The sequence below is a fragment of the Thioalkalicoccus limnaeus genome (assembly GCF_041197575.1).
GTDB lineage: Bacteria > Pseudomonadota > Gammaproteobacteria > Chromatiales > Chromatiaceae > Thioalkalicoccus > Thioalkalicoccus limnaeus.
The window spans coordinates 1-54,079 of sequence record NZ_JBDKXB010000025.1; the positions used below are offsets into that span (position 1 = coordinate 1).

Here is a 54,079-nt window from a genome sequence, read left to right on the forward strand (position 1 = left end):
ATAGCTCAGCCCCCTGACGCAGTGCCGATGGCGAATTGTCTCCATCGGCCTATCTTGACGATTTTCGGGGTCCGCTATACACCAAGCCCAAGGTCACCAAGCCGGCAGTGTCTTAATCCCCTTACGAACGGGTCTCTGATTCAAACATATCGTTCGACCTGGATGTCGGCTTGTTGTTTTGTCTTAATCCCCTTACGAACGGGTCTCTGATTCAAACCAGGTTCCGTGGTTGGGCCGCCTAGGCCCACATCGTCTTAATCCCCTTACGAACGGGTCTCTGATTCAAACTCCCTACGTTCAACCCAGCCGAGCCGGCGGATACCGTCTTAATCCCCTTACGAACGGGTCTCTGATTCAAACCTCACTCAATGAGGAAAGACCATGAAAACGATCACGTCTTAATCCCCTTACGAACGGGTCTCTGATTCAAACCGGTCGTGGCAGCCTATATAGATCGGTTCCAGGCGCGTCTTAATCCCCTTACGAACGGGTCTCTGATTCAAACCGCCGTGACTCGTTCGGTCGCTGGGCGTTGTTTGTCTTAATCCCCTTACGAACGGGTCTCTGATTCAAACGACGCGGGGCGAAAATTACAGAATCTGTAAAAACGTCTTAATCCCCTTACGAACGGGTCTCTGATTCAAACCGACCAAGGTGTGAAGACAGGTGTTCTCCGCGCGTCTTAATCCCCTTACGAACGGGTCTCTGATTCAAACACGCGCCGCGACATCGGCCCGTTGGTGGATCGAGTCTTAATCCCCTTACAAACGGGTCTCTGATTCAAACTATGTCACCGAAAACCCCGCACAGGAAAACCCCGTCTTAATCCCCTTACGAACGGGTCTCTGATTCAAACGAGACCAAGCCCCCGGCCGACGACGCCATCGATGTCTTAATCCCCTTACGAACGGGTCTCTGATTCAAACAGATGAACCAATCGACACCACTCGCCGTTTTCGGGTCTTAATCCCCTTACGAACGGGTCTCTGATTCAAACCTTTGTCGCCTGCAATTACCGCGGCGAAGAGTTGTCTTAATCCCCTTACGAACGGGTCTCTGATTCAAACCGCACCCTCGGATTCGGCCTTTAGAAACAACCTGATGGAGAGGGGTCTGAGGATCATTTCAGATTTCCAGGAGTTGGCGTTGCGTGTCCACAGAAACGTCCGAATCAAGGTCGAGGATACGCGGCGATGCGGCCCCTCGCAAGCCGAACCGCGCGGACCAGTGTCAGATCAATAGGACATCGATGGGGGAGGCGTGGTCGTGCTTCTTGAACAGGTCGGTTCCATCGATTCCGCTTCCACGCCCAAGCTGATCGATATCGACCTTTGCGGGCAATGGGTAGACACGAATGTCGTCGCGTCGCGGGTCGATGATGGTGGCGAGTTCGGATAGCAAGGCCTGGATCTCGGCCGGGCGAGCTGGAACCAGGAAGACCGAATATTGGAGTGGGAAGCCCTTGCGCCGCACGGTGCGGTGAACCTCGGCGAGACGCCGCGGATCGCCCGAGATGTCGTACGCGAGGATGTGAAGCTGACTACGATTCGCCGCCATGGTCTATCTCCTAATGGCGTTCCTGGGATGCGGCACGCTGGCCCGTGCTCGAAAGTGACCGTCAGCGTCTCTACGCGGGGTTCGGTAGGGCGTGCCGCGTACCATCGATCGTCTCTGGAGCTCGCCGCATCAGGTCTCGTGGATCAGCCAACGGTGCAGGGTGCTGGTGATCTCGCGGCCGCGCTCGGCGACACGGATATGGCGCGACTCGAAGAGCGAGACCACTTCACGTCTCGTCGGGGGCCGAACGGGCTCCCCATGGCTGCGAGCGGCCATCTGGCGTGATCGAAGCCAGCCGAGGCGCGCCGGCTCCAGATACCAGATCAGGATCTCGGCGAGATCCCGGGCCAGCGTCGGCGGGCCGATCTGGCCCAGCGATTGGCCGGCGCCGAGGCCGAGGTCTTGCAGATGTTCCTGCATCCAGCCGAAAGCCAGGGACCTGATCCATTGGCGTGTCGACAGGGCCACCGCCGGACCGGCGTAGCGGCCGGCACGCAACTCGATCTGCGCACGACAATTCGACGGATCGCGCTGCTCGAGCGGAATCGCCAGTTTGTGGCCGACCCAGTGCGCGGCGCGCCGCCGGTAATTGCGGAACCAGTAGCCATACATCCCCTCGGCCTGAGGCAGCAGCAGGAATTCGGTCAGTCGTTGGTAGAGCTCGTCGTAGGCCCCGGGACGGCCGGTCAGCCGCGCCCTGATCTCCCCCTGCTCATCGAGGAACAACACGCTGATCCCACGTTCGGCACAAGCGAGCAGCGCTGGAGAGCTCCAGCCGACGTTGGTCGCGGTCACGACGCGCGAGAGCCGTTGCAACGGGAACAGTTGCGGCGCGCGCTCTTCGCGACTGATGCACAGCGCCGGTCCGTCGAGGCTGACGTAGGTATCGGCACCCGGGGCGATATAGAGCGGACGGGTGTCGATGGCGGCACCGCGCTCGGCACGCGGGCTCCCTTTCTTGCGAGGGGTGTGGACGATCATTCGGTTTGCCCTCTGTGGTCGCTCGGCCCTTGCCCCACCTGGCCCAGGTGCGCGGCCACGCGGGTCGTGACACGACGCAGCCAGCGCCGCGCAGGTCGGGCGAAGGGCTCATAGGCGCGAAAGAAGTGGCCGCGCCCGGCCTTGCCGAGGAGACAGGCCGACCCGTCTCGAACGAAATGATCGGCGGTCAGCGTGCGGGTGCGGAACTGTTCCCAGGCCCAACCATCGAGACGCGGGCGCAGCGGCTCGATCAGATCGGCGGCCAGCGACGCGCGGCCGAACGCCGGTTCGTGGAAATAGCCGATTGCCGGATCCAGGCCCGCCACGTGGCAGGCCCGCGTCGCCTCGTGATGCAGCAGCGTATAGCCGAGCGACAGGACCGCGTTGAACGGATCGCGCGGGGGCCGACGATTGCGTCCGGCGAACCCGAGCGACTCGGGCAGAAGCACGGCCAACCCGGCGAAGTGGGCCGCGGCGGCGGCCCCTTCGAGACCACGCAGGCTGTCGATCGACAGGGCGGTTTCGCCGCGGAGGCGGGCACGAATGGTCTTGAGGCGGCGGTGCGTCTCGGTGAGCGGGTGCCGCCGATCGGGACGCTGGATGATCGCACGCTGGATCAGCCGGCTTTGGCCCTGCACCTTGGCCAGGACCAGGCGTCGCGACCAGTCGCGGCACCATTCCGGATCGTCGTAACAGCGGTATTGGCCGATCCGCCGGACGGCGTCGTTGTGGCCGGGCCCCAGCAAGGCCGCTACTTTGGACCCATTCCAACCCCCGAACAGGAGCACGCTGACACCGCCGTCGGCGAGCCGGGCGAGCGCCCCGCTCTGCACGCTGACCGAGCTGCGCATCACGATCCGTTCGAGCAAATGCAATGGCACCGTCGTCTGGCGCGCGTTGTCCGCATAGATGGCCAGGGCCTGGCCTTCGAGCTTGAGCGCGAGGTCGCGCCGGTCGAGATACAGGGTCGTCATGGTCGTCAGTCCACGTAGAACCACGGGGGGTCGGTCGGCTTGACCGCGATGCCGAGCGTCCGGATCCGGCCGCGCGGGTCGAGCCGCACGAGGAAGAAACGATCTTCGTGGAGATTCAGTACGGCCCGAATCTGGCCCAGCAGGCGCCGGCGTTCGGCCGGCGTCAGAAAGCACTCGAAGACCGATTTCTGCCGGCCGCTCGCGTAGCCCTTGAGCACCACGAGCGCCTCGCGAAGCCGACCGGGATCGGAGACGTCATAGGCGGCCAGGTGCAGGATTCGCTTGGTCATGGGCGCAGGTTAGCGCCGGGCGGGCGGCCTCGCCGGGTTCACAAGCTTGTGGCGGGGCCGGTGTGTCTCGACTACGACGGCGCCAACCAGCGTGCGATGACGCCGCGCAGCTCGGGCAACCGGTCTCCGGCGCAGACCTGGATGCGCAGATCGGCGGCGCGGCGCCGAACGTGGGCGGGCAACGGCAAGTAGCTGACCAGCATGGCCCGAGCCTGAAGGCCGCCGAGGAGATCGGCCAGCGCATCGAGCCGGTAGAGGGCCTCGGCGCCCGGCCCCTCGCCCTGCTTCCAGCTCTTGGTCTTGCACTCGACCAGATACAGGCGGTTCTCGGCCAGGCAGGCGACGTCGATCTCGTTGTGGATCGGCGCGCCGCGCGCGTCCTCGCGGTACAGCTCGACGCCGCGCGCGAGGTCCTGGATACGCCGCTGCTCGCCGCGCAGCGCGCGCAAGACCCCGTAGACATGCTCCTCGAGCCAACCGCCGTTGACGAAGAAGCGCGCCGCCTCGTCGGGGAAATGCAAGCAACCGCCGGCGACGCGGAGCAACCCCATGCGGGCGAACTGGCCGAGGAGATCACCAAGCGCGCGATCGTCGCGCTGGTCCGCCGTCAGAGGCGGCGAACGTAGCGAATCGGTCGCCTTCATCGCCAACCAGTTCAGCGTGCCCAATGCCGGGGCCAGGCGTGCGTTGTGCGCGACCAGCCAGTCGGTCAGGGCGCGGCGGGCCTCGGGGATGGCTTCGGTCACTGCCGCGCGGCATTGCGCGCCGTGCGCGAGCAGGAAGGCATCCAACCGGATCCGATTTGCCAAGTCGACCGGCGGCCGTGCCCGCGGATGCATCCAGATCAGCCGGTCCTGCTCCGGGTGGATGTAGAAGATTGGCTGATCGGCCGCGCGGAAGACCTCGTAGGCCGCGATGCTCATCGGCTTGGTGCCACCTGTCGCATTCAGCGCGATCCCGCCCGCGCCGACCTCCCGCAACTCCGGTTCGAGCCGGTGCAACAGCTGCGACTGAACTTGTTCGATGTCCCAGGGATCCGTGATCGCCCACCGCTCGACACGAATCCCGCGCGGCTTCAGGACCCGCTCCAGCCAGTCGGCCCGGCGCACCATATCGGGGCTCACGAGCAGGATCACGCGCCGCGGCGCGACCGCCGGATCGAGCACTGGGGTCAAGTTCGGCGTCGGTTGCGCCGAGACGAGACAGAGGTGCGTATGTTCGGCCATGGTCCCTCCCGATGATGGTCATCCGTTCGTCGCTATTGGATCATGTGCCGGCGCGGGGACGCTGCGCGGCCCGGGCCAGTGCGATACGGGGCGACCGCGGCGTGGCGAACCGCCGGCCCCAACCTCTGCCGTGAGCCTGTCAGCCGACTCGCTCGATCCGAAAGGTCTCGAGCCGTGCCCCGCAGGCACGCATCTGCTCGGCCGTCAACTCGCGCCCGCGCAGCTCGGGCGGCAGATCCAGGCTCAGGTGGCGAAACTCGGCGCCCCGCGCGCAGACCTCGGCCGCCAGGTTGACCGGCAACGAGCCGATCACCGTATCGCCGGGCTGAATCTCCACCGGATCGAGGTGAAGAACGAACTCATCGACGGTGATGCCTTCCTCCGTTGCCCATTCCAGGGCACCGGGGTGGCGGGAGACGAAGTAGGTGGTCATCGGCGCAGCTGGCCTCCGTCGCTCGTCACGTCAAGTCCGCCAGAAGGGCTCTGATGGCAATTGCGGGGAAAGGCTTTTCAGACCAACCCTCGCTGCCTCGCTGCGCAGCAGCGGAATCAACGCGGTCTCAGCCCACCCGGAAAAGGCTGCCCAATCGGTCGGCCCAACCGGCGTCTCGCCATGGGCGAGAATCGAACCGTTGCGTCTGAGCAGATGGTCGAGTAGATGGTCGCGTTCCTGCTCCACGAAGGCGCGAACCGGTCCGTCCAAGTGATGGGCGGCCAACTCCCAGGCATCGCGCAGACCCACCTTGAGTTTTCCGTTGGTGGCCGGCGCGACCTGAAGCCCTGACGGCACCTGTGAGGCGTCGAGGTCAGAGGTATCGATTCCCTTCGTGCGCAAGAGCCACTGAGCGGTCCACTCTATCAACCGATAGAGGCGAGCCACCGCGTCATCGTAACGGGCTTGCGCGGCTCGGCGGTGGGCGTTGAGCCAGAGATCCCACAACTGGGCGGGGGTGCGCTTCGGGTCATCGACCGAGCTGGTCAGGCACTTCGCAGCCGTAAACCAAGCGCCGGCCGTCGCGCCGATACGATTGCGATAAATCTCCATCCCCCTGAGTGCCGATTGGTGGTCGAACCTGTCCCAGGCATCCAAAGCGCGACTCAGACCTGTCGCGATCTGGAGCTCGCCGCGCAGTGTCGCATCGCGCGGGGCCGCCAAACCGGCCAGGCCATCGGCCGCCTCGCCGTAGGCGAAGCGGCCCCAAGCCGCGAGGTAAGGGGCCATCGCGCGGCGCAGGCGAATACCCTCGGTGTAGATCGCGAGTCCGGATTGGCTGCCGTCATGGACCTTGATCAGATCGGCGCGCGCCCCGGTGATGATCTGCAACGCGATGCCATCCAACTCGAGCGCGGCCATCACGAGCGCGGCGCTCATCGTCTTGGTGCCGCCCGTGTAGTCCGCGACGAAACGGGCATCCGGAAAGCGCCGTCGCAGATCGGCCAGCGCATCGAGAATCGTGCTGACCGCCAGGTCCAGATCGTCCGACGGGACTTCGATCGTCGTCCATCCCTCGTCCGGGAGCTTGGTCAGCGTCGGTAGGTTCGGCAGACGCTCGACGGCATCGCCGCACCGCGCCTCGATCGGCGTACCCTTCCCTGTCACCATCGATATCGAGCCGGGCTTGCCAGTCGCCGGATCCCGTGCGGAGCAGATGAACAGCGTATGCCGCGGACGGCACTCGCTGATCGCGGTCAGAAGCGGTTGGTGCGAACCACCTACCGTGCAAATGAGAATAACGTCCGACACGAACATGCCCCTCCTCGAATGACCGATCGCCATCTCCACCACAACACCGCTGAACGACCCGCTAGCCGCATGACGAGGCATCCGAGCCCGAACGGAAGTTCGTACAGCCGGGCTACGACGAACTCTTGCAGCAAGATCCCCATCAGTCCGCAGGCGGCCGTCGCACGCCTAGCGGCACCAGCCGGCTTGGGTCCATGCAACCGCCGACCGCATACCAAACCGCAGCGCGCCCGCTGCTCTGTTGGCAATTCACGGAGTGTCCTCCGTCAAAGGCGGGCGCCTCCGGCTCGAGGCGGGATGGATATCATTCCTCAACCCACCCTGCGAGCCTTGTCCGCGTAGCGTTCCGCCCGACCCAAGGCCGCGATGAGGATGCGACTCTGTCGACGCACCCTGTCGATCAGCTCCGCCATCCGCTCGGGACATTCCGAATACTCATGGGCAATGGCGTTGCGGGTCTTCCTGATCTCCAGCCAGTCGCGCACCTGCGGCAGGATCGCGAGTTTCTCCATCAGGCTCAATAGATCCGGGATCCGCTCCGCCTTGTCGGGCTCGAATTCCAACATGGCAATCGTCTTGAACGGCGCAACCAACATGTCCTGCAGGCGGGCGAAGCGGGACGTCAGTGCCTCGTAGCGCTCGAGCCGTTCTTCGTCGGAAAGGGGCGTCGCGTCCCGCGCCCGCCGAAGCGAATACTCGAGATGGTCCGCCTGCTTGCGACACCGCGCGAGATGCTCCAGCAGCAAGCCGACGAGAATCGGGTCATAGAGGGTCATAGCAACAGGCCCCGTTGCTTCGCGATGCGATGGATCGGACGCTCGGCGTCGCCGGGGTAGCGCACCAACAAATCGACGGACACGCCCTCGAACAGGTCTTCCAGATCGATCGCCACCGCCATCTCCGCCGTCAACCGCCCGGCATCGGGCTCCTGCTCCGCCTCGACATAGAGATCGACATCGCCCCCGCGACGCCGGTCCTCGACGCGGGACCCGAACAGCCAGATCACCGAGTCCGGCCCGAAGCACTCGCGTAGCCGAGCCACAGCCAGCTGCCGCTGCTGCTCCGAGATTCGCATCAGCCAAGGCACCGCAAGGGTTCGCGGGCGAAAAACACGGGGGCCAGCCGACAGCGAGTCAGTCGGCCGCCGACCTCGGTGCATGACCAATGCTCGCCGGGACTTTGGACGAACAGGCGCCCCTGTTTCGCCTTCACCAAGGAAGACCCTCGCGTGCAGCGTGCCATTCGATCCCCCGCCAATTCATGTGTCCCCCCGTTCGGCCGACGACGATAGGTCAATCCCCCCGGCGGACAAGATCCCGGCGAGTTGCCAGCCATTGCCGATGGGCACGACCGACACCTCGCACCCCTTCAATGGTTTTTTCTTGGCAAGAACCTTCTGGAGCTTTTCGGGAAGCTGGTCGCGCAGCCGCTGCGCCGCCGGATTGAATGCGCTCGCGACCTTGCCTTGATAATTGGCCCTGAGCTCTCCGCTGCCCGGGATAAACTGGATTGTGACATCGCTCCAAAGTTGTTCGGATGCGGTCGCGCCCGAATCGATTCGCAATCTCGACCGATCTTGGCCGGTTGACTCCTCTTTGATGGCGGCCATCGCGCCATAACCGACGGCAGTCTTGGCACCAAAGCCAAGCCAGGCGAAGGCGTGCTCGAAGGCCGCTGTCATCAGCGCCTTCCAGGCGTTATGCTCGGCGAGGTCGGGCGCCAACTGCGCGAGGAACAATCGATCGCAGTGGACGTGGACGGCGAAGCCCGATCCGGGAGGAACGGTAAGGAAGTTGATGGGCTTCGGCGAACCGGACTCGTGTGGTGTCTCGCCTGGTGGTACCTGGTAATAGTGAGTCTGATGGGGTGTCATCACCTCGACCTGCAAAGCGTTTCCTTTGAGTTGAGGATAGACATCCCAAAAGGTCAGGGCGCCGCGCAGATGGTCGGTCTCGCCCGATGGGACATCCCTCCCGAAAAGGACCTCGACCATTGAGAGGGTGATCGGCTTACCGCCGATTTCGACTCTGAATATGGATTCCTCGTGCCAGCCTTTCCGATCGCCCCAGTCTCCCGAGGCCAGCTCGCGGGCGGCCTGGCGCAGGACGCCCTTGACACCGCTGCCCGGCAGATAAGGCAGGCCGTAGGGGTTCAGAAAGGCGAAGCCGTTCTCCAACGGGTGCTCATTGCCCAGGCCGGTCGCAAAAGGGGCGACCGACTCGGTCTCCAGCCGCAGCAGGGTGCCGCTCGATTGCAGCGTCTTGGCGAACTCGGCTTGGCGGGAGGCGAGCGCCGACATGGTGGCTCGGTCTTCGACGGATAATTTAAGCGCCTCGTGCAGAGCACTACTCTTATTCTCGTCGCGAAACTCGCGTTCTTGCTTGTCTTTGCCAGCCACCCGGTAGTTGAGGTCGTGGGTTGTCCAGAGTCGTTCACCAGAGCGATTGTTGACACCCCATAGCTTCAGGTACATGCCGAACCGCAAGCCAGGCGATGCTCGGGAAAAATCCTCCCCGAGATAGTGGGGAACCGCCGCGATCGCCATCTTCAGACCCTCCCGGCGCGGGCTGCCGCCGCCATCTGTCGTAGCCAGCGCAGCCAGGCAAAGGCCTCGGCCGTGATGTGCTGATAGGTCCGCGGATCGGCGTTCATCAGCGCATCCATGAAGGGCTCGAACTGGTCTTCACGAATGACCTGTGGGAAACGCTGTTGCAGCCAGCCGCGCAAGTGCCTTGCGAGATCCTCGCAGTGACGCTGCGAGGATTTGGACCCTTTCTCATGCAGGAAGGCCATCACCTGCATCAGCCCGCTGTTCATGATGAGAGCGGGCAGCCCTTTGGCAAGCTTCATGTACTCGTCGCTGCAATGTTGGCTCTTCTCCCAGGCATCGGCAGCACGTCGTTGCTCTAGAGTCTGTGACATGGGCTCAAGCCTCCAGGATCCTGACGGTTACCAATCCGCGGCCGGTCGTCGCATCGCCGCCGATCTGGATCAGCCGGTTATCGAGTAGATTGCGCAGCATGAGCATGACGCCGGTCGCGTCCATGGCGTCTTCCTTTCGGCCGGTGCGAGTCTGGCTGGCCATCAGCGGTGCGAGAAGGACGGATTCCGGCGGCAGATTCTCGGTGTAGAAGAGGCCCCCACCATCGGCGGTTCCGGTATCGGGATCGATGCGCACGTGCGGCTCGACGACCGTCGCATGCTCGGTGAAATAACCGAAATCCGTGTCCGAGAGGATCACAAGATCCTTCGTAAGCTTGTCGCGGAAGAAGGCATGTTCTGGCCCCTGCGGCAGAGCCTTGCTCGCCAGATCCTGAGTCAGGTCAGGCAGATCGGGAGAAATACGCGCCGTGTATTCGAAGGCTTCGAGATGCAGCTTGTCGTTGGCGAGCAGCTCCGGATTGGCTAGGACGCAGTGCCCCTCTGTGACGTCGGGAATCCGCCATTCCACCGCCAGACCGATCAGGGTCAGTAGGCGTTGCGCCCGGCCGAGCGCCTGCGGGCATGTCGCATAGACATAGCCATTCTTGAGACAGCGTACCGGGAAAGCGACAAGCTGTGCGTCGCCGAAGCTGACCGCTCCGGCATGCAGGTCACTGCTCCCAGACTCGGGTCCGAACACCCGGTCGATCAAGACGCGATCCCCACCGATGGCCTCGAACCCGTGGCGCACCGCGCCCTTGATCCCGGACCCGGCGAAACATGGGTGCTTTGTGTGCCGTTCGCGCTGGATGGGGTTGTCGATGACGCCGAGCATCGAGCCAGCGCCGAGATGGACCGGACTCACGGCATAAAGAAAGACGGCAGCCTGTTTTTCGAACATCGAGGTTCCCTCTTCTTAGTAAACGGCAAAGGTGAAACGGTTGAAGCCCTCGGCGCGACGGTGGGGATTTTCCGGCGGATCAGACCAGAGGCCCATTTCGGCAAGCTTGCGCAGGGCGTCCGGGGTCGTCGCATGCAAGTCCTCGATCCAATAAACACTACCAGCGGGGACGGCGCGCTGAGCCGTTTTGGGCTGCCACCGGGCCAGATCCCACCCGGACACGACCTCTGCCCGCGGGACAGCGGCGCAAACGAGCCTCCCTGAGACCTCGCCAAGCTGCCAGTGCCCGTCAGGTTGGCTACCAGGCAAACGCCAACCAGCGGCGAAGAGTCCCGGCGTGGTCAACACGATTCGGCAGCGTCGTGCTCGGAGCAAGGCATCGACATCCGGTGCGGGTGGGGCGTACTCGACGCCCTGGATGGCTGCCGCGCGACCATCGCCGCCCAGCCGTACCGTGCCCGAGGTGCTGGGCTCGGCTCCTCGAACACCAACCAGGAACCCGAGATCCGGCGTCAGCGCAACAGCTTGGCCGGTGAAGAGCTTGCCGTCGTCGGCGCGACGCCGCTCGGCGTCGAGACCCACACCGATGCGTGTATCGAGCTTCCAGAGATTCGCGATCGGCTCGACATCGTCAGCGGCTGGCGTCTCGCCAGCCAGATATCGCGCCCAGCCGCGCTGTGTCAGCCAGAAGCCCGAGACCGTTTTGCGTCGCGCGGGCTCAGCCAGCAGCGGGAGCTTGGCCAGCGGAGCGGAAGACTGGATTCCCGCTGCCGCCGAATGGGGTTTCAGCCGTTCGACAGTCAGGGGGCCGAGGTCGGCCTGCGTCAGCACGAGATCGGCCGGTAGCGCAAACAGACCCTCGATGCGTCCACCCGCCTCGCAACGTGCCAGATGGAAGTCGGTCACACGGAATGAGCCGGGCCGATGGGGCGTGCCGAGTGTTGGATGCGGCACGCGGCCAGCAGCGAAGTCGCCGGGATCGACCCGGTCATCGGCGAGAATCCGCGAGCGCAACGCGCCGGCAGCGACGGACGGCCAGGGCGGAACCAGGCTCTCACCGAAACTGCCGGGGTCGTCGAATAGCTTGTTGCCGCGCAGATAGAGCACGTCGAGCGGCTGCAAGAAGCAATAGGTCGTCATCTGGTGGGTCTCTCATCCAGGGTCTGGCGCATGCGCGCGACGGCTTGCGCCAAACCGGGTAGATCCTGCTCGATCACGCTCCAGACGAGCTCGGGGTCGAGTCCAAGGTAGCCGTGTGCCAAAACATTGCGAAACCCGGCGATGTCTCGCCACGGGATACCAGGCTCGGCCGACTTGAGCCTGTCGGACAAACGCTGCGTCGATTCGGCGAGGGTTTGCAGATTGCGAATCACCGCGTCCTGGACGAGTCGCGACCCCATGAAGGTGGCCCGCTCGCCCTTCGTGTATTCCGAGATGCGCTCGATGCAGTCGGCGCCGTGCCTCAATAACACCGCATCGGAGTCCTTGACCGGCGTCATAGGGAGCACGCCTCCCGCAGCACGCGGTCACGCAAGGCTGGGTGGAGACTGGCCTCGGTGACCAGATCGACTTTGCGGTGCGTGAGATCCTGGACATCCATCAACAATCCCCCCAGCGCCAAACCGCTGCGTCCGGGTGGAAGAGAGACGAGGAGATCGATATCGCTGTCGGCCCCAGCATCGCCGCGGGCCATCGAGCCGAAGACACGGACGTTTTCGATGCCATGACGGGCAGCGAGCGCGCGGATGGCCGCGCGATGTTGCTCGATCAATGGATGCATAGCGGATCCTCCTCAATCATTGTCGGTGTTGCGGGTCTCGCGGGCCAAGAATTCAGCAACGCCAAGGACGTTGGCTAGCCATTCGAGTCGCTTTTCCGACTCTCCGAGCGTCAGTGCCGTCAGCCGGCGTGCCAGTCCTGGCACATCGTGATGGGCGGCCAGCGCCTTGCTCCGTGTCTGGCGGGCAAGCTGGTAGGCCAGCATCCGCTCCAACATCGTGCCATCGTCCTGCGGATCGGGCAGGTCCTTCAGCCAGGCAAGACTGTTATAGACGGCGCGCCGCGAAACCCCTTCAGCTCCCAGGAAGGCGCGCAGGTCGGAGAGCACTTGCAGCGGCTCGCCCCATTTGGCCGTGAACTGGCGTATGCCCCCCGAACGTTTAAGCAGCGTCAAACTGAAGGCATCCCGGCCGCCGCGCGTTTTCGCCTGCTGCTCGGCGGCGCGCAGCTCCCGCAGCACGGCACCGAGCGGTGCCTGGTGATGGGCGATCACGGCACCACAGCTGGCCGTCGCCTTCTCGCCCATGAGCCGTAGCAAGCGTTTGTCGAGCAAGGCAAAGCCCTGACTCAATACCAGCCCATCACGATCGCCAGACCGATGACTCGGATCGTGACCAGAGTAGGCCCAACGCAGGCGCTGCATGGCCGGCAGCAGATCGCCGACCGGCAGCATGGCGAGCACGTCGTCGCCACCGGCGTAGATGACTCGACCGAGATGTTCGACTTCCACGACATGGCGGACCAAGGTCAGCGCGAAGTCGTTCAGTGCACCGGAAATCGCCAGATGCCGATTCGGCGAGAGGGCGCGCGTCTGCCGGCCGTAGTCTTCGATCAGCCGGTTGCCCGTAGCATGCCGGTCAAAACCGGCTCGAATATCGGGATGGAAGCTTTGCCGATAGCTGACACCCTCGCCCGAGACCGTCTCACCCGACAACCAGGCGCCCATGCGGTCTCCATCCATCAGCAGCAGGGCATAATAGGTCTCGGCCTTGACGCGCTCCCCAGGTTTCCTCCAGGAACTCAGCGAGTCCTCCACCAGATCCTTCAAACGTTGCGCCTCCTTCTCATCCTCCAGGCGCAGGCCGTCTGCGATCTCCAGAAGACCGACTAATCGCTTGGCGTCCGCAAGCCCTTCGGGGTTCTGTCGCTGATACCGGCTCACCAGCCGCCGGGGCAGCGCAACGGCCTCCGGCTGATGGGTCTTTAACGCCTCGCTCCAACCTGATGCGACCTGCCCGCCATGCGCGAGCCACTGATCGATCTGATGGGCGAGAGCCATGGTGTGGGTGGAGACTACAAAGCGCTGCAGATCGCCGCCGACCGCCTCCCGTACTTCTTCGGCAAACAGCGTCGGCCACAGGCGTTTGATGGCTGGCAAGGCCCCCAAATGCTCGCCTGGCTTTGCCCAGCTCGGCCGCGCTCTCGCCACGCGCGTCCCCCTGGCCACGCGGGCCCAGAGTGTATCCGTCTGGCGACGATAGGAGGTCTCGAGCTGTTCGGGATCGGTCGTCAGCCATTCCGTCTCGCCGGTCAGCGAGCATCGCCAGCCCCTCTGTTCGGACTGGCCGAAAGGCCTCACCGCTTTGGCGGCGGCGAGGACACGCTCCGCCAGATCGTAGACGGCCGGATAAAGGACACCGGGATTGGGTGCAAAAAAGGTCGTGCCGTCGGCCCAGCAGGCTTCGCGTTGCAGCACGCGCCACGCGGGGCTCTGCAGAAAGCCGCTGTCCTCGCCCGGTGCAACGCCGAAAAAGGGGGCGATCGCGTCCGATAACCGGGACGTGTCCAAATCCGTCTGCCGATCCGGGTTGCGGGCACGGATCAGCGAGAACGGCACTGCCGCCCAATGCACCTCGGGAAAGCCGTGGAGTTGATCCCGCATCTGTTGGTGGCAGTATTGCTCGCTGCCGTTGGCGAGACCGACGGCGTCGAGCAGACGATCGACGACGCGTTTTCCAAGCGAATCCAGCCAGCCCCGCACGCTCTGCTCGACTGTGCTGGCCAAGTCGGCTACTCGCGCCCGCGGTACGAGTGCGACGAAGCGGTTTGGCAGGGCGGCCGAGAACAAGGGATTACTGTCCGTGCCGCCACGGGTCCAATCGCAGTCTTCGAACAAGCTGGCATCGAGGCCGCACTCGGTCCGCAGCCAGAGATCGACCTGTGGCACGCCACGCAGACGCGGGAACAGAATGGCGTCAGGCCCAAGGGTTTCGCAGACCGGACGCATCGCCTCCCAAGCGAGCCGAGCCAGCAGATGCGACCCGGCCCACAAATCGGACGTTGAGCGGGCTGCACGGATGAATGGCTGCACCGGGCCGATCGAGAGTGCCAACAGGGCTGTTTCGCCGTCGGGATCAGCGGCCGCAGCTCCCCCGAAGGCGGACACCAGATCCAGATGATCCCAGATGCTGTGATCCGGTACCCGCGTATCGGCCGGCAGGAGGCGCCACAGCGCACCAAGCTTGCCGAAATCCTCCTGCTCTTGCAGCTCGGACCCGAAGCGCCAGATGGCCAATAGGGACTTGCGCCAGTCGACGCCGTCAGGAGCTCGCGCGATAAGGCGGGCAAAGTGCGCCAAACTGCGCGACTTGATGTCGTGGAAGTCCGTGTCGCTCAGCCCCCCAAGTCGCCCGAGGTCGTATTCGGTGCCGGTCAACGGATGGATCAGGACCGGTCGCTTGGCCCAGTTGACCTGAGCCCAGTCGGCAACCTTCAGTGTTCGGGTTTGTCCGCGCTTGGTGGAGACGGTGATCTCCCCCATCGGCCATTGGGGTCGATCGGCAGCCGCGGCGAGCCAATCGGCGCGTTTGACGACCTCGTACATCGAACGCGATACGCCTTGTTCGAAGATCAAAGTGTGGGAGTCGTGCGTGCTATCAGCGGGGAGCGTTTCGCCAGCAATCTGCTCGATCCCGAGCAGTCGCTGCAATGCGCGCGAGGTACCGCCCTCGTGTCCTGCCGGGTCACGCAGCAGCACCAGTGCCTTTTCAGCCGGGTCGTGCAGACGGGCGAGAAGCTTGGTTTGCCAGAGTCTGTTGTCGTCCATGCTGAGACCTCAAGCGGGGATTCGGGTGAGCATGTGGGCCGGGTCGTCCAGGAAGCGGTGAACCCGCGACCAGACCTGTTCGATGGCCGCCAGGTCCGGGCTGAAAGCAGCCGGTGGGGCGCAGGGGACATGGACGACGACGCCGTACGGCTTGCCTTTGCCGTCGTGGCGTACCTTGAAGCGGAGGCTGTTGGGTAGCCGCGCATGACCCCAGCCTCGCACAGAATGACGTGTGATCGGATAGCTGAGCCAATGGCGATCGAGTGGTTTCTGATGGGGCGGCCTCATGTTGTTCAGAAACTTGAATTGGGTGCGCAGTCCGATCTTGATCTCCGCAAGTTGACGCATCACGAACTTCCAGTCGTCGCATGCGGATGTCCGCCAGATCAATGGCCGTTCATCGCGGCCGATGCCATGAGGCCAATCCCGCTTTAGCGCACGTCGCCAATCGAGCAGGAAATCCGACTTGCCGGATTCCAGCGGACCGTCGAGGGCAGGGCTTTCGTTGTTACTCGGCGTGAGACTCAATGAGCCCCAGCCATTGCGGCTGCGACCACCCAGAGTGCCGTAGTGCGAGATGAGCCAGAGGGTTTGTTCGAGGATCTTTCGGTGGGTTTCCTCGAATGCCAGAGATAAGGTGGCGGTTTCACCGGCCTGGATTGCCGCATTGACCTTCTCGGAAAATCTGGTGTTGTGTCGCCCGTCGAGTGGACCGAAGCCGAGGTAGGCATGCGGGCCCACCTTGTAACGAGTCTTCTCGACTTCCGGGTGATGAACAACCGCTTGTTCGAGCCGGTCCCAGGTCTTCAGTTTTCCGGTGTCCCACCGATCCAGCCGGATCCGGATGCGACTCTTCCTCGATCCTTCCCGCCCGTCGGCGGCCACGCCGAAGAGCAACCCCTCTTCGCGCCGCATCGTCTCGACATCGACGCTCGCATGCTGCCCGGCGGCAAAGGCGACCCGCCACCACTGACGCAGCAGCGCCTTTAAGGGTGGCGTGCGCCACTGCCCGGTCTGCTCGGAATTCCCGAGAAAGGCCGGGGTGTTGAAAGAGATCCGATAGTCGTACTGAATCATTCTGCCTGTTCCTCTTGGCTCAATCCGCGGCCACGAATCTGGTTGCCAACCCATCGATCCTTCACATTATCCACCGGGCGGTTAGCCTCATCGCTTTGCGCAAGCTTGTGTTGTCATCCCGTCAGCTGTCGAGCGACGTTCGCTCCCTTCTACCCGTATCCGATAACCCCCCAACCCGAACGCCGTGCCCTTGCCCAGATGCGTCCACTGACCGAGCCACAGCGCGGGCCAAATCGCGGGTAAGCTCGGGCCTTCAAGCCGCACCTCGCCGATCAGCCCCCCGAACTGCATCAGGGTGTCCTGGCGGGTCGAGTAACGGGTCCATTCATGCCAGGTCAACGCGCTGGGATCGAGTCGTAGCGCCGTGGTCTGACGGGCGGCTTCGTGCAGGTCGAAGGCCGCGTCGGTTTCGCCGTAGAGCTGGCTCAAGATCCGCAAACGCCGATACAGCGCCTGCACCAGGTCGGCCGCGGTGAGGTCGCGTGCCCCGACGAAATGCCCGGCACGCTTGATCCGCAGCGGGGTCACGACGCGCATCTCGACTCTTGCCGGCGCCGGCGGCGCCGCCAACGGCGCGGTCTCGAGCGCGTGATAGGCGCCTTCGTCGGCCTCGTAGACGTCCAGCCAGTCGTGGCTGCCGGGGGCCGTTTCGCGCTCGACCCGTGCGAGCTCGAATCCGGCTCGCGCCCGGCCGAACCCGAGCCGTCCGGCGAGCGTCAAGGCGTGGATCAGATAGGGCGCCTGCGCGATCGCGGCACCGATCAGGTGGACCGTCAACGAGAAGGTCTCGCCGGGCTCGTACCGGCGCGGCGCGGTCGGATCGATATCGAGCACGAAAGGGTGGGGCAGCGCCGTATATCCGGGCCGGTGGGGCATCGCCGGAGTCTCGAACAGCGTGGAGTAGGCGCAGGTCCGGCGCAACAGACAGCCTCCGCAGGTCGGCTGGCGGGTCACGCACGCGGTGCGCCGTAGCCCGTGACCGAGCAGGCCGCGCCAGGCCGACCCCGGATAGTCCGGCAGCCGCACGGGATCGCGCGCCGTCAGCAGGAAGCGAAAACGGGCAAGCGGCGGAAAATCCAGTGGCGTGACAGCGGTATCCATGATGTCCATATTCCTGATATACCCTTGCCCCTGGCGAATCGGGCGGGGAGCGCCTTCGGGTTCGTCGCCCCTGCACGACATGAACACGAAGCTTCGATTATGGTTCGTTCGGCGCCGCCTGAAAAGCCGCGGGGTATCGCCGGCGGACGGCACCGAGCTGGGTTCGAGCCAGAATAGCCGAATGCCCGACCGCGATGGGCGCGCGCAAGCTTGTGGTCCTCGACGCCCGGGTCGCGCGGGGCGATGCTGCCAGGATCGGATCGCCGGCGGACGCATGACCATGGGCTATTACATCGGCTATGCCCTGTCCTTGTTCGGCCGACCACAGGATCGCCTGTCCCATGTGCTCGCCGCCGAGCCCTTCGAGTCGAGCTGGGTGGGGTGGTTGAGGTTGACAGGACAACTCGCGCTCGATGAAGACACGGATCATCCCGTGCAGCGCACGGCTTCCGCATCGCGGGCTCGCGCCGCCGCCCGGTCTTCGAACCGGTGCAAGGCCGCATAGCGCATGAAGTCATGGCAGTATGCCCAGCGCGGGACGGAGATCAGGATGCCTGTCGATCCTGGGCGCTTGGCGGGGACCTGCTACCGGGCTGCTACCAGGGCCGGCTGGTCGCCGGCCCCCGGCCCGAAATGCGCTGAGCTGCGGCGGACGACGGCGCCGCTCAGGTGCCGATGAGGCCGCCGTCGGCCTTCCAGATCACGACCGTGGCCGAGCGCGGCCGGCCGCCCTCGGGGCCGTCGGGCCAGGCGCTGAGCTCGGTCGGGTTCGCCGGGCTGGTGCCGCCTTCGCCAGGATGCTGGACGTTGATGAACAGGGTACGCTGGTCCGGCGTCATGATGACACCGGTGATCTCGCAGCCGCGCGGGCCAGTCAGGAAGCGTCGGACCGCGCCGGTGTTGGGGTCGGCCGCGAGCATCGCGTTGTTGCCGAACGGCCGGTGATGGTCGCGCAGCAGGGACCCGGCACTGATGTCGGTCTGGATCCACAGAAGCCCCCGTCCGTCGAACCACAGGCCGTCGGGCGCGGCGAAGTGGTCGCCGTCAATGGTCCCGCGCCGGTTGACGTCCGGGTTGGCCGGATCGCCGCACAGCAGGAACACCTCCCAGGCGAACGCGGTCGCGGTCGGGTCGTTGCCCGCCTCGCGCCAGCGCAGGATGTGGCCGAAGGCGTTGTCGTTGCGCGGGTTGGCGGCATCGGCACCGGGTTGCCCCTCGCCGCCGCGGCGGGTGTTGTTGGTCAGGGTGACGTAGACGTCCTTGGTCACCGGATGCACCGCGGTCCACTCCGGCCGGTCCATCTTGGTGGCACCGACGAGATCGCCCGCACCGCGCGCATTGATCAGGACCGCGGCCTGATCGGCGAAGCCGTTCTCCGCCGTGAGGCCGTTCTGGCCGTGCGCGAGCGCGATCCAGCGGCCGCTGCCGTCGGGCTCGAAGCGGGCGACATAGAGGACGCCATCGTCGAGCAGGTCGCGGTTGGCGTCGCGGCTGTCCGGGTCGTAGGGCTGGTTGGTGACGAACTTGTAGATGTACTCGAAGCGGGCGTCATCGCCCATGTAGAAGGCGCAGCGGTTGTCCGGCGCGAGGCTCGCGGTGGCGGACTCGTGCCGGAAGCGGCCGAGCGCGGTGCGCTTGACCGGCACCGACTCGGGATCATAGGGATCGAACTCGACGACCCAGCCGAAGCGGTTCGGCTCGTTCGGGTGCGCGGCGGCATCGAAGCGCTCGTCGTGCTCCTCCCAGCGGTAGAAGCTCTGGGTCAGGATCCCGTAGCGCTCCTGAAGCGGCGGAACGGCGTCGGAGGTGTTGACGAAGTAGGTCTGGAAGTTCTCCTCGCAGGCGAGATAGGTACCCCAGGGGGTGACGCCGTGCGCGCAGTTGTTCAGGGTGCCGAGCACCGTCAGGCCGTCCGGGTCGGCGGCGGTGCGCAGCGCCTCGGCGCCGGTGGCCGGTCCGCTCATGCGCATCGGCGTGTCGCCGGTGAGCCGGCGGGCGAACGGCGAGGCCTGTACGACCCAGTCCTGGCCCACCCGGCGCAGCTCGGTGACACTGACGCCGTGGGCGGCCAAGTCCTTCCTGACCTTGTCCGGCGTCCAGGTGCCGGTGCCGTCGGGGTGCAGGAGCTGCTGGTCGATGTACTCGTGATTGACCACCAACAGGCCATGGTCCGAGCGGTTGGCGCCATGGGGCAGCGGGAAGAAGTGCATCCCGTCGTGGTGCATGCCCATCTGTCGCGCCTGCTCGGCCCAGGTTTGCGAGGCATCGGCCGCGAAGGCCGGACCCTCGGCCGACACCGGATCCCCCCAGCGCTGGATGACCTTGAACGAATACCCGGCCGGGACCCGAATCTCGTCGGCGTCCGACACCGGGATCCCGGCAAAGCCGATCAGGCCCCAGTCGCGGGCCACGGCCGGCGCGGCGGCACCGGTCATGAGCGCCGCGGCCGATGGGCCCAGCATCGCCAGGGCCGCGGCACCGACACCACCCTGGATCACCCGGCGGCGCGAGATCCCCTGCGCGATCACCTGGTCGATGGTCGGGTTGCCCGAGCGGTTGCAGATCTTCGCGTCCGAATCGAAATGTTGGGACATGGCGGGTCCTCCTGGTCGAAAAGGGATGGGAGCGCTCGGTTCGCCGCACGGCGGCGAACCGAGCGCGGCCATCGCCTCAATGGGGACCCAAGATGACCGTCCTGTTGCGATTCGATGATCTTTTCCGGAGACGCGAGGCCATCGGCCTGGCGGACCGCCTCTCGCACCACCGGTCGGCGTAGAATTTCCGTTCGACCGAAGGGTTTCTTTCGGCACGCGGAGCGGCGGCGATCCGCCGTGACCTGACCAACCATTGACGAGGCGCCATCCATGGATTCGACCAAACCCACCGTCCTGCCGCGACCCGACAACCTGTGGCAGCACGGCTTGATCATGTTGATCCTGATCCTGCTCGTGAACCTGGCCCAGACCGTCCTCGGGATCTGCGCGCTCTTCCAGTTCCTGTGGATGCTGATCGCCAAGGAACGCAACGCGGGTATCGCCCGGTTCGGCCAGGGCCTCGCCCAGTGGCTCGCGGTGACCGCCCGCTTCGTCACCGGCGACGCGGATCAGCGACCCTTTCCGTGGACGAGTTGGACGGATACGCGCGCCGAGTGAAGCACGCGGGCGCGGGCGGGCGCGGCAGCCGGTCAAGACCAAGCCTGGTGTGGTGCGGCAACGTGCCTTCCTCGGCGCTTCGTTGCACGGCAGGGGCAGGGCGTCGCCGCTCGAGCTCGTGCGGACGGTTCGGCGAACCCGCGGTAACCAGGACCATCGAGCTTATCGAACGGATTTCGCATCCCGCGCTCGAGCCCTGGTCCGCTCCTCGATCCGGCGCAAGGCCGCCTGGCACACCCAGTCATAGAAGGGCGCCCAGCGCGGGATCTCGAAGGTGACGCGACAGCGTCCGGGGCCGAGTGGGTCTACCCGATGCCCGGTCGCCTCGATGTCGGCGACGCGCCAGGCCCAGGCCCGCTGCGGCTCCCAGTCGGTGATCTCGAAGGGGAGCCACAGGCCAATCCGGGTCTGAATCCGGCCGTGCATGCCCGGACCGATCAGCGAAGCAGGTGCCTCGACCGCGCGCACGCTCGGCCCCCAGATCGGCCATTCACGGGTGTCGATCAGGATCCGCCAGGCGACGTCGGCTGGGGCGTCGATGATGCGGTCGACATGGCGCACGGAATCAGCCCTCTGCGGGTTTCTTGAACGGCATGAAAGGCTGCTGCGCCTACGGCTGATTCCGTCGGATCGAGCGCATACGGAGTCCGTCGCGCAGATTCAAGCCGAGCAACAGCAAATTGACGCCACCGGCGGTCAGTTCGAGCGCTTGCACAGCAAGGAAGGCACCGTCGAGTTCGCCGGCCTGGGCCTTGAAGGACAGAAAGAGCGCGCTCGGGACGAGAAGCAGGAGTCCATTCGCGGCGGCGAAGGCCATCCGTCGGCGCTTGCGATCGACCGCCACTCCGGACCGCGCGCGGGCCAGCGCAAAGCCGGACCCGCCGGTGGCGGCGAGGGCCGGAATCAGGATCAGGAAGCCCCAAGGAATCGCGGTCTTGACGGCCACCACGGTCGCCGTCGCGCCGAAGGTCTCGGCGAGGACGGTCGCCGTCAAGAAGGTCAGAATCGTCACCAACGCGAGTCCGCCGGCGACGGAGTGAATGCGGGTCAACATGATCGGCCTTTGCCTCTCGGTGATAGATAGCATGCTATGTAACATTGCATAGCATGCAATGCAAGTGGTATCAGGAGACATGCGATTCAGCAAAGACGATTCGGCCGGTTTTCTCGTCAACCATCTGGCAAGGCTGTTCGCGCGTGACCTCCAAGCGCGCATCAAGCCACTGGGTCTGAGCACGGGGACCTTCCCAGCGCTGCTGGTGCTGTGGGAAGGCGACGGCCTGACCCAACGCGAACTGATCGACCGCCTCGACGTCGAACAGCCGACCATGACCCATACCCTGGCCCGCATGGAACGCGACGGGTTGATCCGTCGCGACCAGGATCCCGCCGATGGGCGGGTGCGGCGGATCTGGCTGACGGAATCGGCCCGCGCCCTCGAGGCGCCGGCCACGGCCGCGGCGGCCCAGGTGAACACCAGTGCCCTCGAGCAGTTATCGCCAGAGGAGCGCGCCGCCTTTCTTGCACTCATCCGAAAAGTAATCCTCGGTTTGCAAGCGGAAGCGGCCGCGTCAGGGCGGGACGGCAAGACCTGATGCACGCCCGCTAGAGCCCATACCGCGGGCGGTCTCCACCCGATGCCTTGACGCTCACGGGAATTGCCCCGCCTGTGCTCACTAGGAGACCGTCGCCGTTGCGTACCTGCCTGGTAGCGCAAAAATTGAAAGCGACCTCGCGACTCGCCTATCGAGGGCAATTGACATGAATGCTAGTGCAGCCCGAATTCTCTCTGATGCCCTAGTCCTGGCGCCGATAGAGCGGGCCAAACTGATCGACGCACTGCTGCGTAGCTTCGATCCACCGGAGGACAGTCGTGTCGCCGATGCTTGGAAAGCCGAGGCAGAGTCGCGCATCGATGCGCATGAAGCGGGGCGCTTGTCTGCCGATTCTGCGGAAGCCGTGTTCGCGCGGATCAACGCGCGGTGAAGGTTCGTATCCTCTCGTGCGCGGAACGCGAATTCGCTGCGGCGGTGGATTTCTACAACACTGAAGAGGCCCCGTCTCGGTTACGAGTTTGCCGAGGAGATCAAGAGCACGCTGGATCGGATTGCCGCGTTTCCAGAGGCGTGGCCGCTGTTCTCGCGAAGAGCCCGGAGATGTCGCTGACCGGCTCGAGACCCGTGGCCAGCGCTTGTAGCGCCTGCGCGCGGCCGATCTCGCCACCATCGACGGTGACCGCGGCATTGTTCGACATGTTCTGCGGCTTAAAGGGCACCACGCGCAGGCCGCGCCGCCGCGCCGCCCGGCACAGCCCGGCGACCAGCAGCGACTTGCCGACATGCGAGCCACAGCCCTGGAGCATCAATGCCGGCATCGGCTCAGCCCAACGCCCGCGGTCGCATCCGGTTCCGGGTCCCGCCGACCGGTCGCCTCGGCCCCGTAAGGGGCCGGCACTCATTGGTGCCCATGCCACCTTCCTCTCGCTTGTGGTTTCCGAAACCGCATCTTGCCGGCCGCCGCGCACGCGGTTCAAGCGCCCGAGGCGCGCGGCCCGTTGGCCTGCGGTACCGAGAGATCGCCACCGCGCGCCGCGGTGCAGCGCGAGACGCCCCGCCGTCGGCTCTTCGAGGTCGACAACCGGCGGCATCCTGCACCGGGATGCGTCGCGCCTGAGCTCCCCCTGTGGGAAGCGCAAGCCGGAGTCCTGCCTCGGATAAGACCCGGCCGGGCGCGTTTCGGCTACACTCGACCGGGATGTTCGGCCTCAGCGACACGGGAGACCCCCATGCCCCAGCCCAGCTACCTGATACCCAAACGCACCCGCCTCACCTGGGATCCGATTCTGACACCGCTCGACCTCGAGGAAGAAACCGGCGTCGAGATCCCGCTCTTGGGCTACGTCGCCGCCGGCCGCCCGGTCGAGACACCCGAAGACCAGGAGACCATCACCGTCCCGCGCCACATGGTGCGCAAGAACAGCTACGCGCTGCGCGTGCGCGGTCACTCGATGACGGAGGATCAGATCCAGGACGGCGACATCATCCTCGTCGAACAGCGCCAGACCGCCGAGAACGGCGAGACCGTGGTCGCCTTGATCCACGGCGAGCGGGTGACGCTGAAGCGCTTCTATGTCGAGCGCGATGGCGTGCGGCTGCAACCCGCGAACCCCGAGATGGCGCCGCTCTACCTGCGCCACGACGAGATCGAGATCCTCGGCATCGTGTCGGGTGTCGTGCGGATCCCGGACGCGCCCGACCGATGACAGCCCGCGCTAGGCAGGGGCCCGGCGCAGACAGCTCGGCCGGTGACTGATTCGTGGGGGTTGGCGAAAGCCGGGACCCGTCGCCACCCGACCGCGGCAAGCCACCGATCCGGCCCGCACCGGCGGGCGCCGGTTGCGGCACAGGACGCTTGGCGTCGTGGGCCATCGTCCGATGTCCTCCGATGTCCTTGGCCGAGATCTTCAACGGTAGACCTCGTCGTGCGAGCCGATGTCGAGCAGGACGATCTCCTGTTCGGTGACCTTCACCAGTAGGGTCACTCGGTATGAGGACGTCAGGCTGACAGACTGCACCCCGCCCAGATGGCCGGAGAGCAGATGGAGCTTGAGCTTGGGTTGGAATGGATCTCGGCTGAGGTCGTCCAGGGTATCCCGCAGGATTCGGCGAAGTTCGGGATGTTTGCGGAGGAATCTGCGTGCGCGACGCTCGAAATGCTGGGCCGTGACCAGCGCGAAACTCATGATTCTTCGGCGTCGAGGGCCGCCATCAAGTCATCGGCGTTCTCGTAGCGGCTCGTTCGGCCGGCTTCCAAGTCATTGAGAGACTCCCTCAAGCGCGCCCTGGCCGCGTCATGGGAGCTTTCCAAAAGCTCGGCATAGGCCGCTTCGGTGAGCACGACATAGCTCGGGCGGTTGTTCTTGATGACGTGAACCGGGCCCTCGCGAAGCGCTTCATCAACCGCGGAGATCCCGCGGCGTTTGATGTCTTGGGCTGGAATGCTGTTCATGGCCGCTCAGGTACTCGATTTAGCGCCCACTCAAGCACGCGATAGGGTCCTCGTCAACCTTGACCCGCCGACTCGGGGTTCGATTTTGGGTTCCCATCATTGGTCGCCCCGTTTCGGTCTTCCCGTGCCACGCCCGCAGTCGATCGGTGTCGCGCCAGGCGGTCGGGTAGACGCGGCTGACAGCGCTCAGCATCGCACGCGGACGCACGGTGCCGCCGAACGGTAAGCGGGCCGGATCGCGGTGATCGGATGCCATGGGACGGAACGGGGGACGAGGTCCTGTGGACGCGCTACCCTCCGCGCCAACTCACCCGCGCTGCGTCACCGGTCAACAGCATCACCGGTGACCGAATGTCATGAAAAACGGGCGGTCGATCGCGAATTAGGAAGAGAAACAACATCTCGCGGCGTTTGACGAAGCCGAGGTCCAGGGTCTCGCCGTCGACCAGACGACGAATGCCCCTGGCGCAGTTCCGGTCGATCTCGACCGCCTCGAGCGTGTCACCGACGAACAGCGTCGTGGCCACTGAGCCGTCTGCGTCCTCGGCACGGAAGGTTCGCTCCAACGCCGCGCACCAGCGACCCAGATCGGGAATCTGTTTGAGCAGCCGCTTTATGGTCTCCTGCTACCGACCGACGCCCGATGGTCCGGTGACGGCGGCAGGGTATTGGCCGAGACGAGGACGTCGCCCTGCCCATCGTCGACCGTCTCATCCATCACTCGCAGGTCTTCATGCTCGGACGAGAAAGCTATCGACTGAAGCAGAAAATCGGAAACTGACGCTGATCCGGATCTCCGGACGGGTCAATTTTCGTGGCCGAAAGCGGTTCAGTTCCAGTGGCCATTGACAGACAAAGCGCAGGCCTCGGCTATAGGACAGCCATATCGGTCAGCAGAGGTGGTCGCGGTGCGCGCTGCGCTCGGTCGCCGATGGGGCGTGGTGGTGGTCGATCGGGGTGGCGGAGACGTGATTGGCGTAGCTGCTCAGCGTGACCAGGGCAATTCCGGTGATCACGTCGAGGAGATTCTCATGCGTGAAACCGGCATCCAGGAAGGCGTCGATCTGGTGTTCGGGTAGCCAGCCGCGTCGTTCAGTCATCGCGGCGGTGAAACGGCGCAGGGCCTGCAGGCGCGGGTCGTCGAGGTGCTGTTCACGCTGGATCGCGGTTGCGATATCGGCTGCCGACGCCGTGGCGCCGAGCAATGGATTAGGGACCGTACAGTAATGGCACTGATTGGCGTGTGCGGCGGTCAGGTAGACGACTTGTCGTTCGATGGGCTGAAGGCTCGAATCGGCCAGTAGACGGCTGAGTTGCTGATAGGCGCCAAGCGCTGTCGGGGATTGCGCCAGGACGCGCAGCAGGTTTGGATTGGCATCGTCATGCGGCACTTTGGCGAAGATGGCGCCGGAGGCCAACGTGGTCGTCAGGTGATCGTGCAGTGATAGGTTTGACATCGGCGCGGTCCTCGTGAGAGAGCGTGGTCGCGTGTTCAGGTAATTCCGAGTGTAATGGTATGGAATGATTGTGCAACCCTTCGGTTTGCGGGTTTTCTCAGGGTCACCATCTCGGGCGTGACGTCGGGAAGCGTCGGCGAGTCGCCTTCGGATTACTGGGCGTTTCCGGTCGCATGCCGGTGCGTGTGCCGCGGCAGTCCTGACCGGGACCGGGCATTGTGGCACCATAGCATCGGCCTTTCGCAAGCGAGGCCGTGCGGGATGGCAGGCCGCTTGGAATGAGTCGTTCGAGTTTCCTTGAGGAGGCAGCGATGGAAACAGAAGAAGTCGTTCGCTTGATCCGCGCCGGGCTCCCGGACGCCGAGATCGAAGTGACCGGAGATGGCAGTCATTTCGAGGCCACCGTCGTCAGCGAGACCTTCGCGGGGTTAACGCCGGTCAAACGACACCGGCTGGTCATGGACACGGTTCGCTCCGAGATCGAGAGCGGTCGACTGCATGCGTTGTCGATCCGACCCTTAACGCCGGAACAGCGGTCGAGTAACGGCGATTGACGTGTCTCCGGGTGAGCGCATCGCGGTCGCCGCGATGTCGCTGATCAGGCGTGGTCCGAATCACGAGGAGCAGAGATATGTTTCTGAAAGAGAAGAGCAATGGGCGGCTGGTCGAGGTGCTGGGTTTGAACGATCTGTTCAACCCGATGCGGTCAACGGTCGTTGGCCGCTACCACGCCGGCGAGGAGGTCCAGGATGCCGAGTCGTTCGCTAAGGGCGATCTGGTGTTCTGCTCGGGCGAGACCATGCCCAGGTGTTGGACCGATGTTCATTATCGGGACGATGAGATCCAACGGCGTTGATTTGGCCGGCCCCGACGCGGTGCTGTCGCGCCGTGCCGGGGAGCGGCGATCGGGCGGCCTGATCGCGACGGCGATGGGCTCCCCGTGCGATTCAAGGAGCCTTCTATGATTGGCAAGCTATTCGGTCCGCCGGGGCCTCACCCGATATTCGGTGATCCCCGCAAGAATTGGGGGTGGCTGTTGGGTTTCGGTGTGTTGTCGACGATCCTGGGCGTATTCGGGTTGGGGATGTTGTTTACCCTGACCCTCGCCAGCGGTCTGGCATTCGGTTTGTTATTGGCCGCGGCCGGTGGGATCCAGTTCGTCGATGCGTTCAAACGCGAGGGCTGGCGCCGGACCTTGCTGCAGATGGTCGTCGCCGCGCTGTATCTCGTCGTGGGCGTGTTCATGATCATGGATCCGCTTTCCGCGGCGGTCGCCGTGACGCTCGTACTTGGTAGCGCCCTGGTCGTGGTCGGTGTCGTGCGCATCTTTTCCGCGCTGCAACAGAAGCACGAAAAAGGCTGGAAATGGGTCTTAGTCGGCGGCGTCCTGTCGGTGTTGTTCGGCGTTTTCGTGCTGGTCGGGTGGCCGGTCAGCGGGCTCTGGGTGCTGGGTCTGATCGTGGCCGTTGAACTGATGGTTAGTGGTTGGCGATACATCTTCTACGGTCTCGCCGCCCGCAAGGTCGCGCAGCGCGCGGCGGAGGAGGCGGTGGACCCGCGATGAGACCGCGGGTCCGGGAGATTCGCTAGCATTGGGCGAGGGCACGGGGGGACGGCCAAGCTGCCATCGCCGTGCCATCGCCCGTGCTTCGCGTCAGGTCAATAGCGATCCATCGGTCGGAAGGACGGCGTTCCCGGCCAGTCCGGCGATGATTCCTGGTGAGGCGGCGGTCCATAGTCCGGCGCCCCGCGACCCGATTCGAGTTCTTGGATGCGTCGCCTCAATGCCTCGATCTCGCGTTCCCTGTCGTCGCTACTGGAACCATAGCGGGTGCCTCCAGCCGGAGCCGGGGTGCCGTAGTCGTAATCCGATGCTCCGCGCGCTGGCGTGCCGAATGGGCCGGAATCACCGTAGCCGCTGAAGGGCGTCGTGCCGTAGCCGCCGCCGGGAGGTAGGCCGTAAGCCCCGCCGTACGGCGGTGCCCCGTAGCCTCCGCCGTAGGGGGCACCATATCCCCCCCCGTAGGGCGCGCCGTAGCCTCCGCCGTAAGGGACGCCGTAACCGCCGAACGGCGCCCCATAAGGTCCGCCGGGACCATAGCCGGGATATCCGCCATAGCCGTAACGGCCAGGTCCGTCGTAGTAATCGCGACCGCCGCCGAACCAGTCGCTCGGATTCATATTGCCGAAGAACGCAAAGCCGCTCGGCGCGTACGCGACCAGGCACCCGGTCAAAGCCAGACTGGCCAGCCGAAATGAGCTCTTGATTCTGTCTTGGGGCATGGCGTCATGTCCTCCTTCCGTCTCAGTCGTGATGGTGATGGTATCCGTGTTCGCCATGATGATGGTGCTGATGGCCGCCGTTTCCATGGGCCAGACGGGGAACCAAGTTCGCGTCGCCTCCGGGGCGGATGGTCTGGCCGCGCGCGCCGCGCGCGCGTTGCGCGGCGAGCTCCTCATGCAGCCATTGCAGCCATGGGGCGAGGCTTGCCGGCTCGCGGGTCGTGAGGGTCAGGAACGGGGCGCTGGTGGCCAGGTTTCGCAGATGGGTTTCGGCGCGGCTGGGCTGAAACTCTGGAAGCACCGGCAGGAGATCGGACTTGGTGCAGAGCACCAGGTCCGCAGCACGAAACATGACCGGGTACTTGGCCGGCTTGTCGTCGCCTTCCGGGACCGAGATCAGTGCCACGTTGCGGTGATGCCCGAGGTCGAAGCTGGCCGGGCAGACCAGGTTGCCGACATTCTCGATGAACAGGAGATCGAGTCCATCGAGGTCCAGCTCGTGCAGTGCCCGGTGGACCATGTGCGCGTCCAGATGGCAGGCGCTGCCGGTGGTGATCTGGACCGCCGGGACACCCTTGGCGCGGATTCGGTCGGCGTCGTTCTCGGTCTCGAGATCGCCTTCGATGACGGCGATGCGCAGCGTCGGGCCCAAGGCACCGAGCGTGGCCTCCAGCAGGCTCGTCTTGCCGGCGCCGGGCGAAGACATCAGGTTGATCGCCAGGATGCCGCGTCGATCCAGGTGTTCGCGGTTATGGGCCGCTTGATGGTCGTTCTCGTCGAGGAGGTTGGCCAGCACCGTGACCGATTCGCGGCCGGTGTCGGTCAAGGCATGGCGGCCACCGTCGCGGACCAGGTGTTCGTTGCCGGGGGTGATATTACAGCCGCAGGTATCGCACATGGTCGGTTCCTCCAGGGTAGGGAGCGGCGTAAAAACAGGGGTGTCAGTCGTCCGGTCGCGTCATCTCCAGATGCGCGAGCAGCATCTCGGTGCCACTGACGATGCGGATATGATGTCCACCACAGCGACCGCACAGTAACCGGTTCGGCTTGACCTCGGTTTCATCGCCGCATTGGTTGCAGTATACGCGGACCGGGATCGCGTCGATGATCAACTCGGCGTGCTCGGCGAGCGTGCCGGCGGCCACGAGCGGATAGGCCTGTTGGATCAGGGTCGCTTCCACTCCAGACAGCGGGCCGATGTGCAAGCGGATGCGGTCCACGCTCGTTGCCCCGTGGTCGCGGGCAATGTCCTGGACCTGATCGAGCAAGGCCAGGCAGATCGAGAGTTCATGCATGGCGGCAACCTGTGTCGGGTCTGAGTCGGCCCCGCTGTGTGAACGCGCCCGATTGCCGACTCGCGTTCCTGTGGCAGCCAGCGGGCGCGATCAAGTAGTGATCGTCGCGGAGGTTTTCGTATGGCGTTGCCGCGACACTCGGCGAGAGGCACCTCGCGGTCGAGCCCGCGGGGATGACTTCACGGCGTAGCGCGACGAGACCAGGCGAGAGTCGACACTGCGATCGATGCTTCAGGTCTCCAGGTAGGTGTAGCCGAAGAGGCCGGCCTTCAGTTCGACGTAATACTGCTCGCGCGTGACGCGGTCAAGCCCGGCCTGATCCAGCTTGCGACGATAATGGGCCAATAGCTCGCGCGGCTCGAAGTGGACGTAACTGAGCAACTCGTCGGCCGAATCACCGCGTTCGGGCTCGAGCAGCCGGTAACCGGCTTCGTCGGTCGGATCGAGTTCGAGGTTGACGGTGTCCGTGTCGCCGAACAGATTGTGGATATCGCCGAGGATTTCCTGGTAGGCACCGACGAGGAAAAACCCGATCAGGTAAGGGGTGCCGTTGCTGTTCGGCTCATGCACCGGCAGGCTGGTCTCGACACCGTCCTGGTCGACGTAATGGGCGATACAACCATCCGAGTCACAGGTCAGATCATGGATCACCGCGCGCACTGTGGGCCGTTCGGTCAGGCGTTGCAGCGGCGCGATCGGGAAGATCTGATCGATGGCCCAGACATCCGGCAGCGACTGAAACAGCGAGAAATTGCAGAACAGCCGCTCGGCGAGCAGGGCGTTGAGGCGATCCCACAGTTCGCGTTGGCGGCGGTTGCTGGGTCGCAACCGCGCTTGCAAGGCACGACACAGCCCGAAGAAGAGTTCCTCGCCGCGGGCGCGGGCGACCAGGCCGAGCGAACCGCTCTCGAAGGCCGCGCGAACGCCGGCCAGTAACTCTTGCGCCTGCTCGAAGGTCTCGAGCGCGGGTTCCTGATCGAGATTCGTCAGGAGGCGGGACAACCGTTCGAGCAGCGGGTCGCACTCGTCGCTTCGCGGTGCCACGGCGAGCCCTCCGGCCGGTTCGCGGTCGATAACCTCGGTGACCAACACCGCGTGATGGGCGCTCAGGGCGCGGCCCGATTCGGTGACCAGGTCGGGATGGGGCAGGGCGTTCGTACGGCAGGCGGCCACCAGCGTTTCGACGATGGTCTCGGCGTACCCATCGAGCGTGTAGTTGACCGAACAATAGGTGCGGGTGCGGGTCCCTTCGTAGTCGACGCCGAGGCCTCCGCCGACGTCGAGGATTCCGATCGGCGCGCCGAGCTGGCGCAATTCCGCGTAGAAACGGGCGAGTTCCCGCACACCCTGGCGGATGTCGTGCAGGTTTGGGATCTGCGAGCCGAGATGGGCGTGCAAGAGCTGAAGCCAATCGAGCCCGTTGGCTTGTCTCAGTTGGGCGACGAGCTCCAGGATCTGCGCGGCCGATAGACCGAACTTGGCCTTCTCGCCGCCGCTGTTCTGCCAGTTCCCGGCCGCCGCCGCGGCGAGCCGCACCCGGACCCCGAGGCGTGGCGCGATGGCCAGGCGCGCTGCCTCCTCGATGATCAGCGGGACCTCGGACAGCTTTTCGACGACGATGCAGACCCGGATTCCCAGACGCTGGCCGATCAGTGCGAGACGGATGTACTCGCGATCCTTGTAACCGTTGCAGATCACGAGGCCGCCCGGGCGCGATAGGGCCAGAACGGCCATCAGCTCCGGTTTACTGCCGGCCTCGAGGCCGGTCAGGCCCTCGGCGAGGATCTCGCGGACGACGCTGCGCTGCTGGTTGACCTTGATCGGATAGACGGGTTCGTAGCGGCCCTCGAAGCCGGTCTTGGCACGCGCCTGTTCGAAGGCCGCGTGCAGGCGCCGGACGCGATGGCGCAGGATATCGTTGAAACGGACCAGGATTGGCAGCGACAAACCCGCATCGCGGATCCGCTCGGTGGCCTGCGCCAGGTCGATCTCCTGCGGTCGGTCTGGGTCCGGGCGCACACTGAGATGCCCCGATGCATTGACTCGGAAGTAACCCTCGCCCCAGCGAGGGATGGCGTAAATCTGTTCGCAATCTGCGACGGTTGGGTCCACGCTGAGAGGCTCCGGCGTGATCGAGAAAGGCGTTATGGTAGCCGGGTCGACCCGGAGCGATCCACGGACGGCGCAGCGCGCGCGAACGCCGAGGCCCGTCAATCAGGTCCTTTTCGCCTGATCCCAGATATCGCGAGCGGGATCGCTCGGGCCATAGGCGAGCCGATGGACCTCTTGCAACAGGTCGAGTTCCTGAAAAGCATCGAAGGGCCAGCCGCTTCGACCGCCGCGGCGATCGAACATCAGGTCCTCGAACAAGAGTCCAAAGGAACTCGGGTCACCCCAGCAGGCGGTCAAACGAGGGATCAGGTGCGGGAATCGGTCCTCGAGAACGGAGCGTTCTTCAGGATTCGTATCGATCATAAGGTCTCGGCGTTTGCGGAGTTGCCTCCAAGAAGATGTCGAGCGGGTTCATTCCTTCTCGCGCTTCAGCAGGGCGCTCAGGTCCCCGAACGGACGGTATTTGGTCTGGTGGCCGGGACCGCCGTCGGGCCCAGCCCCGGCCGCGACCGCCGCCATGTGCTCTTCGTACTTCTGGTGTTCGTTGTCATGGCAATAGAGGCACAAGAGCTCCCAATTGCTGCCATCCGGCGGGTTGTTATCGTGGTTCATGTCCTTGTGGTGAACCGTCAGCTCGCGCAGATTGGCGCGTTCGAAGTTTCTTCCGCAACGGCCGCAGACCCAGGGATAAAGCTTCAAGGCCTGTTCGCGATAACCCTGTTCCCGGTCGTCGCGGGCCTGACGGGCCTCGGCCACGATCCGATCGAGCTTCGCGGTATCGATCGGCTGGCCGGTCTTCGGGTGTCGGGGACCTTGCTGGCGGCTGTTCATGACCGGGTGCACCTCGCGTCAGGGTGTGATCTCGACGAGAGCCTCGTCCGGATTGACTGCATCACCCTTCGACACATAGACCGCGGTGATAGTGCCCGAGATCGGCGCCTGGATATCCGTCTCCATCTTCATCGCCTCGGTGATCAGCAGCGGTTGACCGGCCTCGACCTGGTCACCCTCGGCGACGAGGACATCGACGATGTTGCCGGGCATCGAGGTCGTGACATGCCCCTCCTTGGTCGGTTTTGGCCGCTTGCTGGTCGTGCCCTTGTGCTGAGCGCCGGACGCGCCGCCGCTCAGGACCAGCTCGTCGAGGGTCTCGACGACGACCTCCTCGGGGACGCCGTCGATGGCCAGATAGAAGTGCCGTTCGGACTGCTCCTTGTGGCCGGCGCCGGTGACCTTGACGTGGTAGGTCTCGCCGTGGATCGCGACGTTGAATTCGGTCGGCGCGTGCTGATTCTCGCGCTCGGTCGGCGGTGGCTCGAGCGGCTCCGGCACCAGCGTGCCGGCAGCCCGGTGTTCGAGGAAGGTGCGTCCGATCTCCGGAAACATCGCATAGGTCAGGACGTCTTCGGGCGTTTCGGCGAGTGGGCCGATCTCGCCCGTGAGCTTGTCCATTTCGTCCTTCAGCAGATCCGCCGGGCGACACTCGATCAATTCTTCCTTGCCGACGGCCTGCTGTTGCAGAGTCGGCTCGACCGGGGCCGGTGCTTGTCCGTAGCCGCCCTGCAGGTAGCGCTTCACCTCATTGGTGATGGTCTGGTAGCGCTTGCCGGTCAGCACGTTGAGCACGGCTTGGGTGCCGACGATCTGCGAGGTCGGCGTCACCAAGGGTGGATAGCCGAGGTCGGCGCGAACCCGTGGAATCTCGGCGAGGACCTCGGCCATCCGGTCGAGTGCATTCTGTTCCTTCAGCTGATGCGCGAGATTCGAGATCATGCCGCCCGGGACCTGGTTGGTCTGGACACGCGTGTCGACGCCCGTGTACTCACTCTCGAACTGGTGGTAACGCTTGCGGACCTGATAGAAATACATGCCGATCTCCTGGATCTTCTCGAGATCCAGGCCCGTGTCGTAGGGCGTGTCGCGCAGGGCCGCGACCAGGCTTTCGGTTGGCGAGTGCGAGGTCCCGCCGGCCATCGACGAGATCGCCGTGTCGATGTGCTCGCAACCGGCCTCGATGGCCTTCAGATGGCACATCTCGGCGAGGCCGGCGGTCGCGTGCGAGTGCAGATGCAGCGGCAGATCGACGGCGTCCTTCAGCGCCTTGACCAGGTCGCTCGTTGCGAAGGGCGTCAACAGGCCAGCCATGTCCTTGATCGCGATCGAGTCACAGCCCATCGCGGCCAGCTCGCGGGCCATCTGCACGAAGCCACGGCTGTCGTGGACCGGGCTCACGGTGTAGCAGATGGTGCCCTGGGCGTGCTTGCCGGCCGCCTTGGTCGCCTCGATCGCGGTCACCAGGTTGCGCAGGTCGTTCAGCGCATCGAAGATCCGAAAGACGTCCATGCCGTTGTCCGCGGCGCGCGCGACGAAGGCGCGCACCACGTCATCCGAATAGTGGCGGTAGCCGAGCAGGTTCTGGCCGCGCAGCAGCATCTGCAGCCGCGTGTTCGGCAGCGCCTCGCGCAGCAGCCGCAGCCGTTCCCAGGGGTCTTCCTTCAGGAACCGCACGCACGCGTCGAAGGTGGCCCCGCCCCAGCACTCGAGGGACCAGTAGCCGATCGCGTCGAGCTTCGGACAGATCGGCAGCATGTCGGAAAGCCGCATCCGTGTGGCCAGCAGGGATTGGTGGGCGTCGCGCAGGACGACATCGGTGATATGGACCTTTGGCATCGTTCGTCGATCTCGGGTTACAGGCCGGCGTGGGCGGCGATGGCGGCGGCGATGGCGGCGGCGATGTGCTCCTTGCGCCGTTTGCTGGAGTAGGCCAGCAGTTCCGGATGGGCCTCGAGGAAACCGGTATCGAAATGGCCGCGACGGAAGTCCGGGTGGTTCAGGATGGCGAGGTAGAAGGGGATCGTGGTCTTGATCCCGTAGACCCCCATGTCGCGCAGCGCGCGCCGGCCGCGTGCGACCACGTCGTCCCAGTTGAGTGCCCAGACGACGACCTTGGCGAGCATCGAGTCGTAGTGCGGCGGTACCCGGTAGCCGGTGTAGATGCAGCCATCGGTGCGCACGCCTGGGCCGCCCGGGGCGTAATAGTGCGAAATGCGCCCGAAGCTCGGCAGGAAGTTGTTCTTCGGATCCTCGGCATTGATGCGGAACTGGATCGCGAAGCCGCGGCGCTGGATCTGATCCTGGCGAAAGCGCAACGGCAGTCCGGCCGCGATGCGGATCTGCTCCTCGACCAGGTCGACGCCGGTGATCGACTCGGTGATCGTGTGCTCGACCTGGATCCGCGTGTTCATCTCCATGAAATAGAAGCGGCCGTTGGCGTCTTGCAGGAATTCGACGGTTCCGGCGTTCGTGTACCCGACGGCACGGGCTGCCAGCACGGCGAGACCGCCGACATATTGCCGCTCGGCCTCGTCGAGCTGCGGCGACGGGGCGATCTCGATCAGCTTCTGGTTGCGGCGTTGGATCGAGCAATCGCGCTCATAGAGGTGAATGCAGTGCCCATGTTGATCGGCGAGCACCTGCACCTCGATATGGCGCGGGTTCACGATGCAGCGTTCGATGAAGATCTCGGCGCGACCGAAGGCCTTGGTCGCCTCGGAGATCACGCGCTCGTAGTTCTGACGCAGCTCCGTGGCGTCGTTGCAGCGCCGGATCCCGCGGCCGCCACCGCCCGATGTGGCCTTCAGCATGATCGGATAACCGATCTCGTCGGCCATCGCCAGGGCCTCGTCGAGGCTGCCCAGGTTCCCAGGACTGCCCGGGGTCACCGGCACACCGGCCCGTTGCATCGCAAGCCGCGCCTCGGTCTTGTCGCCCATGCGCTGGATCACGGCCGCCGAAGGCCCGATAAAGGTGATGCCACGCCGTGCGCAGGCCCGGGCGAGCTCCGGATTCTCGGACAGGAAGCCATAGCCGGGATGAATCGCATCGCAGCCGGTGGCGAGCGCCAGATTCACGATGCGGTGGACATTCAGGTATCCGGCAAGCGGATCGCTGCCGAGGCTGTAGGCCTCGTCGGCCTTCTTGACGTGCAGCGAATAACGATCGGCCTCGGAATAGATGGCCACCGAGCGGATGTCCATCTCGGCGCAGGCGCGAATGATGCGCACGGCGATTTCACCGCGGTTGGCGATCAGGATCTTTCGGAGCATCGGGTCCTCTCTCTCGCGGTGTCACATGCGCGGGTCAATCACGCTCGGGCCGAACCGATCCCAGTGTTCCCGTCGAGCGCCCTTCTATCGAAATCATCATCGAAACTCCCGCGTCAGCGGTGCGTTGGCGGCGCTGAGACCGAATCGGTACGTGTTGCGGCGCAATATACCGGATGGGCGCAGGGTCGAAAAGCGCAAGGCGCGGCGAGCCGCCGGACTTGGCCTACACTCTAAGGGGGGTCGAGGGACCTTGAACAACCCCTGGCATGGGCCTTCAGTGACGACGCACGTCGCGGAGCGCCCTGTCCGGCGTGCTTCGTCCTCGTGTACTGGCCCGCATGGATACGACATGGCGGCCCCTAACCAGTGGCGGCGTCCGGGCGGTCTCGAGGGGCCTTCGATGCGCTCGTCACGGCAATGGCCGGCCATCGACGCAACCTAGAGGTGGACATGTCTGACTCAACCTACCGACATTTATTGCTGGCCACGGATCTGACGCCGGAGGGCCAACCGGTGATCGAACGCGCCAAACAGCTGCGCGACATCTTCGGCGCGCGTTTGACACTGCTGCATATCCTCGCGAACCTGCCTACGGCGGTCGAGTACATGCCGATGTCCTATTCCGGGGACATGATCTTGCCGAAGGGCTTCGATCTCGAAAACGAGCTGCTGACCCTGGCGCGCGCGCAACTCGATGAACTGGGTGAAATCTTGTCCGTGCCCCCGCCGGACCGGCTGATCAAGATCGGGACGACCGGGTATCGCATCGACGCGACGGCCGACGAGTTGGGCGTCGACCTGATCGTCATCGGCAATCGGGGCCGCCACGGCCTGCGTGCATTGTTCGCGCCCTCGACATCGAAGGCCGTTCTACGCGTGCAATCGTGCGATGTGCTCTGCGTGCCGATCGGCGGGCGTGACGATGACCAGGGTTCGTGAGCCGACGGCGCATGGCGTGTTCGATACGTGTCAGCTCGCGTCATCGTCGCCTGTCTGGCCGCGCTGCTCGAGCGCGTCGCACGCGCGGGCGAAGCGCTGCTCGAGCGCCGGATCGGCGGGCGCCGGGCCGCACAGGTACCACTGAGCAAGAAGGCCGGCGGCATTGGCCAGCGGGTCCTGCTCGCCGGCGGCCATCCGTTCGGTCAGGCGGGCGACCTGCAAGGCCAGCCGGTCGCCGACGCGTTCGGCCGGCGAGTCGACCTGGGCCAGGATCTCGAGCTTCAGGCACAGCGCCTCGCGCTCTTCTTGGTTCTCGGCCAGCAGCTCCAGCGGCGGCGGATCGCCGCGCTCGGCCATCGCGAGCGCCGTGGCGAAACGCGCGCCGATCGCTGTCTGTATGCCCTCGTCAGGGTGCCGCGGAAGTCCGCTCCAGCGTGTCTTGAGCGCGGCCAGGTCATCGGGATCGGGGCGGTCGTCGGTCACCGTCCGTTCAACCAGCGCACAGATCTCCGCCTGTTCGGCGAGGAGGGCGAAGCTGGCGCGGCGGTCCCGTTCCTTGCGCTGTCGGAGGCTGTCGCGCACGGTTTGGCGGGCATTACGCCAGCGTTGACTGATGGCCGCGGCGGCCTGTCGCGGCACCGGTAGATGGCTCGTGTCGCGCCAGCGCTGGTCGATCTCGCGCAGGGCCTGTTCGATCTCGCTCGCGGAGGCCTCGCTCGTCGCCAGTGCCAGGGCCTCGTCGCAAATGGCTTCGCGGCTCGCTTGATTGTCCTGCTGTTCGCTGGTGCGCGCCTCGATCTGCGCTCGGCGCCGGCCGAAGACCAGATCGCAAGCGGCGCGAAACCGCCGCCAGAGGGCGTTCTCGTCAGCCTTGCGGCCCGGCACGGTCGTGTGCCAACGCTGTTGACAGGCCTTGGCGGCCTCGATGGCCCGGTCGAGATCCGGCTGCTCGGCCAGCGCCTCGACTTCGGCGATCAGCTCTTCGCGAAGGTGGCGGTTCCGTGTGCGCTCCGTGTCCAAATGTCGGTCGAGTCGCCTCAGCGCCGCGTGGAACCGGCGTTCGAGTGGCCGCCGGTGGCGGATCTCGACCGGTCCCAGCTCGGACCAGGAGCGGCGCATCTCGCGTTCCGCCTTGACCGCCTTCTTCCAGTCCATCCGGTCCCAATCGACGCGGTCGAGAAAGGTTTCGAGCTCCTGACAGAGTTGTTCACGTGCCCGGCGGTTGGCTTCGCGCTCGGCCGTCTGTCGTTCCAGATAGGGGCGGCAACGCTGGTAGACTTGGTCGGCGCTGGCCTGGAACTGTTCCCAGCGACGTTGATCGGCCGGCGCGCCGCCTTGATCGAGCGACTTCCAGGCCGTTTGCAGTTGCCTGAGCTCGTCGACCAAGGCCTCGTCCGGGAGGTCGCGCTCAACCAATTCGTTGACGGCCTGGCACAGGGCTTCGCGCTGCTGGTCGGCGCCCCAGCGTCGCCAGCTTTGCAATTCCTTGACGCGCGGCGCGGTGGCACGGATGTGATGCTGGATCTCGCCGTAGGCCTGTCTTGGCAAGCCGCTGGCCTGGGCCAGGTCGATGGTGGCCTGGAGGCTTTGGAGGAGGGGTTCGGCCCGCTTGAGCTCGCCGGCGGTGAGGCTCTCGGTCAGGGCCGCGAGCTTCGCTGGCACCTGCGTGAGCCGCTGCTCGGCGTGTTGGCGCTGTTTTTGCCAGCGTTGTTCGAGCGTGGTCCCCGCCTCGTGCAACGCCTCGGCGAGATCAGCCGGGAGCCGGCGGTCGCCACCGAGTCTTCGTGCATCCTGGATCAGCGGCAGGACCTGGCCCTTGTTCAAGGGTTGGGTCAGCGCCAGCGTGTCGGCCAAACGGACGAGCAATGCCCGTGCCTGTTCGTGGTGGGCGCGGTCGTCACGCAAGCGGGTCAGTTGCTGTTGAAGCTGGTCGAGGGCTTCGGCGAGGCGCTTGTCCGCCCCGGTCTTCTTGGTCTCGGCGGCTGTTGGGTCAGCCGTGGTCAGTTGTTCGGCCCGTTCCCTCAGTGCGACGATCCTGACCTCGTCGCCCGATGCGACGGCGTCATTCAGTTCCGCGAGCAAGGCCTCGATGGCCGCGTGGCGTTCGGCCAGCGCCCGTTGCTTGGCTGCGCGTTCGTCATTCCACGCGCGGTATTCTTCGAAGGCCGCGAGAAAACGAGCGCGTCCGGCATCATAGCGCGTGCGCGAGGTCTCATCGGCCTCGTCCGCGATCCGGGCCCAGTCACGTTCGATCAGGTCCAACATGCCGCGGTCTTGCTCCCACTGTTCGAACCGACCGAGTCGCTCGATCTTCTCGCACAGCTCGGCGCATTGTGCGCGGATGCGCAGCGGCCGGGCCTCCTGCTCGGCCATGGCCTTCAGTCTGTCCTTGGCGAGACGATAGACGCGCTTGTCCCGTTTGCCGATCTCACGTGCCACCCGTTCGAGCGCGGCCTTGTCGGTCAGGCGCTCGACAGCGGTCTGGCGGTTGCCCGCGAGCGGATCGCGCAGCGCGCACTGGCCAAGGGTCGCGGCCGATGTGACGCGCTCGATGGCCGCATGGCGCATCTCCGGCTCGTGGGCCGTGGTTGCGATCTGCTCGAGGGTGCGTTCATCGTCGGTCGCGGCCAGTTCGGCGAGCCGCTCGTCGAGCGGCAGACGAGGCTCGGCGAGGCCACACAGCAGGTGACGGTAGCGGGCCCAGGCAACGTCGCGGACCCCGGCATCCGGATCCGCGGCGGCGATCCGGCGCAGATCCGCGAGACCCGACAGGCGCCGGCAGGCCTCGCGGCGCGCCGCGACATCGTCGCTGTCGCGGATCTCGCGGTCGAGGGCTCGCGGATCCGCGGCATCGACCCGCCTTTTCTTCAGGAAGCGCTCGAAGATCATCGCTTTCTATCGACCTCTGCGTCTTGTTGCTCGCATGCGCGGACCGGCGCGCCCCGGGGCGGGTGGAGACTGGTCAGTAGGTTGCCCGGTCGCCAACGAAGGGGTTGTGGCGGCGTTCTTCACCAAAGCTCGACATCGGGCCGTGGCCAGGGATGAAGCGGATGTCATCGCCGAGCGGGAACAGCCGTTGGCGAATCGAGTCGAGCAGATCCCGGTGGTTTCCGCGCGGGAAATCGGTGCGGCCGATCGAGCCGGCGAACAGCACATCGCCGACCTGCGCGAGGCGGTCATCGAGGTCCACGAATACCAGATGCCCCGGCGTGTGGCCAGGGCAGTGGACGATGGTCAGGACGCGGTGACCGATCCGTATCTCGTCATCGACCGTCAGCCAGCGATCCGGTGTCAGCGCGTCGACCTTCGGCAGCCCGAACATCTGACTTTGCTGGGGCAGAGATTCGAGCAGGAAGGCATCGTCGGGATGAGGTCCGGCGATGGGTACGGACAGCTCGCGGGCCAGTCGTGCGGCGCCTCCGACATGGTCGATGTGGCCATGCGTCAACAAGATCTGGGTCGGAATCAACCGGTCGTCGGAAATGGCCTGATGGATCCGTTCCAGATCGCCGCCGGGATCGACGATCGCGGTCTCGCGCGTGGCGTCGCACCAGAGCAGGGTGCAGTTCTGTTGAAAGGGCGTAACGGGGAGGATGCGATGTGGCACAGGTGTGGCAGCTCGGCAGGTTTGGGCCGTCGTTCGAGGCCGGCGGGCCGGACATGGGTCGAGCCCGTCGTTGGACAGGTTGTCGGTTTCAGTTGCGCAGGAGCTCGTAGAGACGGTCCTTCAGCAGCAGCCGTTCCTTCTTGAGGTCTTCGATGGTTTCGTCGGCGACCGGTACGCCCACCTCCTCGAGCGAACGCACTCGGGCATCGAGTTGGTCATATTCGTCCATCAAACTGGCAAACTGCTGATCGGAGGCGCGCAGCGCGGCGATTTTGTCCGTGAGTTCCGGAAACTCATGGAATAGGTCATGGGGTTCGCCTAGCATTGAAATCGGGTCCTCGTCGAAGACGGTCGAGGCGGCTCGACCGCGTGGTGATGATGAGCTATGACTTGGTGGGCGGCCATTCGAAACCTGCAACGGCTCAGTTTGCCCATGTCACCGAGGTGACAAGGCATTTTAACCCGGTGTTTCCCAAGGATACCAACGAAAGCGGGCCGCGTTCATCAGGCTGCCCCCCAAACCGCCAGACCTCGGGTGACTCCCTCCGAGGTGTCGCACCGGCCCCGTCGCGCCCTGTGCCAAGTGCCGCTGGGGTCGATGTTACGAACGCCGCCGAGACAGCCGCCCAGGATGCACGCCTCGCCGTCTGGTCCGTCGCTCGCGGTCGTGCGGAGGTCCGTCACTTCGTGTTGGCGTTGAGCCGTTGGATGACGGTGGGCGTCAGATCGAGCGCTTCGTCGACATAAACCAACCCGGCCTGTCCGCGTTCGAAGACGGCCGCGACCTGCCGTTCGCGGGCCACCTGATCGACCGCCTCGAGGGCCGGCCCGATGATCTCCTGGGTCATCTTTTGCTGTTCCTCCATCAGGCGGGTCTGGGTTGCCGAGGCCTGTTCCTGGAACCGTGCGATCCGCGTCTTGATCTCCTCTTCGCGTTTGCCGATCTGCTCGTTGCTCATCAAGGGCTTGTCGCGTTCCAGCGCTTGCTGAAGCTGGCGGATCGCTTGTTCTTCCTGGGCAAACGCCATCCGCTGCGGGCCGAACTCCTGCTCGAGACGCTCCCTGGCGCGCGTGCCGAGCTGGCTTCGCTCGAGGACCTGCTGCATATCGACATAACCGATACTGGTCGGTTGTTCGGCGAGGACCGGGGCCGCGATCAAGAGGCCGAGGGTGAGGCAGGCGCTACGAAACAACATCTTCATCGTTCTCCATGGGTCTGGGTTGCGGTCCGGTCGGCATCGGACCTTGCGGGCCAGGGCATGTTGCGGCTGCGGCCCGGTCATCATCGGAAGCGGGTGCCCTGAGGCCGGGTTGAATCGGCCTCGGTGAGGGTCGCATCGCTTCGTGTGATGGCCGCAGCGGCCACGCCACCCCGCGTTCTTGGCCCCGGGTGGCCTGGATTCTCGTGCCCGCGGCCTGCGGGTCAGCGGACGCCGGGGCGATGTTCTGCCGAGCGGCTGATTCTAACCGGCCGGGATCGCGGAAGGTATGGCTTTTAGTGGTCTACTCTGGGCTCGATTCAGCGCGGTGAGCCTTGAATCTTGCGGGCTCGGGTTCCCGATAAGGCCGCGTTCTCGTCATCGCGTGGGTCGCAGGCGTCTGGGGTCTGCGTGCCGCGTCCCCGCTGGAACGAGCGGACCGCATGCTGCCTCTTGCCTTGTCGCCGGCGCTGTTCCATGCTTGCCGCAGCGAAACGGCGAGCGCGACTTCGCATCTGAGCGGTCGTGGTCGTCGATTACCGCTTCGCTCGGGGTGTGGCGAGCATTGCCAGGAGATCCTTCAAGGTGGGCAATTCCCTTCAGGAACAACTACTCAAGGCCGGTCTTGTTAATGAGCAACGGCTCAAGCAGGCGCGTTCGACGAAGCGCAAGCAGGTCAAACCCGTTGCGAAAGGACGATCGGCGCCGGTCGATCCGGCACGAGAACAGGCCCGTCAGGCCCAAGCGCAGAAGGCGCAACGCGATCGCGAACTGAACCGCCAGCGCCAGGAAGAGGCGCAGCGCAAGGCGCTCGACAATGAACTGCGCGAGCTGATCCATGCCCACCGGCTGTCGCGCGACGGCGGTGACGTGGCCTTCAATTTTACCGACGGCACGGCGCTGAAGCGCCTGTACCTGCGCGCCGAGCAGCAGCGGCAGCTGGTCGCGGGCACCTTGGCCGTCGTGCGGCAGGATACCTTCTACGAGCTGATCCCGGCCGAGGTGGCCGAGCGGGTCACGGCACGTCAGCCCGAGCGGGTCGTGGTCTACAACAAACCTGGTCAGGACCTCGACTCGGACGATGAGTACGCCGATTACAAGGTACCGGACGACCTGATGTGGTGAATCGCCCTCGCCCGGGCGGCGGACGCCGAGGCGGACGAGGGCATAAAGGAGAATCGAAAGGATGGCCGATGGAGACAACCGGCGACTGGCCGTGTTGATCGATGCCGACAATGCCCAGCCGGCGATCGTCGAGGGTTTGCTGGCCGAGATCGCGAAATATGGCACGGCCCATGTCAAGCGCATCTACGGCGACTGGACCTTGCCGAACCTGGGTGGCTGGAAGGATACGCTGCTGCGCTACTCGATCCAGCCGATCCAGCAGTTCCGTTACACCAAGGGCAAGAATGCCACTGACGGCGCGATGATGATCGATGCGATGGATCTGCTCTACACCGGGAACTACGAGGGTTTCTGCATCGTGTCGAGCGACAGCGACTTCACGCGGCTGGCTTCGCGTTTGCGGGAATCGGGCACCGTCGTCTACGGGTTCGGCGAGAAGAAGACCCCGGAGCCCTTCGTCGCGGCGTGCGACAAGTTCGTCTTCACCGAGCTGCTGCGCGAGGACGATGACGGGGAACCGCCGCAGCGCAAGAGCGCCAAGGAGCTCAAACGCGATACCAAGCTGGTCCATCTGTTGCGGCTGGCGGTCGATGCCGAGGCCGATGATGGCGGCTGGGCTGGTCTCGGGGCGGTCGGGTCGACGATCGCGAAGCGCGCGCCGGAATTCGACTCGCGCAACTATGGCTATGCGAAGCTGAGCGGCTTGGTCAAGGCCATTCAACTGTTCGATGTCGATGAGCGTCTGATCGGCGAAGGACCGCACAAGGCCCTGTACATCCGGGACAAGAAGGCCGTCGGCACCTGACCCCTCCCGGTGATCGCATGATGGGCGACCAGTTTCCGTTCTGCGAAACCCTCGCGTTTCCTGTTTTCCTTCGACACCGCGAAGGCGTCGCGCCGGCCTTGATCTCGGTCGACGGCCGCCATAGTTGCTTCGAATGGAACACACGAGCCCGCCGTCGCGGCTGTCGTTGCCGATGCCTCGACCCCCAGAGCTGATCGACACCCATTGCCACCTCGACGTCGCCGATTTCGCGGCCGACCGCGACGCGGTGTTGGCACGAGCCCGCACGGCGGGCGTCGTCGCGCAGGTGATCCCGGCGATTGCGGCGGACGGCTGGCATGACCTGTGCCAACTGTGCCAGCGGGAACCGGACCTGTACCCGGCGCTGGGCCTGCACCCGGTGTACGTTGCCGACCATCGGGGCGCTGATCTGGTTGAATTGGAGAGAATGATTGCCGAGCGCGCGCCGGTCGCGATCGGCGAGATCGGGCTCGATTTCTTCGTCCCGGGCCTGGATCGGGAACGCCAGCAAGCCCTGTTCGAGGCGCAGCTCGCGATCGCCCGAAGCGCCGATCTGCCGGTGCTGCTCCATGTGCGCCGTGCCCACGATCAGGTCCTCGCGACACTGCGTCGGCACCCGGTCCGCGGTGGCATCGTCCACGCCTTCAACGGCAGCGTGCAGCAGGCGGAGCGGTATCGGGAGCTCGGCTTCCTCGTCGGCTTCGGCGGCATGCTGACCTTCGCCCGTTCGACGCGACTGCGTCGGCTCGCGACGGCCGTGCCGATCGAGGCGATCGTGCTCGAGACCGATGCCCCGGACCTGACGGTCGCGAGCCATCAGGGCGAGCGCAATAGCCCAGAATACCTTCCGGAAGTCTTGGCTGCGCTGGCCGAGGTTCGCGGCGAGGATCCGGCATGGCTCGCGGCCCGAACCACGGCGAACGCCCGCGCGCTACTGCGCCTGTGAGCGCGACGCGCGTCCCCGGATATCAATCGGCAGCCTCTGGGCGTGGGCTTGCGGCCGAGGTTTGGGGGCGCGGCGATCGGACGGGAGGGGGCGCTGGCTGGGGGGGCGCTGGGGCCGATGTGGCCGTCGCTGCGGACGGATCCGAGCCTCGTGCGGCCTCGGCGGCCGGCCGAGGTTTCGTGCGCGGCAGAAACTGGTCGACTCGGTCGAAAAAGGCGCTTTAGAAATCCGCATCCTGCAGCGTCACGCTCGCGACCCGCACCAGCGAATCATCGCTCGCGCGGATCGGCAGCGAGACCGAGCCGATCCCGCCGACGCCGACACTGGCCGAGGTCGGGTTCTTCTTCACACTGTAACGGTCCAGCACCGCGCTGACGAACACCCAGCTACCCTGCTGTTCCTCGGCCGCGCAGGAGATCCGCACCGATAACTGCTCGTGGACCTCATCCCTGGGCTGGAAGTTCTTGCTGCCTTCGACCGCGTCGGCCCTTGCAACGGCGACCGTGTAACCCTGGCTGAGAAGGGCCCGCCGCGCGGCCTCGCAGGCCTGCGCCGGCGGCAGCGGGTAGCTGCGCGAAAAGGTGTCGTCCGAGCTGAAAGACTCGGGCACGAGGTTGTGGCTGCCGCTGAGGCAGCCGCCGAGCGCCAGGCTCATCAGCAAGATCGGCAACACGGCACGGGCAGACAAACGCGGAGTCATGGCAGGCTGTCGGACGAAGGAAACCGGGGGCAAGCATAACCCCAGTTTGGGCCGATGGGCAGCTCCGGCCCCATACCGCGGCAGGGCGGTCCAGCGCTTGTTGATGCGAGGCACGGCAAAGGCGATCGTCTGTCCCCGATGGTGGCCGGCCTAACCGCCGCCGGCTCGGCGATGGACCCGTCGCTCTGCGAAGCGCGCCGCTGACGGCTTCGGAGAGACGGGGCCGGGCATCAGGGCCCGTCTCTCCGCCCTTGCGCGACAAGCGAACGATCAAACGTGGCCGGTACCCGATGTGTCGGACACTCAAGCGGGAGAAGGATCCAGCGGATTCAAGTGGAGCATCGCTTCGACCCGGTCGTGGCGGGTTTCGACACCAGCCGGGGAAATGGGGTCCGTGCCTGCTTACACGCTGTTTACACGCTCCGCTCCGTGGCGCACGTGCCGGACGCTGAAGTCGCAGACGCTCGCCGCCGTCGGCACAAGGCACCTTCCGCGTTCGCCAAGGTCTGGGGGGTAGATGCTACACTCGGAACATCGGGATGCCCGACCCACGTCATCGACCATGCGCAGAATGGGAGGTAAACACGATGCCCGAGCCAAGCTTGGATCTCCTCATGCAGATGACGCAGAAGATCCTGGACAACCAGAGGGAGATCCGGGAGGACGTCCGGGAGATCAAGGCCCGACTGGGGCGTTTGGAGACGGATGTGGCTCAGCTCCACGTCTTCTTGGCCGAGCAATCAGTTCGATTCGATCGCGTCAGCGACAGGCTCGAGCGTGTCGAAAGGCGACTGGAGCTCGCCTCTCCCGCGTAAGACGGAACGCGATAGAATGGATGCGGGGTCTGACCCCGATTTCACCGTGACCGCGATTTCGCCGCAACCATAACCCCAGGCCGGGCCGATGGGCACGTTCGGCTGCGCAGTGCAGCGGGACGGTCCGGCGGTGGCGGTGCGCTGCGCGGCAACGGTGAGCGTCTGTTCCCGCTTGTGGTCGGCCTAACCACCGCCGACTCGGCGGTGGATCCGTCGCTTCGCTCCGTGGCGCGCAGGACGGACGCTGAAAGCGCGGGTCGACCGTTGGCGGCGCCGACCCGCGATCCTTCCTGTCATCCGAGCCGCCTCCCCCGATGATCAGGCGCGGGTGACCTGGACCGGGATCGGGCGGCAGACGGTGTTGCAGACCGGTGAGCGGGCTTGCGTGTAGCTCAGCAGGTCGTCGAGTTCCTGTTCACTGCAGTCGGCCTTCACGTGCAGGCGCATCCGAATTTGCTGATAGCCCGGATTGACACTCTCATCCAGGCCCAGCAACCCATTGAGGTCGATGTCACCATCGAGCTCGGTGAATAATTCCTGGATCTCGATGCCGCGTGCCGCTGCGTGCAGCACGAAGGTGGTGGTCACGCAGCCGGCGAGCGCGTGGAGCAGGTACTCGACCGGGTTGGCCCCCTCGTTGCTGCCGAGTAGGACCGGTGGTTCGCCGTTGGTGTAGACGAAGTCCTGGGTGCGCGAGCTGTCCTCGGCGCCGGCACCGTAGAAGTCGCGGATCGTCGAGCGGTTCTCGCCGCCGCTGATCCAGCGGTTGCGGGCGCGGAACACGAAGTTGGCGAGCCCCGGATTGCCCTGGATCGCACCGATGGTGTCCATCATCTGCTGCTGGTTCAGGCCGTTGATCGTCGTCTTGGTTTGCATGTCCATCTCGATCTCCTCTGGTTCAGGGTTTTCGAAGCGGCATTCTTGGGTGCCGCACCCTGACTAAAGCAATCGGGATGCCAATGATTTTAATTCAATAAAAAGCAATCATTTAGGAGAAAACAGCTGTCGGTCACGGATGCCGAAATCCCGTGAATCACGAATTTTCGTGGCGCAGCTCCCGAGTTTTCGTGAGGCCGAGCGCCTTCATTCGGTAAGCGAGGGTGTTCGGGTGCAGACCGAGAAGCTCGGCCGCGCCACCGGGTCCGGACAGCTTGCCGTGTGACGCCTCCAGCGCGCGCAGCAGGTTCGCGCGCTCGAACTCGAGCATCTCGTCGACGGTCAGTACCGGAGCCTCGGCGCGCGCTGCGGCCGCCGGATGCGAACCCGAGGCCGGGTCTGCCGTCGACACGTCGGACAGCACCCGCGCGAGGTTCAACACGCGGCCGCCCGGGGTGTCGAGGCCGGTGATCCAGGCGCGCTCGATCAGGTTTTCCAGTTCCCGGATGTTACCCGGCCAGGTGTAGGCCTTCAGCCGCGCGCGGTCGGCCTCGCCGAGCGACGCAGCCGTGGCGCCCTGCTGCCGTGCCACGCGGGCCGCGATCGCCTCGGCCAGCAGCACGACGTCGTCGCCGCGCTCGCGCAGCGGCGGTGCCTTCAGTGGAAAGACGTTCAGCCGGTACAGCAGGTCCTCGCGAAAGCGGCCTTCGTTGACCATCGCGGCGAGATCCCGATTGGTGGCGGCGATCACACGCACGTCGATGTGCACGGTGCGGCCGCTTCCGACGGGCTCGAATTCACCTTCCTGCAACACCCGCAGCAGCTTCGCTTGCAGGTCGAGCGGCATCTCACCGAGCTCGTCGAGGAACAGGGTGCCGCCGTCGGCGAGTTGGAACCGCCCTTCGCGGCGCTGCGTGGCGCCAGTGAAGGCGCCCCTCTCATGGCCGAAGAACTCGCTTTCCTGAAGGTTCGCCGGGATCGCGGCGCAGTTGACCTTGACCAGCGGGCCGTCGCGACGGCGGCTATGTCGGTGGATCGCCCGTGCGATCAGTTCCTTGCCGGTGCCCGTTTCACCTGTGATCAGTACCGTGGCATCGCTCGGGGCGACGCGCTCGATGTCGTGGAGCAGGCTCCTCAGTGCCGGGCTCGTGCCGATGATCTCCTCGAAGCCGCGCAGGGCGTTGAGTTCGGCGCGCAGGGCCGCGGTCTCGTCGGTCAGCGCGCGCAACCGCACCTCCGCGGCCAGTCGGTCTTCGACATTGCGCAGGATCAGCGTGAAGAAGGCCTGGCCGCCGGACTCGAAGCGCGACAGCGTAGCTTCGGCAGGAAAGGCCGTACCGTCTGCCCGCTGGCCCTGCAATCCCTCGGGAATCCAGAGCGCGTTGGTGGTGGCCGCATCGCCTTGCAAGAGGGCTGAGAGCTCGCGCAGCCGGTCGCATGAATCGGCGGCGAACAGCTGTTCGATGGTCGCCCCCGTAGCCGCATCCGGGTCGCATCCGAAGCATGTCGCGGCGGCACGGTTGATGCGCACCGCCCGCAAGGTCGCGTCCAGTTCGAGGATGCTGTCCATCGCGCTGTCGATCAGCATCGCGAGTTGCCGTTCGCTTTCACGCAACGCGCGGTCCCGGCGCAGGCGTCCCAGTTCGGCCGCCGCACGCGCCCCGAAGATGTGGAACACCGCCTGCCGAGTGGGGTCCACGGCGAGAGGGTGGTCGTCGAGGATCGCCAGGTTGCCGAGGACCTCGCCATCGGCGTCCCGAAGTGGCAGGCCCATATAGCTGACCGCGCCGAGCGGGGCCAAGTCGGGGTCGTCCGGGTAGAGTTGAATGACCCGCTCCGGTACCACGACCAGCCGCTGCTCGAAGATCACCGCCTCGCAGGGGGTGCCCTGGATGCGGTACTCGTAGTCGGGTACCTGGTGACCACGCGACCAAAATGACAGCGCCCGCAGACGTTGCGCGTCCGGCAGCCACTCGGTGACCCACGCAGACTGTACTTGAAGCGCGCGTGCCAGGTGTCGCACCAGCGCGTCGAAGAAGGCCTTGCCGGTTTCCGCGGCGACGCCGTTGAAGATCTCTTGAACCACGCGCTGGTCGACGCGCGAAGCGGTCGTCGCCTCGGTGTCCATTGGATGGTGACTCGAGATGGCTCCAGAGCAGAGGTCGGCCTTCGATGCCGACTCGGTGTTCGGCCCAGCGGCCCGCGGCAACGGGATCAGGCTTCCGTTGCGACGAAGCCCGGATGCCGCGGTCCCGCAGCGGAAGCCCAGTTCGATGCCAAGAACTTCCGGACGATATCTATCCATGGCGTTGACCGCCACAGTCTTCAAGGCCGACATTTCGTTGGCGGATCTGAACCCTTGCCACGACCGAGGTCAGGTGTTGACCTCGGCGCGGCGTTTCGTGGGGGGCTCGGGTGGCCGATCGAATGACCGGGACCACCGGCCGCCGTGCGGCCTCAGGCTGCGGTGCGCAGATCCAGGGCCTGGTTATAGGCGCTGCCGGGTTTCACCTGGACACGTTCTGCGACCAGAGCCCGCGTCAGCGGCAGGTGGCCGCTGCGTCGGGCCGCTTCGATCAGCGTCAGGTCGATCAGGTCGCGCTGGGCGTGGCTGCCGCCCAAGCGATGGGCGATCGGCCGCACGTCGCGCAGGCGCGTCGCCGCGGCCTCGTCATCGCCGCGGTCGAACGCGGCGAGGGCCTCCAGCAGCGGCCGGCCGACGGATCGCGCGATCGCAGCGTGATCGCCGGTACGGCCCGGGTCCTGGGCCGACTGGGCCGCGATCCATTGGGTGGCGCGCGCCTGATCGCCGCTGGCCACCCAGGCCATCATCGCGTGGAAATCGTTGAAGGCATACAGGCCAGGTCGAGCGACCTCGCGCCAGATGTCGGCCAGCGACTGCCAGCGGCGGCGCACGTCGATCCCGCGCAATTGGAGCCGCCAAAGCAACGCCGAGGCGTCGATCAGGTCGACCGTCATCCGGGAACGAGGGCCGTGGATCGGGCCGTCGAACAAGGCCAACACCGCATCGATCTCGTTCAGGTCGAGATGGAACAGGGCCCAATGCCACCAATTGTGAACGGCGAGAAAGTTGTCCTCGGCCCACTGGGCCTCACGATCGCGCATCCAGGCGATCCCGTCGCGGCTGCGACCCTCCATCTCGAAGACATGGGCCACCGCGTGGTGGGCCCAGGCATCCTTCGGCTCCAGGTCCAGGGCGCGGCGGCCGTAGTTCTCCGCGCGTCGATAGTCGCCGTTCTCCTCGCAGCCGAACGCGAACATGCCCAGCACGGCGTGATAGCCGGGGTCGGCGCGGCTCCAGCGGCCCAGTGCGCGGGCGATGCGGTCCCGGATCATCCGGGGATCGCCACGCATGTAGTCGCCCACATGCCCGGCTTGCAGGGCCAGGGCGTCGCGCGGATAGTCGATCGACACGTCCTCGAGGATGCGCCCGGCGCGGTGCCATTCGCCGGCGGCGAAGGCTTTCGCGGCCTCGTGGTGGCCGCGCTCGCGGTGGCTGAGCGGCAGCCGTTGCACCCGGTCGAGATCCGCTTGGGCCACCGTCACGGCATCGGGTTCGGTGCCGAGCAGGTGCAGCCACGCATGTAGCAGATGTCCCATCGCGAAATCCGGCGCCTCGGCGGTCGCCGCCGCGATCGTCGCCACCGGATCGCCCCGGTAGCAGTTGAACTGGTGCAGGGCCTGCGCGTACTTCTCCAGCGCCTCGTCGGTGGCCCCGGTCACCGGGTTGCCAAGCAGATCGCTTTGTTTCATCTTGTCCTCTCCAGGCCGGCCTCGGCCGGCGTCGGTTCAGGGTGACGGTCGTCTCGCAACGGCGGGCGGGTCCCATCCTATCCCGGCACGGCCGGTCATCCGCTTGGCCGTCGGGGATCAGGGTCCGTGCAGCCCGTTGCTGTGAGATCCAGCATACCGGCGGGGGCCGAGGATCCCGCTAGTCGATTCGGACGAGAGCAGGACGTTTCCGCCATGACTGGTCTTTCCGAGACGAACCGGCCCGCCGATGCCGCGATCCTTGCCTTCCCGGAGGCGACCGCCTCGGTGATGTACGGGCTCAGCGATCTGCTGCACTCGGCGGGCCGCGATTGGGGCATGATCGTGCACGGGGAGCCGGGCCCCGCGTTGGTTCGCCCGCGGATCGTCGCCGCGCGCGCGGGTCCCCTTGCCATCGCCAATGGGGTCACCGTGATCCCTGACGCCCGACTCGCCGACATCCCCACCCCGGACCTGGTTTGTATTCCCGAAATCCTGGTCGCGCCATCGGACCGGCTGACCGGTCGGTTCGACGCCGAGATCGCGTGGCTGCAAGATTGCTACCGCAACGGCGCGATCATCGCCGCGGCCTGTTCGGGGTCGTTGCTGTTGGCCGAAGCGGGGTTACTGGACGGGGAGGCCGCCACGACGCACTGGGCATACTGCGATGCGCTGGCGGAGCGGTTTCCAAAGATACAGGTGCAGCGCCAGCGCTCGCTGGTCACCGCAGGGGTCGGGCAGCGGCTGATCATGGCCGGTGGGGGCTCGTCGTGGCTCGACCTGGGGTTGTTTCTGATCGCCCGCCTCGCGGGCGTCGACGCCGCGATGCAGCTGGCCCGGATCTATTTGATCGACTGGCACCACGCCGGTCAACAGCCGTTCGCCCGCTTGTCGGCGACCCGCCAAACCGAGGACGCCGTCGTCGCGCGCTGCCAGGTCTGGGCGGCCACGCACTACAACGAGCCGGCGCCAGTCGCCGCGATGGCGCGTTTGAGCGGCCTGTCCGAGCGTTCACTGGTGCGGCGTTTCCAGAAGGCCACCGACATGACCCCGATCGAGTACATTCACCGGATCCGGATCGAGGAAGCCAAGCAGATGCTCGAGGCGACCCGCGATCCCGTCGAGGCCATTGCGCAGGACCTCGGCTACGAGGACGCGAGCTTCTTCACCCGCTTGTTCAAGCGCGACGTAAAGCTGACGCCAACCCAATACCGGCGCAAGTTCGGCCAGCTGCGCGAGGTGCTGCGCAGTGCGGAATAGGGCCGCTGACGCCGAGATGAAACCCGCGCTGTCGCTGACACGGGAGGCTGGGCAGCGGGAGCAGCGGGTTCAATGCCCGCAGCGGCCGTGCGGGAAGTGCCGATCGCCGCTCCGCGCGGCAGCGATCAGCGGCCGACCGTGCCGGGGGCTTGCGGCTTGAAGCGGAGGATGTAGTAAGGCGGCTTTGTCTCATCTTCGCCGGCATTCAGAACCGGCCCGAGATGAAGCTGATTGGCCACCACGTACATCTTGCCATCCGGCCCGTAGCTGAAGGCATCGGGCCACAGCAGCCGTTCATCGTCCTCGAACAGGACCTCGTAGCGGCGATCCGTGCCGATCACTCCGATCGCATGGTCCGTGATCGCGCTGATGTAGATGTTGCCTGCCACATCGACGCTAATGCCGTCTCCGATCGGTTTGTCGGCATACCTTTCGACGCGGTCCGACAGTTGCGCGCGGTCAAGCCCCGGGTCGCGCTGGTCGGCGGTGTGGATGCGGTACATGGTTTCGCCGGTCATGGGGCCGAAGTAGAGCCACTCGCCGTTGGCATCGATGGCGAACGGATTGATGCCCACCCGTGGACGGAAGGGTTCGCCGTCCTGGCCTAGAATCTCGGCCGGCCGGCCGTCGAAGCGACGACGCGTTCGCCCGTCTCCTTCCAGGAGATCGGGAAGCGGACGGATGGGCATGGCGCATCGGATGGTTGGAAGACCTCGCTGCGAAGCCTTGCGGCTGCGGACGCGATTCGAACCCCGACGGCCGAATGTCAAAACCGGCGCCTGACCCCCAACGCAAGGAAATTCGATCCGCCCTTGTCGGCGACCAGGCCGAAGCCGGGCGAGCGATGGTGCAGGCGAGCGATGACCGACCAAGGCTGATTCGGCCGGCTGAATTCCAGTTCGCCGACCCAATACACGAGCAGCTGAAAAAAGATGAAGCATGCCGGTGCCCGGTTGCTTTCGGGCCTCGGTGGCCAGGAAGTCGTCGCCACACTGCTGTTAGCCATGGCGGCTAGCGTGGAGGCGGTGCGACCGGATCGCTCGGCACCGCGCAAAATGAAGCCCGCCAAAAATACAGGGCTTCTACCCTAACCCTAAGCGCTGCCGTTGAAGGGGGCTTAACTCAGGGGCAATGCGCCGCAGACCAGCTCGCGACCGCTGAAGGAATACTCGGCCAGCAATCGGTGGGCGCAGCCATGAATGCGCTCAACGGGATAATCGCAGCGAAACCCTTCCAATGCCAGGGCATGGCGATCAATGCCGATGTTGCGCACCGCCGCCGGCTCGCGCCGCATGATCGCACCACCGCCAAGATAGGTTTCAATGTAGGCGTCATGCGGGGGTATCAGCGCAATCCGCGCAATAATCGGCTGACACAAACCCGCGGTGGCCTTGGAGCCGAAGTAACTGCCTATCGCTGCCCATCCGCCTCGACGCCTCGGACAAGCAGCATAGGTTTGGCGCGCTATGCTGGCAAACGCTCGCTAGCGGGTCTAAGCGGCTGCCGGCCGGGCTCGCCAGGCAAGAGGGGGCGAGATGCCAGGAGCTATTGCATTTTCTCCAGGAGAACTTTCAACGCGTCAATCTCGGTGAAAATGCCCACCAGATGGTCGCCCTCCACTACGGGAAAACTCCCGAATTTCTTCTCGACCATCAGCCGCACCGCATCCACCAGCGGGGTATCCGGCGTCACCGTTACCGGCTCTCTGGTCATGATCCGGGAGACCGGGGTGGTCAGGAGAACCTGCTCGTAGTCCTCCCGTCCGATACCCGATAGCAGCCCGGGTGACGCTCGACGGATGTCGCGATCCGTCACTATCCCCACGAGCCTGGAGCCATTGGTGACCGGCAAATGGCGAATATGATGCGGCAGGAGCATCCGGACGGCTTCCTTAATGCTCGTCCGCTCGGACACAGTGTAGACCTTCTGAGTCATGTAATCTCCGACTCGCATAGGGGAATTCTCCTTCTCGTTGTCGCCGGGATGGTCTTAACTCGATTCGTGGGCCAGTAGTATTGCTTAGTT

General features: G+C 65.3%; 58 protein-coding genes, 2 pseudogenes and 1 CRISPR repeat array. Of the genes and pseudogenes, 15 read left to right on the forward strand and 45 right to left on the reverse strand.

Features of this window, described 5'->3' with window-relative positions:
• Window positions 1–109: 109 nt before the first annotated feature.
• A CRISPR array of direct repeats spans window positions 110–1,067; the repeat unit is 37 nt; unit sequence GTCTTAATCCCCTTACGAACGGGTCTCTGATTCAAAC.
• Window positions 1,068–1,230: 163 nt separating this feature from the next.
• The 18 genes from cas2 to cas6 form a co-directional block, all read right to left on the reverse strand.
• Window positions 1,231–1,557, reverse strand: a complete 327-nt coding sequence (cas2, locus tag ABC977_RS14605; protein ID WP_369668008.1) for a CRISPR-associated endonuclease Cas2 — start codon at window positions 1,555–1,557, stop codon at window positions 1,231–1,233.
• Between the two features lie 129 nt (window positions 1,558–1,686).
• Window positions 1,687–2,538, reverse strand: coding sequence for a CRISPR-associated endonuclease Cas1 (locus ABC977_RS14610; RefSeq protein WP_369668009.1), 852 nt, complete (start codon window positions 2,536–2,538; stop codon window positions 1,687–1,689).
• Window positions 2,535–3,512: a CRISPR-associated endonuclease Cas1 gene (gene cas1, locus ABC977_RS14615; RefSeq protein ID WP_369668010.1), complete on the reverse strand. Its 978-nt coding sequence runs from the start codon at window positions 3,510–3,512 to the stop codon at window positions 2,535–2,537. Before cas1 ends, ABC977_RS14610 begins: the two co-directional genes overlap by 4 nt.
• 5 nt (window positions 3,513–3,517) lie before the next feature.
• Window positions 3,518–3,802, reverse strand: coding sequence for a CRISPR-associated endonuclease Cas2 (locus ABC977_RS14620; protein ID WP_369668011.1), 285 nt, complete (start codon window positions 3,800–3,802; stop codon window positions 3,518–3,520).
• 71 nt (window positions 3,803–3,873) lie between these two features.
• Window positions 3,874–5,028 carry a Card1-like endonuclease domain-containing protein gene (locus ABC977_RS14625; protein ID WP_369668012.1) on the reverse strand — a complete coding sequence of 385 codons (1,155 nt, stop codon included), beginning with the start codon at window positions 5,026–5,028 and terminating at the stop codon, window positions 3,874–3,876.
• A 139-nt stretch (window positions 5,029–5,167) separates the two neighbouring features.
• Window positions 5,168–5,461: a CRISPR-associated protein Csx16 gene (gene csx16 / locus ABC977_RS14630; protein WP_369668013.1), complete on the reverse strand. Its 294-nt coding sequence runs from the start codon at window positions 5,459–5,461 to the stop codon at window positions 5,168–5,170.
• 30 nt (window positions 5,462–5,491) lie between these two features.
• Entirely contained in the window at window positions 5,492–6,631 is a 1,140-nt protein-coding gene (locus ABC977_RS14635; protein ID WP_369668014.1) for a TIGR02710 family CRISPR-associated CARF protein, read from the reverse strand.
• Window positions 6,632–7,083: 452 nt separating this feature from the next.
• Window positions 7,084–7,548: a hypothetical protein gene (locus ABC977_RS14640; RefSeq protein ID WP_369668015.1), complete on the reverse strand. Its 465-nt coding sequence runs from the start codon at window positions 7,546–7,548 to the stop codon at window positions 7,084–7,086.
• Window positions 7,545–7,847 carry a nucleotidyltransferase domain-containing protein gene (locus tag ABC977_RS14645; RefSeq protein ID WP_369668016.1) on the reverse strand — a complete coding sequence of 101 codons (303 nt, stop codon included), beginning with the start codon at window positions 7,845–7,847 and terminating at the stop codon, window positions 7,545–7,547. The genes ABC977_RS14640 and ABC977_RS14645 overlap by 4 nt, the downstream gene beginning before the upstream one ends.
• A gap of 183 nt (window positions 7,848–8,030) precedes the next feature.
• On the reverse strand, window positions 8,031–9,317 hold the full coding sequence (gene cmr6 / locus ABC977_RS14650) for a type III-B CRISPR module RAMP protein Cmr6 (protein ID WP_369668017.1): 1,287 nt from the start codon (window positions 9,315–9,317) through the stop codon (window positions 8,031–8,033).
• Window positions 9,318–9,319: 2 nt separating this feature from the next.
• Window positions 9,320–9,694: a type III-B CRISPR module-associated protein Cmr5 gene (gene cmr5, locus ABC977_RS14655; protein ID WP_369668018.1), complete on the reverse strand. Its 375-nt coding sequence runs from the start codon at window positions 9,692–9,694 to the stop codon at window positions 9,320–9,322.
• 4 nt (window positions 9,695–9,698) lie between these two features.
• Window positions 9,699–10,595, reverse strand: a complete 897-nt coding sequence (gene cmr4, locus ABC977_RS14660) for a type III-B CRISPR module RAMP protein Cmr4 (RefSeq protein ID WP_369668019.1) — start codon at window positions 10,593–10,595, stop codon at window positions 9,699–9,701.
• Window positions 10,596–10,610: 15 nt separating this feature from the next.
• Complete coding sequence (locus ABC977_RS14665) at window positions 10,611–11,735, reverse strand: type III-B CRISPR module-associated Cmr3 family protein (protein ID WP_369668020.1); 1,125 nt, start codon at window positions 11,733–11,735, stop codon at window positions 10,611–10,613.
• Window positions 11,732–12,094, reverse strand: coding sequence for a HepT-like ribonuclease domain-containing protein (locus tag ABC977_RS14670; protein WP_369668021.1), 363 nt, complete (start codon window positions 12,092–12,094; stop codon window positions 11,732–11,734). The genes ABC977_RS14665 and ABC977_RS14670 overlap by 4 nt, the downstream gene beginning before the upstream one ends.
• Entirely contained in the window at window positions 12,091–12,375 is a 285-nt protein-coding gene (locus ABC977_RS14675; RefSeq protein WP_369668022.1) for a nucleotidyltransferase family protein, read from the reverse strand. Before ABC977_RS14675 ends, ABC977_RS14670 begins: the two co-directional genes overlap by 4 nt.
• 12 nt (window positions 12,376–12,387) lie before the next feature.
• Window positions 12,388–15,420 (reverse strand): type III-B CRISPR-associated protein Cas10/Cmr2, encoded by a 3,033-nt coding sequence (gene cas10, locus ABC977_RS14680; protein ID WP_369668023.1) that lies wholly within the window; start codon window positions 15,418–15,420, stop codon window positions 12,388–12,390.
• Window positions 15,421–15,429: 9 nt separating this feature from the next.
• On the reverse strand, window positions 15,430–16,497 hold the full coding sequence (locus tag ABC977_RS14685) for an RAMP superfamily CRISPR-associated protein (RefSeq protein WP_369668024.1): 1,068 nt from the start codon (window positions 16,495–16,497) through the stop codon (window positions 15,430–15,432).
• Window positions 16,498–16,584: 87 nt separating this feature from the next.
• The gene (cas6, locus tag ABC977_RS14690) at window positions 16,585–17,598 is read right to left on the reverse strand and encodes a CRISPR system precrRNA processing endoribonuclease RAMP protein Cas6 (protein WP_369668025.1); all 1,014 of its coding nucleotides are present in this window, start codon (window positions 17,596–17,598) and stop codon (window positions 16,585–16,587) included.
• A 259-nt stretch (window positions 17,599–17,857) separates the two neighbouring features.
• Between cas6 and ABC977_RS14695 the strand changes: the two are divergent.
• Window positions 17,858–17,974, forward strand: a pseudogene (locus ABC977_RS14695) (CRISPR-associated ring nuclease); the annotation flags it as partial.
• Between the two features lie 289 nt (window positions 17,975–18,263).
• Here ABC977_RS14695 and ABC977_RS14700 read toward each other — a convergent pair.
• Window positions 18,264–20,192 carry a PhoX family protein gene (locus tag ABC977_RS14700; protein WP_369668026.1) on the reverse strand — a complete coding sequence of 643 codons (1,929 nt, stop codon included), beginning with the start codon at window positions 20,190–20,192 and terminating at the stop codon, window positions 18,264–18,266.
• A 270-nt stretch (window positions 20,193–20,462) separates the two neighbouring features.
• Between ABC977_RS14700 and ABC977_RS14705 the strand changes: the two genes are divergently transcribed.
• On the forward strand, window positions 20,463–20,750 hold the full coding sequence (locus ABC977_RS14705; protein WP_369668027.1) for a DUF4389 domain-containing protein: 288 nt from the start codon (window positions 20,463–20,465) through the stop codon (window positions 20,748–20,750).
• A gap of 162 nt (window positions 20,751–20,912) precedes the next feature.
• Here the strand turns inward: ABC977_RS14705 and ABC977_RS14710 are convergent, their stop codons facing one another.
• Together ABC977_RS14710 and ABC977_RS14715 are read right to left on the reverse strand one after the other, a co-directional pair.
• Entirely contained in the window at window positions 20,913–21,311 is a 399-nt protein-coding gene (locus ABC977_RS14710) for an SRPBCC family protein (RefSeq protein ID WP_369668028.1), read from the reverse strand.
• A 49-nt stretch (window positions 21,312–21,360) separates the two neighbouring features.
• Window positions 21,361–21,804, reverse strand: a complete 444-nt coding sequence (locus tag ABC977_RS14715) for a hypothetical protein (RefSeq protein WP_369668029.1) — start codon at window positions 21,802–21,804, stop codon at window positions 21,361–21,363.
• Between the two features lie 79 nt (window positions 21,805–21,883).
• On the opposite strand from ABC977_RS14715, the gene ABC977_RS14720 reads away from it, so the two are divergent.
• Both ABC977_RS14720 and ABC977_RS14725 read left to right on the forward strand, forming a co-directional pair.
• A complete protein-coding gene (locus ABC977_RS14720) occupies window positions 21,884–22,345 on the forward strand; it encodes a MarR family winged helix-turn-helix transcriptional regulator (protein ID WP_369668030.1) in 462 nt (153 codons plus the stop codon).
• 166 nt (window positions 22,346–22,511) lie between these two features.
• A complete protein-coding gene (locus tag ABC977_RS14725) occupies window positions 22,512–22,736 on the forward strand; it encodes an addiction module protein (RefSeq protein ID WP_369668031.1) in 225 nt (74 codons plus the stop codon).
• 142 nt (window positions 22,737–22,878) lie between these two features.
• Here ABC977_RS14725 and ABC977_RS14730 read toward each other — a convergent pair.
• Window positions 22,879–23,124 (reverse strand): annotated as a pseudogene (locus ABC977_RS14730) (nucleotide-binding protein); the annotation flags it as partial.
• Window positions 23,125–23,535: 411 nt separating this feature from the next.
• Here ABC977_RS14730 and lexA point away from each other — a divergent pair.
• On the forward strand, window positions 23,536–24,012 hold the full coding sequence (gene lexA / locus ABC977_RS14735) for a transcriptional repressor LexA (RefSeq protein ID WP_369668032.1): 477 nt from the start codon (window positions 23,536–23,538) through the stop codon (window positions 24,010–24,012).
• 201 nt (window positions 24,013–24,213) lie between these two features.
• On the opposite strand, the gene ABC977_RS14740 is transcribed toward lexA, so the two are convergent.
• The 3 genes from ABC977_RS14740 to ABC977_RS14750 all read right to left on the reverse strand — a co-directional run bounded on the left by ABC977_RS14740 (window position 24,214) and on the right by ABC977_RS14750 (window position 25,324).
• Window positions 24,214–24,492 (reverse strand): type II toxin-antitoxin system RelE/ParE family toxin, encoded by a 279-nt coding sequence (locus tag ABC977_RS14740; RefSeq protein ID WP_369668033.1) that lies wholly within the window; start codon window positions 24,490–24,492, stop codon window positions 24,214–24,216.
• Window positions 24,489–24,758, reverse strand: a complete 270-nt coding sequence (locus ABC977_RS14745; RefSeq protein WP_369668034.1) for a prevent-host-death protein — start codon at window positions 24,756–24,758, stop codon at window positions 24,489–24,491. Before ABC977_RS14745 ends, ABC977_RS14740 begins: the two co-directional genes overlap by 4 nt.
• A gap of 290 nt (window positions 24,759–25,048) precedes the next feature.
• Window positions 25,049–25,324 carry a hypothetical protein gene (locus ABC977_RS14750; protein ID WP_369668035.1) on the reverse strand — a complete coding sequence of 92 codons (276 nt, stop codon included), beginning with the start codon at window positions 25,322–25,324 and terminating at the stop codon, window positions 25,049–25,051.
• A gap of 101 nt (window positions 25,325–25,425) precedes the next feature.
• Between ABC977_RS14750 and ABC977_RS14755 the strand changes: the two genes are divergently transcribed.
• Entirely contained in the window at window positions 25,426–25,539 is a 114-nt protein-coding gene (locus ABC977_RS14755; RefSeq protein ID WP_369668064.1) for an ATP-binding protein, read from the forward strand.
• A 109-nt stretch (window positions 25,540–25,648) separates the two neighbouring features.
• Here the strand turns inward: ABC977_RS14755 and ABC977_RS14760 are convergent, their stop codons facing one another.
• Window positions 25,649–26,215, reverse strand: coding sequence for a carboxymuconolactone decarboxylase family protein (locus ABC977_RS14760; RefSeq protein ID WP_369668036.1), 567 nt, complete (start codon window positions 26,213–26,215; stop codon window positions 25,649–25,651).
• A 311-nt stretch (window positions 26,216–26,526) separates the two neighbouring features.
• Between ABC977_RS14760 and ABC977_RS14765 the strand changes: the two genes are divergently transcribed.
• From ABC977_RS14765 to ABC977_RS14775, 3 genes are all read left to right on the forward strand, one after another.
• Complete coding sequence (locus tag ABC977_RS14765) at window positions 26,527–26,769, forward strand: BolA family protein (RefSeq protein WP_369668037.1); 243 nt, start codon at window positions 26,527–26,529, stop codon at window positions 26,767–26,769.
• Between the two features lie 77 nt (window positions 26,770–26,846).
• The gene (locus ABC977_RS14770; RefSeq protein WP_369668038.1) at window positions 26,847–27,071 is read left to right on the forward strand and encodes an acetyltransferase; all 225 of its coding nucleotides are present in this window, start codon (window positions 26,847–26,849) and stop codon (window positions 27,069–27,071) included.
• 105 nt (window positions 27,072–27,176) lie between these two features.
• Window positions 27,177–27,779: an HdeD family acid-resistance protein gene (locus ABC977_RS14775; protein WP_369668039.1), complete on the forward strand. Its 603-nt coding sequence runs from the start codon at window positions 27,177–27,179 to the stop codon at window positions 27,777–27,779.
• Window positions 27,780–27,874: 95 nt separating this feature from the next.
• On the opposite strand, the gene ABC977_RS14780 is transcribed toward ABC977_RS14775, so the two are convergent.
• The 8 genes from ABC977_RS14780 to ABC977_RS14815 all read right to left on the reverse strand — a co-directional run bounded on the left by ABC977_RS14780 (window position 27,875) and on the right by ABC977_RS14815 (window position 36,011).
• Window positions 27,875–28,498, reverse strand: a complete 624-nt coding sequence (locus ABC977_RS14780) for a hypothetical protein (protein ID WP_369668040.1) — start codon at window positions 28,496–28,498, stop codon at window positions 27,875–27,877.
• A 22-nt stretch (window positions 28,499–28,520) separates the two neighbouring features.
• On the reverse strand, window positions 28,521–29,396 hold the full coding sequence (gene hypB / locus ABC977_RS14785) for a hydrogenase nickel incorporation protein HypB (protein WP_369668041.1): 876 nt from the start codon (window positions 29,394–29,396) through the stop codon (window positions 28,521–28,523).
• 43 nt (window positions 29,397–29,439) lie between these two features.
• Window positions 29,440–29,793 (reverse strand): hydrogenase maturation nickel metallochaperone HypA/HybF, encoded by a 354-nt coding sequence (locus ABC977_RS14790; protein ID WP_369668042.1) that lies wholly within the window; start codon window positions 29,791–29,793, stop codon window positions 29,440–29,442.
• A gap of 231 nt (window positions 29,794–30,024) precedes the next feature.
• Window positions 30,025–31,905: a biosynthetic arginine decarboxylase gene (gene speA / locus ABC977_RS14795; protein WP_369668043.1), complete on the reverse strand. Its 1,881-nt coding sequence runs from the start codon at window positions 31,903–31,905 to the stop codon at window positions 30,025–30,027.
• Window positions 31,906–32,007: 102 nt separating this feature from the next.
• Window positions 32,008–32,268 (reverse strand): hypothetical protein, encoded by a 261-nt coding sequence (locus ABC977_RS14800; RefSeq protein WP_369668044.1) that lies wholly within the window; start codon window positions 32,266–32,268, stop codon window positions 32,008–32,010.
• A 48-nt stretch (window positions 32,269–32,316) separates the two neighbouring features.
• Window positions 32,317–32,736 carry a YajD family HNH nuclease gene (locus ABC977_RS14805; RefSeq protein ID WP_369668045.1) on the reverse strand — a complete coding sequence of 140 codons (420 nt, stop codon included), beginning with the start codon at window positions 32,734–32,736 and terminating at the stop codon, window positions 32,317–32,319.
• A gap of 18 nt (window positions 32,737–32,754) precedes the next feature.
• Window positions 32,755–34,575 carry a sodium-extruding oxaloacetate decarboxylase subunit alpha gene (oadA, locus tag ABC977_RS14810; RefSeq protein ID WP_369668046.1) on the reverse strand — a complete coding sequence of 607 codons (1,821 nt, stop codon included), beginning with the start codon at window positions 34,573–34,575 and terminating at the stop codon, window positions 32,755–32,757.
• Between the two features lie 17 nt (window positions 34,576–34,592).
• Entirely contained in the window at window positions 34,593–36,011 is a 1,419-nt protein-coding gene (locus ABC977_RS14815) for an acetyl-CoA carboxylase biotin carboxylase subunit (protein ID WP_369668047.1), read from the reverse strand.
• A 450-nt stretch (window positions 36,012–36,461) separates the two neighbouring features.
• Between ABC977_RS14815 and ABC977_RS14820 the strand changes: the two genes are divergently transcribed.
• Window positions 36,462–36,950 (forward strand): universal stress protein, encoded by a 489-nt coding sequence (locus ABC977_RS14820; protein ID WP_369668048.1) that lies wholly within the window; start codon window positions 36,462–36,464, stop codon window positions 36,948–36,950.
• A gap of 30 nt (window positions 36,951–36,980) precedes the next feature.
• Here the strand turns inward: ABC977_RS14820 and ABC977_RS14825 are convergent, their stop codons facing one another.
• The 4 genes from ABC977_RS14825 to ABC977_RS14840 form a co-directional block, all read right to left on the reverse strand.
• On the reverse strand, window positions 36,981–39,839 hold the full coding sequence (locus tag ABC977_RS14825) for a DUF349 domain-containing protein (protein WP_369668049.1): 2,859 nt from the start codon (window positions 39,837–39,839) through the stop codon (window positions 36,981–36,983).
• A gap of 73 nt (window positions 39,840–39,912) precedes the next feature.
• Entirely contained in the window at window positions 39,913–40,557 is a 645-nt protein-coding gene (locus ABC977_RS14830) for an MBL fold metallo-hydrolase (RefSeq protein WP_369668050.1), read from the reverse strand.
• Window positions 40,558–40,645: 88 nt separating this feature from the next.
• The gene (locus tag ABC977_RS14835) at window positions 40,646–40,882 is read right to left on the reverse strand and encodes an HP1242/YdcH family protein (RefSeq protein ID WP_369668051.1); all 237 of its coding nucleotides are present in this window, start codon (window positions 40,880–40,882) and stop codon (window positions 40,646–40,648) included.
• A 355-nt stretch (window positions 40,883–41,237) separates the two neighbouring features.
• Window positions 41,238–41,753, reverse strand: a complete 516-nt coding sequence (locus tag ABC977_RS14840; RefSeq protein ID WP_369668052.1) for an OmpH/Skp family outer membrane protein — start codon at window positions 41,751–41,753, stop codon at window positions 41,238–41,240.
• A gap of 588 nt (window positions 41,754–42,341) precedes the next feature.
• Between ABC977_RS14840 and ABC977_RS14845 the strand changes: the two genes are divergently transcribed.
• From ABC977_RS14845 to ABC977_RS14855, 3 genes are all read left to right on the forward strand, one after another.
• Window positions 42,342–42,881 (forward strand): DUF2058 domain-containing protein, encoded by a 540-nt coding sequence (locus tag ABC977_RS14845; protein WP_369668053.1) that lies wholly within the window; start codon window positions 42,342–42,344, stop codon window positions 42,879–42,881.
• Between the two features lie 61 nt (window positions 42,882–42,942).
• The gene (locus ABC977_RS14850) at window positions 42,943–43,686 is read left to right on the forward strand and encodes an NYN domain-containing protein (RefSeq protein WP_369668054.1); all 744 of its coding nucleotides are present in this window, start codon (window positions 42,943–42,945) and stop codon (window positions 43,684–43,686) included.
• Window positions 43,687–43,819: 133 nt separating this feature from the next.
• Entirely contained in the window at window positions 43,820–44,632 is an 813-nt protein-coding gene (locus ABC977_RS14855) for a TatD family hydrolase (protein ID WP_369668055.1), read from the forward strand.
• Window positions 44,633–44,852: 220 nt separating this feature from the next.
• Here ABC977_RS14855 and ABC977_RS14860 read toward each other — a convergent pair whose 3' ends face one another.
• Entirely contained in the window at window positions 44,853–45,287 is a 435-nt protein-coding gene (locus ABC977_RS14860; RefSeq protein WP_369668056.1) for a DUF2242 domain-containing protein, read from the reverse strand.
• Between the two features lie 632 nt (window positions 45,288–45,919).
• On the opposite strand from ABC977_RS14860, the gene ABC977_RS14865 reads away from it, so the two are divergent.
• Window positions 45,920–46,147 carry a hypothetical protein gene (locus tag ABC977_RS14865; protein ID WP_369668057.1) on the forward strand — a complete coding sequence of 76 codons (228 nt, stop codon included), beginning with the start codon at window positions 45,920–45,922 and terminating at the stop codon, window positions 46,145–46,147.
• 318 nt (window positions 46,148–46,465) lie between these two features.
• Here the strand turns inward: ABC977_RS14865 and ABC977_RS14870 are convergent, their stop codons facing one another.
• From ABC977_RS14870 to ABC977_RS14880, 3 genes are all read right to left on the reverse strand, one after another.
• The gene (locus ABC977_RS14870) at window positions 46,466–47,023 is read right to left on the reverse strand and encodes an OsmC family protein (RefSeq protein WP_369668065.1); all 558 of its coding nucleotides are present in this window, start codon (window positions 47,021–47,023) and stop codon (window positions 46,466–46,468) included.
• Window positions 47,024–47,180: 157 nt separating this feature from the next.
• On the reverse strand, window positions 47,181–49,328 hold the full coding sequence (locus tag ABC977_RS14875) for a sigma-54-dependent Fis family transcriptional regulator (protein ID WP_369668058.1): 2,148 nt from the start codon (window positions 49,326–49,328) through the stop codon (window positions 47,181–47,183).
• A 152-nt stretch (window positions 49,329–49,480) separates the two neighbouring features.
• On the reverse strand, window positions 49,481–50,797 hold the full coding sequence (locus tag ABC977_RS14880) for a tetratricopeptide repeat protein (protein ID WP_369668059.1): 1,317 nt from the start codon (window positions 50,795–50,797) through the stop codon (window positions 49,481–49,483).
• A gap of 213 nt (window positions 50,798–51,010) precedes the next feature.
• Between ABC977_RS14880 and ABC977_RS14885 the strand changes: the two genes are divergently transcribed.
• Window positions 51,011–52,054, forward strand: a complete 1,044-nt coding sequence (locus tag ABC977_RS14885) for a GlxA family transcriptional regulator (protein ID WP_369668060.1) — start codon at window positions 51,011–51,013, stop codon at window positions 52,052–52,054.
• 125 nt (window positions 52,055–52,179) lie between these two features.
• Here the strand turns inward: ABC977_RS14885 and ABC977_RS14890 are convergent, their stop codons facing one another.
• The 3 genes from ABC977_RS14890 to ABC977_RS14900 all read right to left on the reverse strand — a co-directional run bounded on the left by ABC977_RS14890 (window position 52,180) and on the right by ABC977_RS14900 (window position 53,989).
• Window positions 52,180–52,824 carry an L-dopachrome tautomerase-related protein gene (locus tag ABC977_RS14890; protein ID WP_369668061.1) on the reverse strand — a complete coding sequence of 215 codons (645 nt, stop codon included), beginning with the start codon at window positions 52,822–52,824 and terminating at the stop codon, window positions 52,180–52,182.
• Between the two features lie 347 nt (window positions 52,825–53,171).
• A complete protein-coding gene (locus ABC977_RS14895) occupies window positions 53,172–53,348 on the reverse strand; it encodes a hypothetical protein (protein ID WP_369668062.1) in 177 nt (58 codons plus the stop codon).
• A gap of 251 nt (window positions 53,349–53,599) precedes the next feature.
• Complete coding sequence (locus ABC977_RS14900; protein WP_369668063.1) at window positions 53,600–53,989, reverse strand: CBS domain-containing protein; 390 nt, start codon at window positions 53,987–53,989, stop codon at window positions 53,600–53,602.
• Between the last annotated feature and the right edge of the window lie 90 nt (window positions 53,990–54,079).

Coding starts and splice junctions, on each gene's coding strand:
- ABC977_RS14840 (WP_369668052.1), bottom strand. CDS start 41,753: ATGTTGTTTCGTAGCGCCTGCCTCACCCTCGGCCTCTTGATCGCGGCC.
- ABC977_RS14865 (WP_369668057.1), top strand. CDS start 45,920: ATGCCCGAGCCAAGCTTGGATCTCCTCATGCAGATGACGCAGAAGATC.
- ABC977_RS14780 (WP_369668040.1), bottom strand. CDS start 28,498: ATGCCCCAAGACAGAATCAAGAGCTCATTTCGGCTGGCCAGTCTGGCT.
- ABC977_RS14725 (WP_369668031.1), top strand. CDS start 22,512: ATGAATGCTAGTGCAGCCCGAATTCTCTCTGATGCCCTAGTCCTGGCG.
- ABC977_RS14790 (WP_369668042.1), bottom strand. CDS start 29,793: ATGCATGAACTCTCGATCTGCCTGGCCTTGCTCGATCAGGTCCAGGAC.
- ABC977_RS14640 (WP_369668015.1), bottom strand. CDS start 7,548: ATGACCCTCTATGACCCGATTCTCGTCGGCTTGCTGCTGGAGCATCTC.
- cas1 (WP_369668010.1), bottom strand. CDS start 3,512: ATGACGACCCTGTATCTCGACCGGCGCGACCTCGCGCTCAAGCTCGAA.
- ABC977_RS14900 (WP_369668063.1), bottom strand. CDS start 53,989: ATGACTCAGAAGGTCTACACTGTGTCCGAGCGGACGAGCATTAAGGAA.
- ABC977_RS14720 (WP_369668030.1), top strand. CDS start 21,884: ATGCGATTCAGCAAAGACGATTCGGCCGGTTTTCTCGTCAACCATCTG.
- ABC977_RS14610 (WP_369668009.1), bottom strand. CDS start 2,538: ATGATCGTCCACACCCCTCGCAAGAAAGGGAGCCCGCGTGCCGAGCGC.
- ABC977_RS14855 (WP_369668055.1), top strand. CDS start 43,820: ATGGAACACACGAGCCCGCCGTCGCGGCTGTCGTTGCCGATGCCTCGA.
- cas2 (WP_369668008.1), bottom strand. CDS start 1,557: ATGGCGGCGAATCGTAGTCAGCTTCACATCCTCGCGTACGACATCTCG.
- ABC977_RS14745 (WP_369668034.1), bottom strand. CDS start 24,758: ATGAACAGCATTCCAGCCCAAGACATCAAACGCCGCGGGATCTCCGCG.
- cmr6 (WP_369668017.1), bottom strand. CDS start 9,317: ATGGCGATCGCGGCGGTTCCCCACTATCTCGGGGAGGATTTTTCCCGA.
- ABC977_RS14715 (WP_369668029.1), bottom strand. CDS start 21,804: ATGTTGACCCGCATTCACTCCGTCGCCGGCGGACTCGCGTTGGTGACG.
- ABC977_RS14760 (WP_369668036.1), bottom strand. CDS start 26,215: ATGTCAAACCTATCACTGCACGATCACCTGACGACCACGTTGGCCTCC.
- ABC977_RS14770 (WP_369668038.1), top strand. CDS start 26,847: ATGTTTCTGAAAGAGAAGAGCAATGGGCGGCTGGTCGAGGTGCTGGGT.
- ABC977_RS14815 (WP_369668047.1), bottom strand. CDS start 36,011: ATGCTCCGAAAGATCCTGATCGCCAACCGCGGTGAAATCGCCGTGCGC.
- ABC977_RS14740 (WP_369668033.1), bottom strand. CDS start 24,492: ATGAGTTTCGCGCTGGTCACGGCCCAGCATTTCGAGCGTCGCGCACGC.
- ABC977_RS14860 (WP_369668056.1), bottom strand. CDS start 45,287: ATGAGCCTGGCGCTCGGCGGCTGCCTCAGCGGCAGCCACAACCTCGTG.
- hypB (WP_369668041.1), bottom strand. CDS start 29,396: ATGTGCGATACCTGCGGCTGTAATATCACCCCCGGCAACGAACACCTG.
- ABC977_RS14870 (WP_369668065.1), bottom strand. CDS start 47,023: ATGCAAACCAAGACGACGATCAACGGCCTGAACCAGCAGCAGATGATG.
- ABC977_RS14880 (WP_369668059.1), bottom strand. CDS start 50,797: ATGAAACAAAGCGATCTGCTTGGCAACCCGGTGACCGGGGCCACCGAC.
- cmr5 (WP_369668018.1), bottom strand. CDS start 9,694: ATGTCACAGACTCTAGAGCAACGACGTGCTGCCGATGCCTGGGAGAAG.
- ABC977_RS14895 (WP_369668062.1), bottom strand. CDS start 53,348: ATGCGGCGCGAGCCGGCGGCGGTGCGCAACATCGGCATTGATCGCCAT.
- ABC977_RS14635 (WP_369668014.1), bottom strand. CDS start 6,631: ATGGTGACAGGGAAGGGTACGCCGATCGAGGCGCGGTGCGGCGATGCC.
- ABC977_RS14670 (WP_369668021.1), bottom strand. CDS start 12,094: ATGACGCCGGTCAAGGACTCCGATGCGGTGTTATTGAGGCACGGCGCC.
- lexA (WP_369668032.1), top strand. CDS start 23,536: ATGCCCCAGCCCAGCTACCTGATACCCAAACGCACCCGCCTCACCTGG.
- ABC977_RS14645 (WP_369668016.1), bottom strand. CDS start 7,847: ATGCGAATCTCGGAGCAGCAGCGGCAGCTGGCTGTGGCTCGGCTACGC.
- ABC977_RS14820 (WP_369668048.1), top strand. CDS start 36,462: ATGTCTGACTCAACCTACCGACATTTATTGCTGGCCACGGATCTGACG.
- ABC977_RS14875 (WP_369668058.1), bottom strand. CDS start 49,328: ATGGATAGATATCGTCCGGAAGTTCTTGGCATCGAACTGGGCTTCCGC.
- csx16 (WP_369668013.1), bottom strand. CDS start 5,461: ATGACCACCTACTTCGTCTCCCGCCACCCCGGTGCCCTGGAATGGGCA.
- ABC977_RS14700 (WP_369668026.1), bottom strand. CDS start 20,192: ATGTCCCAACATTTCGATTCGGACGCGAAGATCTGCAACCGCTCGGGC.
- ABC977_RS14775 (WP_369668039.1), top strand. CDS start 27,177: ATGATTGGCAAGCTATTCGGTCCGCCGGGGCCTCACCCGATATTCGGT.
- ABC977_RS14620 (WP_369668011.1), bottom strand. CDS start 3,802: ATGACCAAGCGAATCCTGCACCTGGCCGCCTATGACGTCTCCGATCCC.
- ABC977_RS14675 (WP_369668022.1), bottom strand. CDS start 12,375: ATGCATCCATTGATCGAGCAACATCGCGCGGCCATCCGCGCGCTCGCT.
- ABC977_RS14885 (WP_369668060.1), top strand. CDS start 51,011: ATGACTGGTCTTTCCGAGACGAACCGGCCCGCCGATGCCGCGATCCTT.
- ABC977_RS14765 (WP_369668037.1), top strand. CDS start 26,527: ATGGAAACAGAAGAAGTCGTTCGCTTGATCCGCGCCGGGCTCCCGGAC.
- ABC977_RS14665 (WP_369668020.1), bottom strand. CDS start 11,735: ATGACGACCTATTGCTTCTTGCAGCCGCTCGACGTGCTCTATCTGCGC.
- ABC977_RS14705 (WP_369668027.1), top strand. CDS start 20,463: ATGGATTCGACCAAACCCACCGTCCTGCCGCGACCCGACAACCTGTGG.
- ABC977_RS14805 (WP_369668045.1), bottom strand. CDS start 32,736: ATGAACAGCCGCCAGCAAGGTCCCCGACACCCGAAGACCGGCCAGCCG.
- ABC977_RS14850 (WP_369668054.1), top strand. CDS start 42,943: ATGGCCGATGGAGACAACCGGCGACTGGCCGTGTTGATCGATGCCGAC.
- cas6 (WP_369668025.1), bottom strand. CDS start 17,598: ATGGATACCGCTGTCACGCCACTGGATTTTCCGCCGCTTGCCCGTTTT.
- ABC977_RS14835 (WP_369668051.1), bottom strand. CDS start 40,882: ATGCTAGGCGAACCCCATGACCTATTCCATGAGTTTCCGGAACTCACG.
- ABC977_RS14685 (WP_369668024.1), bottom strand. CDS start 16,497: ATGATTCAGTACGACTATCGGATCTCTTTCAACACCCCGGCCTTTCTC.
- cmr4 (WP_369668019.1), bottom strand. CDS start 10,595: ATGTTCGAAAAACAGGCTGCCGTCTTTCTTTATGCCGTGAGTCCGGTC.
- ABC977_RS14825 (WP_369668049.1), bottom strand. CDS start 39,839: ATGATCTTCGAGCGCTTCCTGAAGAAAAGGCGGGTCGATGCCGCGGAT.
- cas10 (WP_369668023.1), bottom strand. CDS start 15,420: ATGGACGACAACAGACTCTGGCAAACCAAGCTTCTCGCCCGTCTGCAC.
- ABC977_RS14800 (WP_369668044.1), bottom strand. CDS start 32,268: ATGATCGATACGAATCCTGAAGAACGCTCCGTTCTCGAGGACCGATTC.
- ABC977_RS14625 (WP_369668012.1), bottom strand. CDS start 5,028: ATGGCCGAACATACGCACCTCTGTCTCGTCTCGGCGCAACCGACGCCG.
- oadA (WP_369668046.1), bottom strand. CDS start 34,575: ATGCCAAAGGTCCATATCACCGATGTCGTCCTGCGCGACGCCCACCAA.